Source organism: Liquorilactobacillus uvarum DSM 19971, from assembly GCF_001434935.1.
Classification (GTDB): domain Bacteria; phylum Bacillota; class Bacilli; order Lactobacillales; family Lactobacillaceae; genus Liquorilactobacillus; species Liquorilactobacillus uvarum.
The window spans coordinates 1-57,671 of record NZ_AZEG01000015.1 but is presented as its reverse complement, the minus strand read 5'-3'; the positions used below and the strand labels follow the sequence as shown (position 1 = coordinate 57,671).

The window sequence follows — 57,671 nt, the reverse complement described above, 5'->3', positions numbered from 1 at the left end:
AAGATAGTGCATGGCAAAGTTTTTACTAATTATCAGAGAATGCGGGGAATAGAATGATGATTCTGCTGAAGATTAACTAATTGCACGCAATTTATATAAGGAGGAGATGTGTTAGTGAATCAGAGCGTTAGCTATCTGAAGGCAGGTCGTGAACAATAATAAGTAAAAAATTATCATTTTTAATAATTTAAATAATACATATTACGATATGTTATTTAAATTTGATCAAAGAAATAGTAGAATGGAAGTTATGTAGTTTAGCACTGGTAAGGTTATTGCTTGTTCTAATAATAATTGCACAGAAAGATGCGTGAAGAGTAATATAAATGGCATGTCTTTAGTGAGAAACAAATTTTTAGAACTTTTAAACATATTAGTGTAAAATACATGCATAGAAGGTAAAGAAAAATATAACTTACAGTGTTTGCTTGACAATGATATATTATTTTAGTATATTATGATAGTTCGTATGTTATATAAATTATTTTAAACATTCGGGGGAAAAAAGCGTGATTACTTTACAAAAGTCTTTAACTAACTTAACGCAAGTTTTAAGATTGCATGAGCGGCATCAAAACTCACCTGATTTTGAAAAACTTGGCGCGATTGATATATATTACTTAGAAGCTATATATCAACTAAAAGAACCAACGATTGGAATGATATCTAAACTTCTTGATCAATCAACACCTAATACTAATTATCACATTAAAAAATTAATGAAATTAGGATTGATTGAGAAACGATTGGATGATGTAGATCGCAGAGTTACTCATTTAATGGTCACAGATAAGTATCATCAAATGATGGATTCAGACAATGAATTTTGGCAGAGACTGGAAAACAAACTCGAAGATGAGGTTGCCCCTAAGGATTTGGCTATCTTTAAGCGTGTTTTGCGTCAAACAATTGAGATAATTACGGATGAGAGTTTGGATGAATTTTAATAAGAAAATGGGTAATATTTATATTGATGGTTAAAAGTTGAGAGTGTATCTCGACTTTTTTTATTTATGGTAAGAATCGTTTAAGCTTATATGTGTTTAGAATTATGTCTAGCTTTTTTAGATGAAAAAAGAATGCTGATTTAAATATTTGCGTGTAAACTTTCAAAAAAATTTGTTAGAAAATAAATAGTGTAATTTTTTAAATTAAGTATTTATTTAATTAATTTTCAAAAATTTTATAAAATGTTATATGTTATAATCTGACTAATGATTAGCGCTTTTGGAATTTCTTTTCTTTCACCTCTGTGCACAGCTAACTAAAGGTGATTGTCTGATATGATATTTTGAGTGTAGAAGACTTAAAAATGATCTAGCAATGGCAGGCAAGAGCCCACCTGCTTTCTTTATTATCGGGGCAGACAGGGCTTGTTGTCACTGTAGAATGTTTGTAATTTGCACTTTAAAAGGACAGTTTTTTTGAGATAATAGTACGGTTAAGCGGTTTGAGCTCATATTATCATATCAATGACGAGCTCTGTGATATTTCAAAAATGCTTGAATCAAGTTATAGAAGTGAAGTATTGTTAATTTATGAAGGGTTGAAAAAGTTGGTTAAAAAGAAGAGAAGGAAAAGAAAAGTTAGCCGGAAAAAGAAGGGCTTTTTGGTAGTTAATGGGAAACTGCAAATAACTAATGTTTTAGTGCTGGTTTTGATTATAAGCATTTTAACAGTCCAGGTGATGAATTGGCTTGGAAAGTATTCATCATCAGATAATAATAATGTGAATACTGCACAGATTAGTGATGCTACTAAAAGAAATTTTATTAATCAAATTCTTCCAATTGCACAAAGTGAACAGAAAAAATATCAGCTTTTGTCTAGTATTACTCTCGCACAAGCAGCACTTGAATCAAATTGGGGAGAGAGCCAACTGGCAAGCCAATATCATAATTTATTTGGTGTTAAAAGTAATGCAGCGGATGCTCAAATGATGACAACGTCTGAATACGTCAATGGACAGTGGATAACAGTTAAAGCTAAATTTGCAACTTATAAGGATTGGAATGCTTCAATTGAAGCACACACCCAATTATTCGTGAATGGAACTGAGTGGGATCAAGGACATTATCGTACGGTGTTAGCTGCTAAAAACTATCAAGATGCGGCAGCGGCGCTGCAAAAGCAGGGTTATGCGACTGATCCAGAGTATGCTAAAAAATTAATTCAGATTATTCAAGAATACAAACTAAATAAATATGATAAAGTATCAGCAAACTAAATGGGACTGACCATTTGTGTTTGCTGATTGGAATAATGTATGCTAATCTACGTAAGTATTGTACTTATATAATGTCATAATATGGTTGACAAGTTTCTACCCAAGGCCGCAAATCTTGGACTATAAGTAAAAAAAGCTATCAATAATAAAGAGGGGCTTCTTTTACGACTTGTCGTATTAAGAGAAGCTTTTTTATTTTCAAAGAAGAAAGGTTGGATAAATTGAAATTATTAGAAGAACGTATCCGTGAAGATGGGCTTGTGCTTTCTGGAGATGTGTTAAAAGTTAATCAATTTCTAAATCATCAAATTGACCCAGATTTGATGTACGCTTTGGGACAAGAATTTGTACGTCTATACAAGGAAGAGTCTATTACTAAAATATTAACAGTTGAGTCTTCAGGAATAGCGCCTGCAATCATGACGGGTTTAATAATGCACGTTCCAGTGGTTTTTGCTAAGAAACAAAAAAGCGCTACTCTGGATGGCGGGCTATATACAGCAAAAGTATACTCATATACAAAGAAAGTTGAAAATACAATTTCAGTCGATGAAAAATTTTTGAATGCTAATGACAATGTGTTGATAATTGATGACTTCCTAGCGAATGGTCAAGCTGTGAATGGTTTACTTGATATTTGTGAGCTAGCCAAAGCACAGGTTATAGGAGTTGGGATTGCAATTGAAAAATCATTTCAAACTGGCGCTGAATTGATTAAAAAACGTGGTGTGAGACTAGAGTCACTAGCACGCATTTCTTCATTTGAAGGGGAAAAAGTACATTTTGCGGGGGATGCTGAAAATGATTAATCAAGTTGAAAGAAAGGTTGGTCAAGGGAAAGCTGCTATTTTGGGTTTACAGCATCTTCTTGCAATGTATTCAGGAGCTGTTGCAGTTCCTTTACTAATAGGAACTGCTTTGAAATTCAATAGTTCTCAAATGACATATTTGGTTTCAATTGATATTTTTATGTGCGGTTTGGCAACTTTATTGCAGCTTTGGCGAAACCGTTATTTTGGAATTGGTCTGCCTGTTGTACTTGGGTGCGCTATCCAGGCTGTTGAGCCTTTAAAAATGATTGGAAAAGAATTTACGATCGGAACAATGTATGGAGCTATTATTATTGCAGGTGTTTTTGTTTTTTTAATTTCTGGTCAATTTTCGAAAGTAAAAAAACTATTTCCGCCGGTTGTGACGGGTTCATTGATAACGGTTATTGGATTAACGCTGATTCCGATTGCGGTTCAAAATATTGGAGGCGGCGATGCAACTTCAAAGAGTTTTGGTGAGTTACATAATATACTATTAGGCTTTTTAACTATTATTGTTATTTTGTTTATTCAGGTCTGGGGTAAAAAATTCATAAGTACTATTGCTGTTTTGCTGGGATTGATCGTTGGCACAATTGCTGCTGCAATGCTGGGCTTGGTTTCATTAGAACCTGTTATGCAGGCTTCATGGTTCCGTATACCGCAACCTTTTTATTTTGGGCCTCCTCATTTTGAATGGTCTTCTGCAATCACAATGATTATTATTTCACTGGTTTCAATGGTCGAATCCACAGGTGTCTTTTTTGCGTTAGGTGATGTTTTAAATAAACCGATATCAGCGGTAGAATTAAAGCATGGCTATCGGGCAGAGGGAATAGCAGCTATTTTGGGTGGTATTTTTAATACTTTCCCATATACGACTTTTTCACAAAATGTTGGATTGCTGCAGCTTTCAGGTATTAAAACTAAAAAGCCGATCTATTGGTCTGCCGGTTTGTTGATGTTGATGGGACTTTTGCCTAAAGTAGGTGCGATAGCTACTATTATTCCAACAGCGGTTTTAGGTGGTGCAATGTTGGTAATGTTTGCCATGATAAGCGTTCAGGGAATGCGAATGTTATTAAAAGTTGATTTTTCTAACCAAAAGAACTTATTAATTGTCGCACTTTCAGTTGGTTTGGGTTTGGGTGTTTCAGTGTATCCGGGAATTTTTCAGTTTCTGCCTAAGACTGCACAGCTGCTCTTGGGGAATGGAATTGTTATCGCCAGTTTAGTATCAGTCACCTTGAATATTATTTTTAAAGAACATCATTCAGAGAAATAGCAATAGATGCATGAGCATAGGACAAACGATCGGCAAAACTTAAGCAATCATAATGAGCAACACGCAGTTTATATAAGAAAGATCAACTCTTGGAACAGATTTGTGAAAAAGCCCAAATTAAATCGATAGTTTAAGACATATGAACAAATTACTTTTTATTTTAAGAAAAGATCAAGTTTTTTGTAAAACGGGCTTTTTTTTAGAATTAATAAATAATTGAAATCTACAATGTATGGTAAACTGTTAAACGAGAGAACACCTCGCAAAGCAATCTGCGAGGTTAAGAATCATTAGACTAATATTAACTGACCATAGAGAAAGTAGTGAGACAATGGATAATGAAGTGTTGTTTCCCGGAAGTACAATTGGAATAATCGGGGATAGTCCAAATGGCATAATGTTAGCTGAAACTGCAAAAAAAATGGGTTTTCAGGTTGCTGCTTTTGGAGCAAATGAAGCCAATCCTATTATGCAAGAAGCCGATTTAAGAATTATAGGTACGCAGGATGATAAGGGCAAATTGCAGGATTTTGCGGAAAGATGCGATATTGTAACATATGAGTCAGAAAGTGTCCCGGCTGAAATAATTGCCTTTTTAGAGCGTTTCACGCGCGTGCCTCAAGGAAAAGAAACCTTGGAAAATGCACAGGATAGGCTATTAGAGCGTGCGTTTCTAGAACAAATTAATATCAATATTGCGCCATATGCGACAATTGTTGGTTTGGATGACGTCTATCAATCAATTGGATCTATCGGTTATCCGTGTGTGCTAAAACCTATCCAAAAGGGGTATGGAAGGAGACGCCAACAGGTCATCAAAAAGCAGTCTGATATTTCAAAGTGTGCCGACTTAGTCGATTTGGGAACTTTTATTTTAGAGGCTTGGATTCCATATGAGAAAGAACTGTCGGTCGTCATTGCTAAAGAAGCAAATGGTGATTTGAATATGTTCCCAATTGTTGAAAATACTTACCACAATCATCAACTACACCAATCAGTTGTCAAATCTGATGTTTCTCCAGAAATCAAGGCAGAAATTCAAAGATTGGCAAGTGATATTTCCAGTAAGTTGAATTATGTCGGCATTTTAGAAATAGCTTTTTTCTTGACTAAAAGTGGCACATTATATGTTAAAAGAATAGTGCCTGCTCTTCATAAAGCTGGCTATGTTTTTGATAAGGCGACTAATGTGTCGATGTTTGAGCAGCATATCCGTGCTATTGCGCATATGCCTTTGCCGCAAGTTAAATTTTTACAGCCGACTGCGGTAGTTACATTGTGTGTGGAAGACATGGACGAGCTCAGAACACAGTGGATTCTTAAGGATAATTGGTATTATCGTTTTTATCGTTATCCTAAAACGGCACGTATTCGAGAAGCAGGTTATTTAATTGCCCTAGCTGATACGGTAGAGGCTGCAATTCAGCAAATTGATGCAACTGGTATTTGGAGTGAAGATTCTGAAAAAGACAAAATTGTACCTGAAGAGACGGTAACAGATGGTCCAGAAAAAGATTGATTAAAAGGGTTTTTATGTATATTTGAGTTAAGAGTATAATTCTAGGCGTATTTTTATAAATTAAGGGATGCACAGTTTTGAAAAAAGATTGCTAATCTAACAGGAGTAGGTTTGTTTCTTTTTTTAGAGAAGTGTTCTCTTTTTTTTGCTATAATAAAGACTGACTGGACTAAAGAGAGGATTGAAAATAGTGGTAGCAGATGATCTATTAAATGGAATGAATGACAAGCAAAAAGATGCTGTTTTGTGTACTGAAGGACCGCTTTTGATAATCGCTGGTGCTGGAAGCGGAAAAACAAGGGTTTTAACACATCGGGTAGCTTATCTGATCAAAGAAAAAAATGTCAATCCTTGGAATGTTTTAGCAATCACATTTACTAATAAGGCAGCTAAAGAAATGCGCGAGCGAGTGAATAGATTACTGGGTGAAGGTTCTGAGGCTGTTTGGGTTTCAACATTTCATGCCCTGTGTGTTCGCATTTTGAGAAGAGACATTGACAAATTGGGTTATAACCGTGCCTTTACAATAACAGGAACAAGTGAACAGCGAACATTAATCAAGCATATTTTAGCAGATTTGAATATTGATCCCAAAAAGTTCGATCCACGCTCAATTTTAAGCGCAATCTCTAATGCTAAAAACGATTTAAAAACACCGAAGAATTATGCGCAGGAGTCGCAAACTCCTTTTGAAAAGATCGTGGCAGATGTTTATGCAGAGTATCAAAAAAGATTAGAACAGAATCAAGCAGTGGATTTTGATGATCTTATTATGTTAACTTTGCGGCTCTTTAAAGAGAATGAAGCGGTCTTAAAGTATTATCAAAGAAAGTTTCTTTACATTCACGTTGACGAATATCAAGATACGAATGAAGCTCAGTATGAGCTTGTTAACAGTTTGGCTCAAGAAAATCACAATATTTGTGTTGTTGGTGATGCAGATCAAAGTATTTATGGCTGGCGTGGCGCAAATATGGAAAATATTTTAAATTTTGAAAAAGATTATCCAGATACAAAAATTGTAAAACTTGAACAGAATTACCGTTCAACCAAAAATATATTGCAGGCAGCGAATGCAGTCATAAAAAATAATGCCAAACGAAAAGAAAAACAGTTGTGGACAAATAATACACAAGGTGAAAAAATTCATTATTACCGTGGACAAAATGCTAATGATGAGGCTTTTTATGTTGTTCGAAACATTCAAAAATTGATGGAGCAGAAGCAATATAATTTTGGCTCTTTTGCGATCTTATATAGGACTAACGCACAGTCGCGTGTGATAGAAGAAACTTTCATTAAAGCGAATATCCCATACAAAATCGTTGGTGCACATAAGTTCTATGATCGTAAAGAAATTATGGATGTTTTAGCATACATTCGATTAATTGCTAATCCACAAGATAATATCAGTTTTGAACGAATAGTAAATGAGCCTAAAAGAGGTATTGGTGCAACTAGTCTTGAAAAATTAACAGCTTTTGCTGAAATGAGTGGCATGTCTTTGCTTGAAGCAGCAAGTAATTCGGTGCTGGCGAATGTGTCAGGCAAAGCAAGCAGGGCTTTGAGTGATTTTGCGTATACGATCAAAGAATTGCGTACTATGCAGGAAAAACTGAATGTTACTGAATTGACAGAACGGTTATTGGATAAGACCGGATATAAGGCTGCGTTAGAAGCAACTAAAAATTTAGAAAATCAGAGCAGACTTGATAATTTAAACGAATTTTTGACAGTTACAAAACAGTTTGATGATAATTGGGAACCCGAAGATGAAGCAAGCGATCCGTTTATTGACTTTTTAGCCGATCTAGCGCTGGTCTCAGATCAAGATGGAGTCGAAGAGAATGCAAATGAAGTAACATTGATGACACTTCATGCTGCCAAGGGATTGGAATTTCCTATTGTCTTTTTAATGGGATTGGAAGAAGGACTATTTCCGCTTTCGCGTTCAATGATGGATGAAAGTGAGCTTGAAGAGGAACGAAGGCTTGCATACGTGGGAATTACCCGTGCTGAAAAGGTACTGTACTTGACTAATGCTTTTTCAAGGATGTTATATGGTCGACGCCAAAATAATCCAGCCTCACGTTTTATTCAAGAAATCGATCCAGAGTTGTTGCAAGCTGAAAATCATGAAGTTGGAAATACTTCTCTAAACAACATGCGGCACCCAGAGAGACAAAAAACGTTTAACAAACCAGTGTACCGGCAACCTGCTGGAACGATAGAGAAAAATAGAGGCACTGGAGCCGATAAGAAGTCTTGGCAGATAGGGGACAAAGTCATGCATAAAGCATGGGGAACCGGAACTGTTGTTAAGACTTCGGGTCAAGGAGAAGATCTTGAACTTGATATTGCTTTTGATGGAAAAGGGATCAAACGCTTGCTGGCTGCTTTTGCGCCAATAACAAAAAGTAAGTAAAAATTTTCAACCTCGAAAAATAATGGGAGAGTGAGCATGTGTTGACTGAACAGGCTGCTAAAAAACGTGCACAGGAACTTCGAAAACAGCTTGGTGAGTGGAGTCATCAGTACTACGTTATGGATCAACCGACTGTGGAAGATGTAGTTTATGATAAAGCTTATCAAGAGTTAGTCGGATTGGAAAAAAAATTTCCTCAAATCATAGTGAATGATTCTCCTACTCAACGCGTTGGGGGACAAGTATTGTCAGGGTTTAACAAATTGAACCATGAGCTGCCCATGCTGTCTTTGGGTGATGTTTTTTCTAAAGATGAATTGGCTGAATTTGATAAGCGCTTGCATAAAACAGTAGATGAGAATTTTGCTTATAACTGTGAATTGAAGATAGATGGTCTGGCGATCTCGCTTGTCTATGAAAAGGGGCTTTTTGTTCAAGGATCGACACGAGGCAATGGGGTTGTCGGTGAAGATATTACAGAAAATCTTAAGACGATAAAAGCTATACCGTTGCGGTTAACAGAACCTGTCTCAATTGAAGTTCGTGGCGAGTGTTATATGCCAAAACGTGCTTTTGTTGAACTGAATGCCAAACGTGAGGCAGAAGGAAAACCTGTATTTGCTAATCCTCGCAATGCTGCTGCGGGAAGTTTAAGGCAGTTGGATACTGGTATTACTGCTCGGCGTCATTTGAGCACATTTATTTATTATTTAATGAATCCAGAGAATTTGGGAATAGGCAAACAAAGTGAAGCACTAAAGAAAATGTCGGAGTGGGGATTTAGAATTAATACAGAATCGCGAATAGCTTCCACTATGGCTGAAATAGATGCTTATATTGATGAATACCAAGGAAAACGAACAGCGCTTCCTTATGACATCGATGGAATTGTTTTGAAAGCTGATCTTTTTACCGTTCAACGCATGGTCGGCAATACAGTAAAAGTTCCTCGTTGGGCGATAGCATATAAGTTTCCGCCAGATGAACAGGAGACAATTGTACGTCAAATAGAATGGACAGTCGGAAGAACCGGCATTGTCACCCCAACGGCAGTTATGGATCCGGTAAGTTTGGCTGGTTCTATTGTTGCACGGGCGTCATTGCATAATCCGGATTATCTGAAGCAAAAAGATATCCGGTTGATGGATACTGTTGTTTTGCATAAAGCTGGCGATATTATTCCCGAGATTTCGAATGTAGTGCTAGCGAACCGACCAAAGGATTCACAGGAGAGTGTTATTCCAAGAACATGTCCTATCTGTGATGCAGAGTTGGTACACTTGAATGATGAGGTTGCATTAAGGTGTATCAATCCTAAATGTCCGGCATTGATAAAAGAAAGTTTAGTTCATTTTGCTTCGAGAAATGCAATGGATATTTCTGGGCTGGGACCTAAGGTAGTCGAACAGTTGTTTAAACATCGGTTGGTAGCGGATGTATCTGATTTATATCGCCTGAATTTTGAAGATTTGATTAAGTTAGATAAATTTAAAGATAAAGCTGCTAACAATCTGTTGACAGCTATTGATAAAAGTAGGCATAATTCCGTTGAAAGACTTCTTTTTGGTTTAGGGATACGTCATGTTGGCGCTAAGGTAGCTCGTCTTTTAATGCAGCATTTTCGAGACCTAGAGAAATTAATGTCGGCAGATGCTACAGAAATTTTAAAAATTGATTCAATGGGTGAGGTAATTGCTGACAGTATCGTGACGTATTTTAGCAATGATGAAGTTAGAGAATTGATTGCTGAGTTGGCTAATGTCGGAGTTAATTTGGTATACAAAGGCGTGGAGCAGAAACAACTTGAAACGGAAAAAAGTTATTTTACTGGTAAAAAGATCGTCTTGACTGGAACTTTAGAACACATGAGCAGATCTGACGCCAAAAAATGGTTGGAAAATCACGGTGCGAATGTTACTGGAAGTGTTTCGCAAAAAACTGATTTGCTAATTGCGGGTCATAGCGCGGGAAGCAAGCTGATGAAAGCACAAAAATTAAAAGTTAGAGTCATAGATGAAGAACAATTTATCGAGCAAATGGAGGAAATAAAGTGAAAAAGATAGGAGTTATTTTTAGCTTGGGATTAAGTGTAATGCTACTTGCATCCTGTGGGAAAATTGGTGACTCAACTTCGACTGGTAATAGCGCTGCAAAGAGTTCTTCATCAGGATATCAAACAACAGGTCAAAATAGTGACAGCGAGTATGAGGGTGTCGTCAAAAATGGAAAATATTTGACAAGCAAAGCTCGTGGTGTTGGAGTGACACAAAATTCAGATAATCTTTTAAATTTGAAAAGTTTCGAGTCTGGGTTGACCCAATTATCTAAGAACCAATTTTCAACAGATAGCTATATTTTTCAAGAGGGACAGATACTATCATCAACAACAGTTGAAAAATGGTTAGAGAGAAAATCAAAATCGAATTCGAGTGGGTTAAATCCGGTTGATAATGGACAAACAGATGCTAACAAGCGAAACCCGATGTATGTTCAACAGATAGAAGAACAAGATTATATGAAACAAAAAAATGGCAAGTTGACTTTGTCGGGAATAACAATTGGAATTGGGATGAACAGCAAAGATTATTACGAGAAAGAAAAATATGGAGCAACATTTACAACGACTATTTCAAAGGAAAAAATGATTCAAGAAGGACAGGCAGCTGCGGCAAAAGTCCTTTCACGATTACGAAATACAGAGGGGGTTTCCGACAATATCCCAATCTTGATCGGAATGTATCAACAGGCATCTAATGATAGCCTAGTTGGAGGATCATTTTACGCTTATACGGTCAGCAAAAACGGTAGTTCAATTTCTTCATGGAAAGATGTCAATGTAAAGAGCTACGTCTTTCCTTCAACATCATCGTCTTCTGTACCAAATGATAATGATGAGACTTCATTTGAAAGCTTTAAGAAACAAATTCAAAACTTCTTCCCTAATTTGGCTGGTGTTACAGCCCAAGGTCAGTACGAGAATAAGTCTTTAAAAGGATTACATGTGAATATCACGACACAGTTTTATAGTGAAACAGAAATAACCAGTTTTACGCAATTTATTGCTCAGACTGCGAAAACTTATCTCCCTAGTGGAATTCCAATTGATATTACGGTTAAGGGGAGCGATGGGACTGTTCAGAGTTTTCTTGCAAGAAAAGCCAAAGACAGCAGTTACTATACGCACGTCTTTAGCAGTTACTAATGGCTCAAATCAATAATGTTGACAGTGAATTAAATTCAACTGCGCATTTACTTAATTAGATATGCTAGAATGAAATTATAAAAAGAAGGAAGAGGGAGAATAAATGGCAATTAGTGAAGGTAAAGTGGCACATGTTGCTGGATTAGCTAAACTTGCTTTTTCAGAAGAGAAATTACAAAAATTTACTGGGCAAATGGATGAAATTATAAACATGGTTCAGCAACTTAGCGATGTTGATACAGATGGGGTTGAAGTCACGACACATGTTACGGATTCTATCAATACAATGCGTGAAGATAATGCAGTCAAGGGAACAGCGCGTGAACTGTTAATGAAAAATGTCCCTGAACATCAAGATGGGTTTATTAAAGTTCCAGCAATTATTGATGAAAATGAGGAGGCATAGTAAATGGACTACTTTGCAAATGATTTAACAAGTTTGCACGATTTATTAGTAAAAAAGGAAATTAGTGCGACTGATCTAACTAAGGAAACTCTTGCCGTAATTAAAGAGCGTGAACAAAAAGTTGATGCTTTTTTAAGTGTCGATGAAAAGGGAGCCTTAGAACAAGCAGCAGAAATAGATAAAACAGGTATTGACGCTGATAATGTATTATCAGGAATACCGCTTGGAATCAAAGACAACATTGTAACCAAAGGTTTGACAACAACAGCTGCCAGCAAGATTTTGGAAAATTTTGAACCTATATACGATGCAACAGTTATTGAAAAACTCAAGGCTGCTAAAGCAATTACAATTGGCAAAACCAATATGGATGAGTTTGCGATGGGCGGCTCGACAGAAAATTCAGCTTTCAAACTGACTAAAAATGCTTGGGATCAGACCAAAGTTCCAGGCGGTTCTTCAGGTGGTTCAGCAGCAGCAGTTGCTGCTGGTGAAGTTGTTGCTTCCTTAGGTTCTGATACTGGTGGCTCAATTCGTCAACCTGCATCCTTCAACGGAATTGTCGGAGTTAAACCAACATATGGTCGCGTGTCACGTTACGGTCTGATAGCTTTTGCATCTAGTTTGGACCAAATTGGACCATTTACTAGGACGGTCAAGGACAATGCTTTGCTCTTAAGTGCAATCAGTGGGGCAGATACACGTGATTTTACGAGTTCTAAACATGAAGTACCTGATTTTACAAAGGGAATAGATGGCGGAGTGAAGGGGATGCATATAGCCGTTCCTAAGGAATACTTAGGTGAGGGTGTTGCTGACGATATCAAAAAAGCTGTTAAAAATGCTATTTCTGTTTTCGAAAAATTAGGAGCAATCGTCGATGAAGTTAGTTTGCCGCATAGTAAATATGGTGTACCGGTTTACTATATTATTGCTTCATCAGAAGCATCATCTAATTTGCAGCGTTTCGATGGAATTCGCTATGGACATCGCGCTCAGGCTGTTAAGAACTTGGAAGATGTATACGTAAAATCAAGATCTGAAGGTTTTGGTGATGAAGTTAAACGCCGTATCATGCTAGGGACATTCTCATTGTCTGCTGGTACCTATGATGCCTTCTTTAAGAAGGCTGCTCAAGTTAGAACATTAATTTGTCAAGATTTTGCACGAGTGTTTGCTAAGTATGATCTAATTTTAGGACCAACAACGCCAACAACAGCATTTGGTATTGGAGAGGACATTAAAGATCCTGTTACGATGTATATGAATGATATATTGACTATTCCGGTCAATCTTGCGGGATTGCCGGGAATGTCTCTTCCTGCCGGGTACAGCAAGGGATTACCGGTTGGTCTGCAATTAATTGCAAATCAATTTGATGAAACAACAATGTATCGTGCGGGTTATGCTTTTGAACAAGCAACCGAATTTCATAAGCAGGTACCAATGATTGGAGGGCAAAATTAATGAATTTTGAAACAACGATCGGTCTGGAAGTTCATATTGAAATGAAAACAAACTCTAAAGCTTTTTCTCCAGCTCCTGTGCAATATGGATCAGATCCTAATACAAATACAAATGTGGTTGACTGGGCTTTTCCAGGAGTATTGCCAACGGTTAATAAAAGAGCATTGGAATTTGGTATGCGTGCAGCGTTAGCTCTAAATTGTGAAATTACGAGAGATATTCATTTTGATCGTAAAAACTATTTCTATCCTGATAATCCAAAAGCATACCAAATAACACAATCACAAACACCAATTGGACGTCATGGCTGGCTTGAGATTGAAGTCGATGGTCAGAAGAAAAAAATTGGAATTGAAGAAATGCACGTTGAAGAAGATGCTGGTAAGAACACACATAGCTCCGATGGTTATTCTTATGTTGATCTTAACCGCCAAGGAACACCTCTGATTGAAATTGTTTCAAAACCAGATATATCCTCTGCAGACGAAGCTTACGCTTACTTAGTACGTCTACGTCAGATAATACAGTTTACTGGCATCTCGGATGTGAAGATGGAAGAAGGATCAATGCGTGCAGATGTCAATGTTTCTGTCCGGCCTATCGGTTCTGATAAGCTAGGTACTAAAACTGAGATGAAGAACCTTAACTCGTTTGAACATGTACGTAAAGGATCACATTATGAGTCTAAGCGTCAGCAAAGAGTTCTGATGGCAGGAGATGAAATCAGGCAGGAAACACGTCGTTTTGATGAAGCAACAGGAGAAACAATTTTGATGCGTGTTAAGGAAGGCGCAAGTGATTACCGTTATTTTCCAGAACCAGACTTGCCACCAATACATATTTCAGATGATTGGGTGCAGGAAGTCAAAAAATCAATACCTGAAATGCCGGACAAACGTCGTAAACGCTATGTTGAAGATTGGGGTTTGCCTGAATATGATGCAAATGTCTTAACTCAGACCAAGGAAATGTCTGACTTCTTTGAAGAAACTGTTGCCCAAGGGGCAGATCCTAAATTAGCCGGTAATTGGTTGATGGGTGACGTTAACGCGTATTTAAATGCTAAACAAATTGGTTTGTTAGATACAAAATTAACACCAGAGCACCTAGCAACGATGATTAAATTGATTCAAAATGCGACAATTTCTTCCAAAATAGCTAAAAAAGTATTTAAGGAAATCATTACTAACGGCAGTGAACCAAAAGCATGGGTCGAGAAAAAGGGACTTGTTCAATTATCAGATCCTGCTGTATTGCAGCCAATCATCGATGATGTGCTTCAAAATAATGAAAAGTCAATTGAAGATTATAAAAACGGTAAGGATCGTGCCATTGGATTCTTGGTGGGTCAGATCATGAAACAGACACGTGGTAAAGCAAATCCAAAAGTTGTTAATAAATTGCTGATAGCGAGTTTGAAACAACTTTAAAAATGTGATCTTGAATACCGGATAAGGGGAGTTAATGATGCAAAAGCGTTGCAGGATCATTTATAATCCAACTTCAGGTCGTGAAGCGATGAAGAATGATCTAGTAGAAATTTTAAACATTTTGGAACGTGCTGGGTATGAAACCAGTGCTTTTCAAACAACGCCTGAGCCTGATTCTGCGCGCAATGAGGCTGAACGCGTTGCTAGAGCTGGTTTTAATTTGATTGTTGCTGCTGGCGGTGATGGAACGATCAATGAGGTTGTAAATGGAATTGCACCACTTAAGCAGCGCCCAAAGATGGGGATTATCCCAGCCGGAACAACTAATGACTATGCGCGCGCTTTAAGGATACCGCGTGAAGATCCTGTTGAAGCAGCTAAAGTCATTGCTAAGGGTCAAACGGTTAATATGGATATTGGACAGGCAGGAGAAAAATATTTCGTGAATATTGCTGGTGGTGGGTTATTGACAGAGCTAACATACGGAGTTCCATCTCAGTTCAAGTCTTTATTTGGATACTTAGCCTACTTGTTGAAAGGTGCAGAGATGTTGCCACGGATTAAGCCTATAAAAATGCATTTAGAATATGATAACGGAATTTTTGATGGAAAAGCATCAATGTTTCTGCTAGCACTGACTAATTCGATTGGCGGATTTGAACAAATTGTTCCAGATGCATCTTTGGACGATGGTAAGTTTACCTTGATCGTTGTCAAGACCAGCAATTTGGTTGAAATTTTACAGCTGATGACAATGGTCCTAAATGGGGGACGCCATATTAATGATCCTCGGATATTATATGTTAAAACCTCGAAGCTGACGGCTAAACCTGTTGATGAAAAGATGATGATTAACATTGATGGGGAGTACGGCGGGGATGCTCCAATGATTTTCAGAAATTTAAAGCAGCATATTCAAATGTTTGCTAATACTGAAGAGATACCAAAGGGAGCAATTACTTCTTCTAATAAAACACCAGAAGAAATCGATGCAAGTCAGCACTTTGTTGAAAGTGTGGAAGACTTGATCGGAGAAGATATCAATGGCGACGGAGCAGTTGGAGAAAAAGATAAAAAGTAGTCAAAAAGCACCGCGGTCTTTTTTGTAGATAAGAGCGCGGTGTTTTTTGAGCAAAGAGGAGAAAAACATGGGGAGTAAATCACCAGTTAGCAAAAATGAAGAATTAACAGTTACAATTGAGGATTTGACGTACCAAGGAATGGGTGTTGCTAAGGTCGATCACTACCCATTATTTATCGAAAATGCTTTACCCACGGAAAAGGTTAAGGTGCATGTACTTAAGGCCTCAAAAAATTACGGCTTCGCTAAGGTTATCGAGCAGTTGAGTACAAGTGACCAACGTGTTGAAGTGACTGAAAATCACTATCTTCAAACCGGAATTGCACCACTGCAGCACCTTAATTATGCAGCACAACTTGAATTTAAACGCAATCAAATATCAGAGCTGCTTAATAAAATTCATTTGAAAAATGTTGAAGTTGCACCAACAATTGGTATGGATGAACCTTATCATTATCGCAATAAGGCACAAGTGCCGGTTAGAGCAGTTAATGGAAAACTTGAAACAGGTTTTTTTAAGAAAAATAGTCACACTTTTGTTCCATTAGAAGATTTTCTTATCCAGGATAAAAGAATTGATGAGGTAATTAAAGAAGTTCGTGATGTTTTGCGTAAATTTAATATTGAAGCCTACGATGAGCGCAAACATAGTGGAGTTATTAGACATATTATGGTTCGACGAGGTTATTACACACATGAAGTTATGGTTGTCCTTGTCACACGTTCAAAGAGGATTCCAATGCAGGACCAGATTGTAGAAGCAATTCAGACAAAATGTCCAGATGTTTGCAGTATCATTCAGAATGTTAATCAGGTGTCCACTAACGTTATTTTAGGCAAACAGGATAAGTTGTTAGCGGGTAAGAAACAGATCAAAGATCAACTAAATGGAATAACTTTTAATATTTCACCGCAGTCGTTTTACCAAGTTAATCCTGTCCAGACTGAAAGGCTCTATCAAGTAGTTGCCGAAGGTGCTAACTTAACAGGCAAAGAGACAGTAATCGATGCTTATTGCGGAATTGGAACAATTTCATTAACACTTGCAGCTAAAGCCGCGAAAGTTTATGGTGTAGAAATTGTTCCTGAAGCAATAATCGATGCCAAACTGAATGCAGCGGCGAATGGAATTGAAAATACACAATTTGAAACAGGCATGGCAGAAGAATGGATGCAAAAATGGGAGGAACAGGGAATTAAGCCAGATGTGATCGTTGTTGATCCTCCACGCAAGGGGCTCGCTGAAAGCTTGGTTGAAAGTGCAGTTAAGATGAATCCCAATAAGATTGTTTATGTCAGCTGCAACCCTGCAACTTTGGTCAGAGATTTGCAATTGTTTCTTGGAAAAGGATACACAATTGAGCAGCCAATCCAGCCTGTTGATCAATTTCCACAGACGGTACATGTTGAGAGCGTTACAGTCCTATCGAGAAGATAGGTCAAGACGAGCTTACAGGCAAAATCTGACTGAAGCAAGAAATAACGAGAGCTTGACTAAGCTGATCGTGAGTCTATTCCAAGCGTAACGGTATCAAATACAAATATTAAGTATCTTGTTTGCATGGTACGGGGACAAACTTTACCATAACTGGGAGAAGGTTCGAATGACGAAAAACATTGTAATACCAAGCAATTTAACTCAATTTAAGGAGCGGTACTATTATAAAACTGAGCTAACTGAGCTATGTTGTTTCCTTAAACTGCCAACAACTGGAACAAAGGCAGAACTAAATTCTTATGTCGAACAATATCTTTCCGGTACACCAGTTTATGAGATAAAGGCAAGACGTCCTCTGATTAGGAAAAAGTTACTTGTGGCGGATCAAATTAAATTAGATACTAAAATCGTTGGATCTGGTTTTGCTTTTAATAGTGAGGCACGCAAGTTTTTTGCTGCTTATTTCGGTGTGGAAAAATTTTCCTTTAAAAAAGAAATGGCAATTGTTAAACGTAAGGCTGAGCAAGAAAATAATACTAAAATGACGGTGTCTGACTTAATTGAGTGTTCTCTGCACTTAAGGGATGATAAAAAAGAGCTTGCAGCTGTCTCTGAAGAAAAAACATACCAATGGAATAATTTTGTACGTGATTTTTTTCTGGATCCAGCAACGGCTCAATATACTGATCGACTTAAGGTAGCAGCTCTTTTGTGGAAATATGTAAAAAAGACTAAACAACAGAAAAAATATTCAACAATTTTGCTCGAAACGTATGCTGCTGAAGTTGAAGAATATTTAAAGTTGAAATAACACTCAATTTGAAAATTAAATTGGAAATTTTGCTTGAAATTTGTTTACTGAAAAGTGATTTTTATTTACATTGAAACACAATTATATGGAATCAAAAGAGGCTGGCTCAAAATTAAACTTTTGAGTCAACCTCTTTTTGTGTTGTAAGAAATATTTTTAAATCACAGATTATTTTTTCCCCAATCGTTCAGAGATTGCATAAGCGGTACTAAACTTTTCCCTTTAGTCGTTAGATAGTATTCAGATTTGAAGGGCGGTTTGTTTCCAATTAAATTGTTTGAAATGATTTTTTCAGAAGTTAGTGTTTCAAGAGATCTTGTTAACATGATGTTAGTAATCCCAACAGTTCTATTTTTAAGTTGGTTAAAACGAATTCCTTCTTCATTGTAAATTATCCATAGAATGTTGAGTTTCCATTTCCCAGCGAAGACGTCCATTACTTTTGAAACGCCGCAAGACCATTCATCTGTTGTTTGCATATTATTAACCTGCCTTTTTAAGTTACAAAAATGTGCGTACTTTTTATTGTTCCATTTTGTTAATACAATAACTTTATAACGAAGAAGGGGAGTATTACTAATGGATTTTTTAAATAATTTGGACGAGCGAAAATCGATTCGCCATTTTGTACCTAATGTAGAGATTAGCGACCAGAAAATATTAGAGATGTTGAGCCATGCTGCAAATGCTCCATCCAATAATAATTCTCAGCCATGGAAAGTGTATGTGGTCAAAAACACAGTTATGAAGAACAAATTAAAAGAACTATCTTTTGGTCAGGCTCATGTTGCCGAAGCATCAGCTGTATTATTGATATTGGGAGATAAGAGTCAATATGACATAGAGAAGGTAGTTAATTATAGTATTAAACATCACCTTATTGAAAATGATCAAGCAGAAAATAAACGCAAACGAATTGAAACATATTTTGCGACACATCCAGAAGATAAAGAAGAAACTGGACTGCGTTTGGACCTTGGTTTGTTCAGCATGAATTTGATGCATGTAATTCGGGCTTTCGGATATGATTCAGTACCGATGAGAGGAGTCAATTTTAATGATGTTCTTGACTATTTAAAAATATCTGAAAAACTATTTCCGATAATGCTCTTGCCAATAGGTAAGGCACGCAGCCATGGACATGATCATATTCGAGAAGACTCAAAAAATTTTACCACAATTATTCATTAGTGCAAGAGATTTAAATGTTTCAATGTGGGGTACGTGTGTACGAAAACGGTACTTACAAAAATTTAAGTTTAGAGCGGCCATGAAAATCCTAACTCAAATAGGAAAATCATAGCTGCTTTTTTGAACAAGCATTCAAAAATAGTTTTTGACTGATTAGTCAAATATAATTAGAATAGAGTTATGGGAAGAAAAAAGAGTTTTCAACAATCTGAAATATTAAAAATCATCAGTACTGTTTTTGTTAAATATGGTTTTGAAGGAACCTCGCTTGATGATCTTGTCAAAGCAACTGGTCTTCTTCGTGGAAGTCTTTATTCTGCTTTCGGCAGCAAGCGTGGAATGTTTATTGATGCCTTATCAGAAAATATCAAACAGCAGAAAGATAGTGAAATTACAATTACTTTAGTCATTATTGCAATGATGGAATTGGCTGCAAAAGACAATACGATTAGACGGCTTCTAAAACAGTGGTACAAAGAAAGTGCTTCTTCAAATGTGAAGGAGCTTCTAGGCAGAGCTGTACTTAAGCAAAGCGGTATTTTAAAGGAAGAAGAGAAGAATAGCCATGGAAAATAAAGTTAGTTTAACAGGTAACAAGTTAGTAGTAGTACCACAAGGTATTAATAAGATTTTTGCTGTAAAAGGACGTTTAGAAATACCTTTGCAGAATATAGAAGGAGCAACTATTGATAACGGTATTCTCAATGAATTTCGTGGCTTAAAGGCACCGGGCACAAGTATTCCTGGATTTTATGCAGGAACTTTTCGCAAAAATAATGAAAAAACTTTTTTCAATATCAAACGTACCAGTATGGCAGTTGTTATCCAGCTTAGAAATGAAAAGTATACACGGTTAGTTTTAGGGGTTGAAGATGGACGAAAACTGGTTGATGAAATTAATAATGTTATAAAAATATAAAACTGATACCGAATTAAAAGTCATAATTGGGAGAGTAAGATTTTCCTATGAGAGAGGAAGCATAGATGGAATACTTTGTTCTTTTGCGTGGTGTAACACCAACGGGGAAAAACCGAATACCCAAAATGTCAATTTTAAGGTCAATTATAGAAGATGCTGGATTTAAGAATGTGACGACCTATATTCAAAGTGGAAATGTTATTTTTGACTCCGATTTGTTAAAAACAGAGGTTGCAAAAAAAGTGCATATGCAGATATTAGAAAACATAGGAGCTGATTTAAAAGTAATTGTCAAAAGTAGGAAAGAACTTGCAGTAGCAGTTAATGGGAATCCATTTGATGATACTCATGATTATTCTAGAGTGCATTTAGCTTTTTTCAATGAACTGTTATCTAAATTGAATTTAGACTTACTGAAGAATATTTCGTTTTGGGGAGAGAAATTAAGTTTTGGTTCGGAATGTCTCTATATGTATTTACCAAGAGATACTGCAAAGAAGAGGCTCAACACTAATTTTTTAGAGCGTAAACTACAGACGGATGTTACAACTAGGAAAATCAATGTTATCACTAAGTTGATGAATCTAGAGAGAAATTAAAAAGGATTTATGAATTTTTGTCACTGTATTTTGTATATTGAAAACATGTTACAAACACAGTGTAAGTTGGTTTATTAGCAATTCGTGACTAAGTGTAAAGGGCGAATTATTGAAAAGAGTTAAGTAGTATGATTACAAGGTAAGAATAAGGATCCAGATCAAAAGTTGCATTTTGACCTGAATCCTTATTCTAATTGGAAATATTTTTTTTATCGTCACAATTTTCAGGGAGACTAGTGATGCTGATTGGATAAACACGATTGTCGGCTTCATCAAACAAGCTGATTGGTTGATAGTCTGTTGCATCAATGCGCAGATGGTAACCGTAGTTATCCAAAAAGATCAATTCTTTTGTGTCTATATGTTCAATTCTACCAGGCAGTTTCCGCGTGTCTATCAGTACATCAAAGGCAGGGGTAATTTCTAGCTGGTGGGTGCGATGACTGAGTTCGTCTGAAAAGTTCCAAATGCCAACATAAAGGGATGGTAAAACAGCATCAGGGCTATGGTCGGCATCGGTTGGAATGTGATTAAAAAGGTGCTTTTTTAGAAGTAAACTTAACTTCTGCATTTTTCCGGGTTTCATTATAAAGGTGCCCCTCCTTGGGTAATACTGGATAGACAACGGAACTGTGTAAGTTATCACGTATCTTCAGCTCTAATATAACATTTTTTATTAGAACAACATAGATAATGAATTGAAATTTAACAGTAACATGATGAAAATGAAATATTGTAGTCATGTTATTGCGTTTGTAATGATTATGTTAAAAATCTGAAATCTGTAATATATACGTGCCATGTAATTTCTGCTACAATAAACAAATAGAAAGCGATTAAAAAGGAGGAATCTAGGATGCTGAAGTTAGGAATTATCGGTACTAATTGGATAACAGAACAGTTCATTGAAGCAGTATTTCAAACAAAAAAATGGCAACTGACAAGTGTGTACTCCAGAACTTTGACCAAAGCTGAAACTTTTGCTCGAAAATTTACAGATAATGCTGAATGTTACACTGAGTTGGATCGTTTTTTTAAAGATGGAAATTTTGATGTAGTTTATATCGCATCACCTAATAGTCTACATTTTGAACAAGCACGAGCTGCAATTCTTGCAGGAAAACATGTTATTGTTGAAAAACCAGCGTGTTCAAATCCCAAGGAAATGCGGCAGATTATTCGTCTGCTAAGGCAAAATCGTGGTGTTTATTATTTTGAAGCTGCGCGTCATTTTCATGAACGTAATTTTAAAATGCTTAAGCAGCGGATAAAAGAAATGGATGTTATTCAAGGGGCAAGTCTAACATACATGAAGTATTCATCGCGTTACGATAGTTTTTTAGCTGGAAACGAACCAAATATTTTTTCTTTGCGGTTTTCCGGTGGTGCGTTGCAGGATCTCGGTGTTTATCTCATTTATAATGCTGTTTCTTGGTTTGGAGTTCCAAATGATGTGATATATTATCCAACTAAGTTGCATAACGGAATCGATGGAAAAGGAACGGCTATTTTGAAATATTCGAATTATCAAGTCAATTTGAATTTTGGAAAAACAGCCAATTCCTACCTTACAAGTGAAGTCTACGGTATGAAAGAGACAATTGTAATGGACAACGCAGCAGAACTCAAAAAAGTTACACTTCTTGACGGTCAAGGCAGCAAGCGTGATTTGACTCAGGAAGTTGATAAAAATCCGATGCTTTCTGAAGTACAAGATTTTACGAATGTTTTGAATGACCCAACGTCGTTGGATTCAAGGCAGCAAATGGACGACTGGTTAGCAGTTGCCGTTCAAGTTAACCGTGTTATGTACGATTTGCGTAGTAGTGCACATTTGTATTTTGATGCGGATTCTAAACAATTATCATGAAGAGGAAAAGATGAATCCAAAATTAGAGGTATTTTTTAAAGATCAAGGCTTTGAAAACTTTTCACCTATCCAAGAAAAAGTTTATGAACCGCTTAGAGCAGGGCATAATGTTTTGGGACTGGCACCAACAGGATCCGGCAAAACTTTAGCGTACACTATTCCATTATTAGAACAACTAACGAGTAAAGCAGGGACTCAGATGATGGTAATTGCCCCTTCGCAAGAGTTGGCTGCACAGTTGACTAATGTAATGCGGGTCTGGGCTAAGGTACTCGATCTTAGGGTTGTATCCTTGATCGGCGGAGCAAATGTAAAACGACAGATTGAAAAATTGAAAAAGCACCCAGAAATCGTTGTCGGCACTCCAGGCCGCATGCTTGAGTTAGTGGAAGCTAAAAAATTGAAGCTGCATAAATTACAGTCAGTAGTTTTAGATGAAGCAGATGAGTTGCTGACAGAAGAGACTTTAATTTCGTGTCGTGCGTTAATTAGTCACGGACCAGCACGTGTGCAAATGTGTTTCTTTTCGGCTACTAAGACGAAAATCTTAGACGAATTGCCACGCTGGTTCGGAATCGATATCGAAATGATTGACGTTCGTTTAAGTGATAATACGCAAGGCAAAGTGACACATTACTTGCTTGAAACACCTGTGCGCAAGCGTGTTGATACGCTGAGAAAACTAGCACATCTAGATGGCTTTTATGCGTTGGTTTTCTTTAAGCAAGTAGCTACGATTCAAGCAGCTGCGGAAAAACTGCATTATCTCGGCGTCAAAGTAGCTATCCTGGATGGTCAGCAGCGCCAAGTTCAAAGAGAGCAGGCTTTACGGGATTTAAGACAGAGAAAAATATCATTATTGCTAACTACTGATGTTGCAGCACGCGGCTTAGATATTGTTGATCTGCCAGCAGTCGTCAATTTTGACCTACCTAAGGATGCTAATACTTACATTCATCGAGTAGGCCGGACAGGTCGGATGGGTGCTGTAGGTGCAGTGATAAATTTAGGAAATGAGCATGATCTGCGGCATTTTAAACAGCTACTTTCAGATGAAGACTACGCACTTTCTGAGGGATATTTGTATAGAGGCGAGTTAGTTGATAAAACAGAATTTGTTGAGAAGAGGAAAATGTCTGTTGAACCATCTGAAGAAAGCAAGTTAAAAGCAAAAAATAAAAATAAAATTAGGACTAAAGCTAAAACAACTGTATCTAAAAAACGAGTGCAGGACACGATAGTTCCTAAAAAGCATAAAAAAAAGCGCAAGAGACAGCAGTTGAATAAGGGAAAGCATGATAAAAGCAAGAAGTAAGGATTTATTTGCGGGTACTGCCTAGAGCTACTTCCATTATAACTAATAACAAAAGCCGGTAAATCAGATTTTTGATTTGAAAACGGGCACTAGCTCCATTATTAGTATTGACTTTGATGGCATAAGTTTTTATACTTATATGGTTGTTAGTTATTGTGGATTTGCGCTTGTAGCTCAGCAGGATAGAGCGACCGCCTCCTAAGCGGTAGGTCATCGGTTCGATTCCGATCAGGCGCACTATTAAAGGGCTGTTCCCATTTAGTTGGGATACAGTCTTTTTTAATCTAAAAATATCTGTAACAAATAATTTGTAGTACAATGTGAGTAAGGATTAATATATTGGAGTTGGTTATTTTTGAAAAAAATAAAAGTAATGACAGTTTTTGGTACTCGGCCAGAAGCAATAAAAATGGCTCCATTAGTGTTGGCGTTAAAAAATAGCAGATATTTTGAGACGTTGACTGTTGTAACAGCACAACATCGTGAGATGCTGGACCAGGTTTTGAAAACTTTCAATATTCAACCCGACTATGACTTGAATATAATGCATGCTAATCAAACCCTAGGAGAAATAACAGCAAATGTTTTGAAATTACTTGATAATATACTTGTTGAGAACAGTCCTGATATTGTTTTAGTTCATGGCGATACAACGACAACTTTTGCAGCAGGAGTGGCAGCTTTTTATCAAAAAATTCCTCTAGGTCACGTTGAGGCTGGTCTGCGAACGTGGAACAAATACTCCCCATATCCTGAAGAAATGAATCGTCAAATGACGGATGTGCTGAGTGATTTATATTTTGCACCCACTAAACAGAGTAAGAATAATTTATTACGAGAAGGACATGACGAACACAAGATATTTGTGACTGGCAACACAGCAATTGATGCTCTGAAAGAAACCATTCATGAGAATTACAGGCATGATGCTCTGAAAGAAATAGATCCGCAGCATAAACTGATTTTACTGACAATGCATCGACGTGAAAATCAAGGCAAACCGATGGAAAATGTTTTTTCGGCAGTGCGTCAAGTATTGTTGAATCATCCCGATGTTGATGTTATTTACCCAATGCATCTGAATCCTAAGGTTCGCAAAATTGCACGTGAAATACTGGGGAATGTTGCGCAAGTGCATTTGATCGAACCGTTAGATGTAGTTGACTTTCACAATCTCAGTGCAAGGAGTTATTTTATCATGACGGATTCTGGCGGCGTTCAAGAGGAGGCACCAGCATTGGGAAAACCAGTTCTAGTGTTGCGGGATACAACCGAGAGACCCGAGGGAGTAACTGCAGGTACTTTAAAATTAATTGGAACCGAGTTCGATAATGTTAAAAAAGAGATGGAAAAACTGCTTGATGATCAAGCAGCCTATAAGAAGATGTCAGATGCAAATAATCCTTATGGTGATGGCAATGCATCTGAACGCATCATTGAAAGTTTGAGTTACTTTTTCGGGAATCAGAAAAAAAAGCCAGTTGACTTCCAATAGTTTTTATTTAGGAGGAATCAGTGTGAGTGAGCAAAAGTTAGATCGATATGGTTTTGGTATTGAAGAACATGTATTTCATCGCTATTTTGCAGGATATACGATTGCGCTTAGATACTACCCTGAATTGTTTAGTCTTATCGAAAGGCATCCTGACATTGAAAACGTACGAACAATTTCCTCAAATATGAATATCGTTTTTGCAATTTTGCGTTATCAAGAAATGACAAAAGATTTGGTGAATCTGCAGGCAGTTAGCGATTCGAATGAAACTGATGAAAAAATATCTGAAGAAGTGCAGGAATTACGTGAGATTATTGATGTTTTGGAACATCTTAAATATACAATTGCGCATGATCCTGAGGCCACACATGAAGTTGCAGTAACAAAAGACAAAATCTTAGATTTAAATCATTTTAGAAAATAATAAATAAATTTTTTTGATTAGTAAATTAAGCAAAAAAATGGGCAATCTACTTAGGAAGAAAAGGAGTATGATCTTTCCTGATAGATTGTCCATTATTTATTTAAGATACAATTAACCAAGTCTTTTTTGATGCTTTTAAAAAATACATAGGTGAGAACTAATAAGACACTGACTAGGCTAATATACCAGCCTAGTTTTAAACCTGGTGTTTGATAGGACAATATTATGTGATGTTTCCCAGGTTTAAGCTTGAAGCCGACAAAGGCATTATTTGTTTTGAGAACATGCACAGGAGTGCCGTTATCAGTTGCAGTCCATCCTTTAGAATAAGGGATCGAGGAAGTGATCACTCCGCTACGAGATGTAATAATGTTACCAGAAACTTTGTTACGTGAAAATTTAAGCTCCTTTAATCTGTTTTTTTGGATTTTTTTGACTTCTGCAAAGTAGTTATTATTTATTTTCTCAGCTGTAATTTTCAATTTAAAATGATAATTTCCGATTTTTGACGGTGTCAAGGTCAAGTTAGTTGGTAAAGACGCAAAATATCCCATGTTTAAAACACTATTTTTGACGGTTTTGTAAAATGAAAGTTCGTTTTGCTTCGGCTGTTTGATTGTTCCTGAAGTAATTGGCGAAGCAACTGTCAGTGAGAAACTGCTATCGGGTGTACCTTGAAGAATGTGGTAGCGAAGGTTCTGATAGTAACTCAAAGAATCATTAAGAGTCAATGTGCTATTAGTTGAAGATGAGTGGTGTGCTTGCTGTTCAAGCTCAAGCTGGTTTTTTAATTTTTCAGGAGTATATTTGATATCGCTGAATTCTAAATGCAGCTCGGAATTTTTATATGCTGCTGGATTTTTAAGAATAATCAGATAGGATTCGTTGCTATCTTTTCGTTGAATATCACGTGATGAAACAAAATTGCCACGGGAAGATATTAATTGATAGTCAACATTTTGAACATCATGGCTGACAGAAGCTTTTTTCAATGATTTAATAGTTTTCGTGTTTAGATAAACTCCAGTTGCTAAGGAGCGTTCCTTCTGTGTTGGAGACATCTTAGAATAAGTTGAGCTAGAGAAAGCACTATCCTGCCAATATATTAATGGAAAGGCATAGTTACTGCGGTACCTTTGTGTTTGTTGACTTTGAGAACTTTTTTGATTAGCGTCTGAAATCAATGAACTAACTTTATCAAGTGTATAACCAGCTGGAATTTTCTTGTCATTTGCTTGATTGATTTGTGTAAATAAATAGCGAACACCGAAAAAATTGTTGAGAATCGTCCGGTCATCAAGTTGCCCTAAAGGAATGTTAGCCTCAAATTGAGAATTTTGCATTATATTGGCGAAGGTACCTATATTTTTATTTTGAAGTGAATAATAGGAACTAACAGAATTTGTATTGCTTGGTAGTGTGTTATACATATGAAATCCTGATCCTAGGTAGTAGTTGCTGCTTATCGTGGAAACACGATAAGTGTTTGTAGTTTTAAGATTGTTGTTAAGACCAGCATAGCGGTGTTTGATTAACTTTTCATATGAACCGAACGGGAGCATTTCGTTCGAGTAGCCTCCGTTGTAAGGTGCTTCGAAATATACTGCATTCAGAATTACATTCAGCAAAACGACTATCAAAAAAGCGTGAGCAGTCTTAGCCACTTTATGCCGTGAATAAAAAACAAGAGTTCTGTAGGTTACAAACAAAAATAAGAGCGGGATAAAAATTTTTTCATCGTTTTGAAAATAATAGCAGCAAATGATGAAAATTGAGTAGGCGAAGAGTGTATTTCGGAATAAATGCATAGTTTTGGACGAAATTTTGGGTGTGTTTGTAATTAAAATACAGCATGCAAATGAAAATGGAAGAGCAAGCATTAACGTCCAACGATTAGAAGGTGCCATAAAACCATTAAAGAAGGCACCAAAAAGAGGGAAAAGAAGCATTATTCCTCCAAGGACAAAGACACTCGCCAATAAGGGGTAATGTCGCCATTTAGCTAGAATATAAACAATAGCAAAGAAAACAATACTGGCAAAGCCAAGTGCACTCCAAAAATAAAAGCCACGATTACCTCCATTTATTAATTGGGATGGCAGTGCAAGGTAGTAGTAAAGAGGGTATAAAGTCAAGCCATTAGCAAAGACACCATCACTGCGGGTGGAGTTTTGAACTGCAAATATTTCGGGGACCAAAACAATTGCAGTTAATCCAAGACTTATTAAAGTACAGAAACTCAGTTTGAAGAATGTTTTGAATAGGTGAATTTTTTTTCGGTAATATAGTAAATAGCGTAGTACAAGAAAAATAGCTGCACCAATTCCGAGCATATAAGCAAAATAGAAATTATTGAAAAGCATCCAACAAAAAACAAAAATTAGCGGCCAAACAGACAATCCTTGCAAGACACGTTCAAGTGCAATAATTAACAATGGAAAGATAATGAAAGGAATTGTGAAAAATGGCTGAGCAACATTTGAATATAGTAAAAAGGCATTGAAAATATAGATCAAGGCACCTGTAATTATTACAGAGTGTGATAATTTAAAATGAGAGGCAAAAAAACAGAATGCTATTCCGGCACAATAGAGGCGAAGCACAATTAGAAATTGATATGCGAAAACGATCTTGCTGGCAGGGAACAACAAAGTTAGATAACTGAAGAAGTCGCCTAAAACATAATAACTATAAATTTGAAAAAGATCACCACCAATTCCCAATTTCCATGACCACTGAGGGACCTGTTGTAATGGATGGTGCAAAAACGAACGCAGAAAGTGTTGGTATTCTTGAAGCAGCGGAAGATGCTGCTGTGCACCATCAAGCCGCCAAATAAGCGAGTGTCCTGTTATCAGATAAGTACCGTAAACAAAAAATGAAACAAATAAAAAAATCAATGTATATTGTAAATATAATGAACCGTTATGTTTTTTTTCAAAGGAAAACTGCACAAAAAGCCCCTCCTGACTACCTGCAAGTATTGTACATTACAAACAACACTTGTGTGAAGTCAAGCAGAGCTTATTTTAAGATTCTATTACTTTTCCATAAACTTGTGAGGGTTTTAAGTTTATATTTTGAAAATTGTTTAATTATTTTTTTTATATGCAGCAATCAATGAATCCGCAAAGTCTTCTAACTGTTTAATATCTTTGTCGGAATCAGGTGCTAGATTGATTTTAACGTTTTCGGCACCCTTAGAAGCACCAGCTTGTGTGAATGCTTCATCAAATTTATCAACTGCAACACAGTAATATTCACCATAGAAAGTGTCACCTGAACCCGCGACACCATAAATCTTGTTAGCGAGATCGAGTTCAGCGAGATCCTCGAAGAAATCCATGCCTTCATCGGGAAGTGCACCTTCATCATAAGTGTAAGGAGTGACAACACAGATATCAACATCTTCAAAGTCTGCTGCATCACACTGTGAGATTTCTTCAGTATCGACTTCTATTCCTTTGGTTTCAAGAGCTTCAGAAATAATATCAGCTACATCTTCGTTATTGCCTGTAATGGACGCAAATACGACTTTTGCTTTAGCCATTAAAATACCTTCTTTCATATATTCACTATGAAACATTATAACAGATAACAAGAGAAACGAACGATAACAATTGTTGCTAGTATATGTAAGATAAACTTATTGCGCTATTTTCAAAGATTTAAGTTATAATGAATAGTGAAAATAAATTGGAGGCATTTAGAAATAATGATTACATTAAAATCACCACGCGAAATCGAAGAGATGCAGAAGTCTGGAGCAATTCTCGCCGGAATGCATGTCGGACTTAGAGACATTATTAAACCGGGTATTTCAAGTTGGGAAATTGAAAAATTCGCCTTAAAATATTATAAAGAACATGACGCTATTCCAGAGCAAGTTGGTTTTGAAGGTTACAAGTATGCAACATGTGTGAGTGTCAATGACGAGATTTGCCATGGCTTTCCACGCAAAAATTTGATTTTAAAAGATGCAGATCTTGTTAAAGTTGATACTGTTGTCAACTATCATGGTGCAATGAGCGATTCGTGCTGGACATATGTCGTTGGCAAGTCAACGCCTGAAATAGATCGTTTGATGAAAGTTACAAAGGATGCTCTTTACCTAGGTATTGAACAAGCACAAGTGGGAAATAGAATCGGTGATATCGGTGCGGCAATTCAGCATTTTACAGAAGATGAAAATGGTTACGGGGATGTGCGTGAATTTATAGGTCATGGTATAGGACCAACAATGCATGAAAGTCCCAATGTTCCACATTATGGTGAAGCAGGAAAAGGTCTGCGCTTAAGAGCAGGGATGACAATCACGATTGAACCGATGATTAATATTGGGACATGGAAAGCCGAAATGGATGATCCGAATGGCTGGACGGCAAGAACAGCTGACGGAAGTTTATCATGCCAGTATGAACATACATTGGCAATCACAAATGATGGTCCTAAAATTTTAACTTCGCAAGATCCTGAAAGAGATAAAAAATATTTGCTTAAATAAATTATTTTAAATTATAAAAATTTGGATGCAGGGTAGTTTTTAGCTGTTTCAAAAAAATTAAAAAGTACTGAATTAGGCCAAAAAAAATTTCACTTGTTTTGCATATCAAGAATGCTATAATAATCTATGTATTCTGATAACGCTAACAGATAAGGAGCTAGCATAATGAAAGTTAGAAAAGCTGTTATTCCAGCGGCAGGATTAGGAACACGTTTTCTTCCAGCCACAAAGGCATTAGCAAAAGAAATGTTGCCGATAATTGATAAACCGACAATTCAATATATTGTAGAGGAAGCAAAGAAATCTGGAATAGAAGACATTCTTGTTGTTACTGGTAAAGGTAAACGACCAATTGAGGATCATTTCGATTCTGTTCCAGAACTTGAACAGAATTTGAAGGAAAAAGGTAAGACAGAATTACTGAAATTAGTCGAACAGACGACAGATATCAACTTATACTTTATTCGGCAGTCACATCCACGTGGACTTGGTGACGCGGTTTTGATGGCAAAAGATTTTGTGGGTAATGAACCTTTTGTTGTTATGTTGGGTGATGATTTGATGCGTGACAAGGTTCCATTGACTAAGCAATTAATTGATCGTTACGATCAGACTCATGCATCTACGCTTGCAGTTATGAATGTTCCACATGACGAAGTTTACAAATACGGCGTTATTGATCCAGGTTCTGAAACAAGCAAGGGCCTTTATGATGTTAAGAAATTTGTTGAAAAACCGGATGTGGATAAAGCCCCAAGTGATTTAGCCATTATTGGACGTTATCTGCTGACACCCGAAATTTTTGGTATGTTGGAAACACAAAAACCAGGAGCTGGAAACGAGATTCAATTAACGGATGCGATCGATCGTTTAAACAAAATTCAGCGCGTTTTTGCACATGAGTTCAAGGGCGAACGTTTTGATGTAGGTTATAAATTCGGTTATTTGAAGACATCAATCCAATTTGGGCTCGAACATCCTGAAGTTAAGGATGATTTACGGGCATATATTAAAGAGTTGTCTAAGTCTTTGAAATAGCTTCTGTCTACTTTGACAAGTACTGAACGTAGTTATAAAAATTAGATATATTAGTTTACCGGGAGCAAGATATCTGTTTGCCTCGGTTTATTTTTTCATATATAATATTTTTATTGAAATTATTTGATTTATATTTAATAATTATTTATGGTTATAAAGAGTTTGATTTCTAAGATACAGGGGGAAGCATGATGGCAAGGAAAAAAGCACATAGGGGATATAAGAAGTTAATTCAACGTTTTGCGGCAACTATTATTATTTTGATTATTGTTTTCTTGGGTTGGAAAAATGAGAACATTCGTGCAAGATTAAACAGTTCTTTTAGTGACAATAAAAGTGCTCAAAAGGCGGAGTATAAAAAACAGCAGAGTATTGCAAAAGAAAAATATGGAACTGTTAAAAGCTCGACTCAAGTAAAAGTAGAGAGCAGCACAGGTAAGTCTTCAAGTTCAGTGGATAGTTCTGCGAATGTAAAAACGGCGGAGTCTAAGAGTAATGGTAATGAAGCAAACACTAAAACCAAGGCTAAGAAAACAGCATATGGATCGTATACTGTAAAATATGGTGATAGTTTGACAATAATAGCAGAGAAATATAATACAACTACGACGGAGTTAATGAGTTTGAATAAGCTCGACACAGGGACAATAAATCCTGGAACGAAGTTAATAGTACCAAGTACAAAAAAAGCAACATCTGTTTCATCCGCAACAGACAGCGAGTAACTAGCACTGTGTAATTTTTTTCAGCGATAATTCCAATACCTGTTAAGTGACGAGAAAAAATAATTGTGGTAATCTTGGTTCGTATAATCAAGAGGATTAGCATAATGTTGTTGCAACGGACTGGAGGTGGAAATGATCGAAAAAAAGGGACGTTTTGCGGGGTTAATCAAAACAACAAAATCAATTTTTCAGCGTGCATCTGATATTGATATTAGCAATACTTCAATTGTCATTGCGTATTATTCTCTTTTAGCATTTTTTCCTTCTATTATTTTAGTGGGTAATGTTTTACCGCTCTTAAATATAAAAGCAGGGACAGTTTTGTCTTATCTAGAGACAGCAGTTCCAGCAACTATTTACGAAACTTTACATCCGCTTGTTGTTTCATTTTTAAATAAGGGGAGCGGGGGACTGATTTCGATCAGTGCATTAGTTGCTCTGTGGGCTGCCAGCAAAGGGGTCAATGTTTTGAAGCTGGCATTGAACAATGCATATGATGTTGAAAATTCACAGGGAGCCATAACAGCTAGAGTGATTTCTTTTTTTTTGACGATTGTTTTCGCAATTTTACTAGTATCAATTATTATTTTGTTTAGTTTTGGGCAAATGGTTTTGAGCTATATCACACCTATCTTAAATTTGCCTATTGAATTTGCTGGAATATTTGGAAAATTAAAATGGCCAATTACTTTTTTTGCACTTTTTGTTATTTTAAGCCTAATGTATTACTTTTTGCCGAATGCTAGGTTGCATTTAATTTTGGTTTTTCCGGGAGCATTACTGGCAACGTTGGGCTGGATCATCTTAGCTCAAGGTTTCTCAATCTATGTTCAGTATTTTGCCAAGTCTGTTCTAAGTTATGGAACAATTGGTACCTTTATTGTGCTTTTGTTTTGGCTCAATTATTCAGGCTGGATTATAATGTTGGGTGCCAGTCTCAACGCCACACTGGAGTATCGCTATTATAATATAATAAAACCTAAAGAAGGCAAGTTACGCAAATATTTACGTGATAGTTACGATAAATAAACATTTGAAAAATCAAAAAAATTACAAATGGCAATTAGTCAGGTTGTCAGGCCTGTCTGTGAGTAATTTGCAGATAAAAGAAAAAATTTGTTTAAACACGTTAATTCGTGTAAAACGAAGTTAGAATAAGGGACTGGGTTATATTTTTACCCAGTCCCTTATTAGCGCAATTTATTTTTTGGCAAACTCAGTAGCTAGGCATACTATAGTTACAATTCATCATTATTGCCTGAGTTCTCTAATTTGTTAGTACATACTATTTTTAACTATTGTCGAGATTCTTTGTTTTGATACAGATTTTATCATAAGAAAGATTCAAGAACAGTTTCGATTTCACTCAGCGAAAAGCCTTTGCGGTAAAGAGCTTGTTTCACCTTGAAGTAATGCTTTTTGGTATCAAGCACATGATATTTCTGCCATAGTTTTGTGGCTTCTTTTTGGAGAATTTGCCGTTCAATTTGTTCATTATTGACAAAGTCAACTTCTTGCATGATGGCCTGAATTTCATCTGCTGAGAAGCCTTTCGACAAAAAACGTTGTTTTATTTTTTGAATTCTTTTTTTAAAAGGATAACGTGAATATTGTTTTTCATATTTTTCAGTTAAGGCAATACCTTTAGTTATCATATAAGAGCTATCGTATTCATATGCGGCATCTTCAATATCTTTTTCGGCAACACCTTTAGCACGTAGATTGTTACGGATAACTTTGAAACCCTTATCGGATGTTTTCAACATGGTTCGAATGTAACTCTCCGCGTATTTTTTATCATCCACGAGCTTTTCATGGCGCAGTTTTTCAAGTACATTAGGAATCTTTTCTGACGCAATCGAGTGTTTTTTTAAGTAGTCTGTAATTTCTTTTTCTGTCCTTAGTTGAGAAGAAAGGTAATTAAGAGCTTTAGAATGGGCTTTAGCAATTTCATCAGCATTTGATAGATTTTCAATCTGTTCATTATTCAATTCCTGACCTTTAAATAAGTGGTAATTGACTAGAACATCTTCACTAACGGAAAATGAATACTGATCGTTAAGATAAATATTAAAGCGACCTTTTCTTTTTTGAAGCTGAATTTTAGTTATTTTCAAGATTTCACCATCCTTTGGAAGTAGTATATAAACTGTTGTAATTATTATAACAATTTGGCATGAATTATAAAATGCTGGATATGCATGCTATAATTATCTATAACATTTTAAAGGGAGAAGAAAATGGCTGCATACTATCAAAATAAAGAAAATCATTTAATTAAGGTGGGTCAGCGTTTTCCGCTTACCATCAAAAGATTAGGAATAAATGGAGAAGGTATTGGATATTATAAACACAAAGTGATATTTGTTCCAGGTGCTTTGCCGCAGGAAGTAGTTGTCGCTGAAGTGTCTTCTGTTGAACCAAATTATGCAACAGCTAAAATACATCGATTAAGACAACGCAGTCAAGATCGCATAGAGAAAAAAGATCGATATGATGTGGGTGGCATTGAATTAGAACATTTAAAATATACTAGTCAGTTAGAGTTTAAACGTGATGTTGTCAGGCAAGCACTTGAGAAATTCAAACCGCATGGTTATCAAAACTATAGTCTTTTGCCAACAATTGGCATGAAAAAACCATTTGAATATCGAAATAAAGCTCAATTTCAAGTTCGAAAAAATACTGAAGGAAAAGTTGTAGCAGGTCTGTATCGGCGCAATAGCCATGATTTAGTTGATCTGCAGACCTTCAGTACACAGCGACCTATGACATTGAAGATTATGCGTATTGTTTGCATGTTACTGCAAGAATTAAATATTCCAATTTATGATGAGAAAAGAAATTCTGGGATTGTCAAAACCTTGGTTGTGCGTGAATCAAGAGCAGAAAAAAATGCACAATTAACGTTTGTTACGAATTCAGAAAAACTTCCACAAAAGAGAATGCTTTTGGCACGAATAAAAAAAGAATTGCCAATGGTTGTTTCTGTTATGCAAAATATCAATAAAGGAAAAAATTCGCTTGTTTGGGGAGAAAAAACAGTTCATTTGGCTGGCAAAGATTATTTGATGGAAAAGTTGGGAAGTATCAGTTTTAAACTTTCTGCGCGTGCTTTTTTTCAACTAAATCCACAACAAACAGAAAAAATGTATAAGGAAATAAAGAAGGCATTAGCACTAAAACAAAATGAAATTTTGATTGATGCATATTGCGGAGTGGGAACAATCGGCTTGTTTGTTGCAGAACAAATTAAAGAAGTGCGCGGAATGGATATTACGCCTGAGGCAGTAGAAGATGCGCGATTTAATGCTAAGCTGAATGGCTATGCGAACACTGTATATGAAACCGGAAAAGCAGAAGATATAATACCTAGGTGGGTTGAGGAAGGTTTCATTCCGAGTGCAATCGTAGTTGATCCACCACGTTCTGGACTGGATACTAAACTGATAAATACTATTCTGCATGTTGCACCGGCAAAGTTTGTTTATGTTTCGTGTAATCCGTCAACCTTAGCGCGTGATCTTGTTAAACTGACAAAAAAGTATAAAGTTGATTACATTCAATCAATTGACATGTTTCCACAAACAGCGAGGTGTGAAGCAGTTGTTAAGATGATACGCAAAGATAGCTAAATACCAAGTGTTTTTCTGTCTTTGAAAAAATAGCTATTCATTATTGGTAGGGAAAATTATTATGAAGAAAAGATATATATGGATTATTATTGTAATACTTCTTGCTGTGTCATCAGGTATCTTTTTGAAGCACAAACTTGATGCTCAAAAACAAATGATCGAAAGCAGCACAGGTCACAAAGTTAAGGTAATTACAGTCCCTAAAGTTAAAGACAAAGATCAATTTGGATTAAATGTTAGGGATGAGCACGACAAGAGCATTATAGATTACACTGAGAATAGAATAAAAAAGGATGGCTTCATTGGCACAATTTTGATCGTCAAGAATGGTAAGGCTATTTTTCAAAAAGGTTATGGCTACGCAGACAAGATCAATAACAAAAAAAATTCAGCTGGTTCACTTTTTCAAATTGCTTCTGTTCAAAAAGCCGCGACTGGAGTGATGCTGATGAAATTGGTCCAGTCTGGTCGGGTATCATTGAGTGATAAGCTTTCTAAGTACTATCCTAGCATCGGCTACAGCAGTGAAGTTACGTTAAGAGAAATGCTGAATATGATTTCAGGGGTATCTTTGAAAGAAATGCCTGAAAAAGTGACGTCACAAGACCAACTTGTAAATTATGTTGTTAAAAATGTAGAAGTGAGCCCAAAACATATAGGTAACCAATATTATCAACCCGCTAATTTTGTATTGTTAGCAGGGATAATAAAAAAAGTAACTGGTCGGAGTTATTATAGTGAATTCAAGCAAATGATCCAAGATCCGCTTCAATTGGAAAATACATGTTTTTTTGATAAATATTATGGCTCAATTAACGGAAGAACAGTGGCTTATAATTCTGGAAACATGTCTGGCTATAAAGTGCTTGCAAATGAGCAAAAATATCAATATACCAACGAATTAGGGACTGGTAATCTTTATATGACAAACGGCGATTTATATAAGATGCTTCGTTCATTTATCACAGGCGGAACGCTGAATACTAAAAATACATCTGAATTGTTTACGGTTTTTCCTCCACACAACACATATAGTTCTGGACTTTATCATCTGCAATATTTGCAGCAGTTTAAGAAACTGGGGATAAATAATGGGTATCATTTTCATGGAGCTGAATATGGATATGAAACGATCGGAGATATTTCGGCTGATGGTAAACAAGCAGTAATTCTACAAACAAATAATCCAAATTCAAGAAAGCCCTTCAATATGGTGGTTGATTCAGATCTGTATCATTTTTTACTGACACATTAGTTAAAAATGATGAAGTTCAAGAAAAAATCCAATAAACTTTAGGCTTTTCCACATAAATTTGCTATAATATAAGTGATATCGGTGTAGAATACACCTGTGTTTATAGAAGGCAGGGTTTTTAATGCGTCAGTCTAAAGAGCCAAGAGAAGGTGAGTTTATCACCATCAAAAGTTATAAACATGACGGTAGTTTACATCGAACGTGGCGGGACACAATGGTGCTGAAGACAAGTGAAAATGCTTTGATTGGATGTAACGACCATACATTAGTAACTGAATCGGATGGGCGGCGTTGGGTCACACGAGAACCAGCGTTAGTATATTTCCATAAACATTACTGGTTTAACATCATTGCAATGATTCGCGATAATGGGGTGTCCTATTACTGCAATCTTGCATCGCCAGCTGTTCTTGATAGGGAAGCTTTAAAGTATATTGACTATGATTTAGATGTAAAAGTTTTTCCTAATGGCGAAAAAAAATTACTAGATGTTGATGAGTATGAAGAACATGGGGCAAAATGGAACTATTCAAATGAAATCGATAAAATATTGAAACATAATGTTTTAACGCTTGTCGACTGGATAGACAGCGGCAAGGGACCCTTTTCAAAAGAATACATTGAAATTTGGTATAGGCGGTATCTCGAACTGTCACGGCGTCAGTGAATATCTCAGTTTATAACAGAAAATCTGTAGTTACAAAGTCCCTCGGTTTGTGATTGCAGTTTTTTTTAGCACTCTTGAACCCAAAGGCTTCAAAATTATATTTGGTATTATAAGGGATGGTTATGTGCATGTTTGAAACTTTTAAAAAATCAAGAATTTTATTTTGGACGGTTGAATTGTTGCTCTTGGCATCTTTAGTTTGGGTATGTTCGAACATCGGTTTTGTATTCGAACCAATAGGCACGTTTATATCGACATTGTTTACACCTGTTATTATATCTGGGTTTTTGTATTATCTTTTTAGACCGCTGGTCAATATATTGATGAAATTCAGAATTAATAAATTTAAAATAAATCGTACTTTAGCAGTCATTATCGTTTTTCTTCTGTTAGGCAGTATAGTTGCATTAGCATTGATTTTTTTGATTCCATTATTGATTTCTCAAATAGGACAATTAATAGCTAAAACACCTACATATCTAGCTAAATTGCAAGAAATTATTAATCAGTACTATGCTGATCTTAGTCACTATGAATGGATTAAACAATTAAATGTTCATAGTTATATTGAAAGGTTTGAAAAAGCAGTCGAAAAATCATTGGAGAGTTTTATGGGGAGCGTTACAACTAGTTTAGGAACAATAATTGGAACAATAACTAGCATAACTGTAACTGCGATAACGGTGCCATTTATGCTCTTTTATATGTTGAAAGATGGTCACAGACTGGTTCCAAGCATCAAAAAAATGCTGCCTGAACGACCAGCCGATAAGACAGAAGTTTTACTAGGAAAAATGGGAGATACCATTTCGAAATATATTGGCGGGCAGGCCATTGAATGTGCTTTTGTTGCAACTTTTACTTTTCTTGGATACTGGGCAATCGGAATGCCTTATGCATTTTTGCTAGGAGTTCTAGCTGGAACAACCAATATAATTCCGTACCTTGGGCCATATATCGGGTTATTGCCGGCCCTGATTCTAGCAATTTTTATTTCACCTAAAATGCTTATCACTGTTATTGTCGTTTGTGTGATAGTACAGCAAGTTGATGGCAACCTCATTTACCCTAATGTTATTGGCAAGAGTTTAGATATTCATCCGCTGACAATCATTATTTTACTTTTAGTAGCTGGAAATATTGCGGGGTTGATGGGGATGATTTTAGGAATACCTACGTATGCTGTTTTGAAGGTTGTTATTAAATATTTTGTAGATATATATCGGTTAGAAAATGAGCATGAACAAAAATAGAAGCAGGTTTTTCCCTTGATTGACGGTGTTATGCAACTATGTTATTGTATACTAAGTTTATAAAAGCAATGATGTGTAGCCCAGTTGACGTTTGAAGCAAGTCTGTCGCCGAGAAAGGTAGCGGAAACTTAGCGGTAAGTTTTGAACTGGGACACAGCTGTTAATGTGGAATTTAATTTCGAGTTGAACGATGAGGTTGAAAAAATGAAGAGAGTTATTACTTACGGAACATTCGATTTGTTGCATAAAGGTCATGTTAGATTGTTAAAACGAGCAGCTGCTTTGGGGGACCATTTGACAGTTGGGGTTTCGACCGACGAATTTAACGCGATTAAGGGAAAGAAAGCCTATACTTCATATGAAGATCGGAAGTATATTCTGGAAGCAATTAGATACGTTGATGATGTGATTCCCGAGGAAAATTGGGACCAAAAAATAAATGACGTTATTAAATACAACATTGATCTGTTTGTAATGGGCGATGATTGGAAGGGCAAGTTTGATTTTTTAGAAGATTATTGTCAAGTTGTTTATTTGCCGCGTACAGAAGGCATTTCAACTACAAAAATAAAAGATGATTTAGGAATGAACTAGAAAAATAGGTGTGTGTTTGGCTTTGGTAACATTTTTATGTCAACCGAGGCTATTTTTATTGTTATGCTAACAATTGTGTATTTTCTAGTTTAAAGATATTGTCAGCTGAAAACTCTTTTGGTTTAATCAAAATATTAGGTGAATAATATGAGAAAAATGGAAATTAAGTATATTACTAAAAATGATCCTTTAGTATTAGGGAAAAAAGATGTTGCAAAAGCAAAACTACCTGTTGATGAAAAACAAAGCTTTTGGAAGTTACGTGGTGTTTCACTGGATATCGTTGAAGGTGAGGCAGTTGGGATAATTGGAACAAATGGTTCAGGAAAAGAAGCATTGATTGATATTTTAGCGGGGAATACCAAGCAGACGACTGGTTTCATAACGATCGATGGAAAAATCAACCGTGCAAGCGCACAACGTGGTTTGGACGGAACTCTGACTGGTCTGGAAAATATTCGAAAAGCCATTGCAGCAACTTCGGTTGATGAGATCAAAGCCAATCATCTAGTTAATGCAATTATTAACTTTACAGATTTAGGAGAATGGTTGTATCGCCCTGTAAGTGATTATTCAATTGGCACATATTCATGTTTAAGTTTGGGGATAACTCTTTTTGCAACTCCAAAATTAGTATTGCTGGATAGTGTTTTGGGAAATTTAGATAATATCTTCTATATAAAAGCAGCACAAAAAATTCAATCGCTTAAAGATATAGGTGTCTCTTTTATTGTGGCGGATACGAATGTATTCAATATAGAGCGATTTTGTGAACGAACTATGTGGCTTCAATTCGGTGAGGTTCAAGGATTTGGACCAACAAAAGATGTTTTAGAACAATTTGAATATTACATCAACTGGTTTCGAGCATTGACTTTGCCTGAAAAAAATGATTATTTAGCAAAAAAGCAAAAAGAACGCCTTAATTTTGACGTTAGTTCTGTTTATGAAGAATTCAAAAGTGAACAATTCAAACATGGGTTTACACGCAAGGATGAACCGCGAATGCGAAAAGCTTTTTATAAAGACCACGGTGCAGATCCTGTAAATAACGAGAATGGTGGTACTGAAGGAAAGACAAGTGAGAAAAAAAATCACCAGAATAAAGGAAAAAGCAAAAACAGTAAATTGAAATATTTACTGGGTGTTTTAATAATAATCTTTATCGCAAGTGGCTTGTGGTTTAGCATTGAGAATAAGATTTTTGCAGGTTTTGGAGGTAACAAAGCTTCACTGACAGCTTCAGAAAAAAACAAGCAGGAGAAGTCATCCAAGACAAAAAAATCTTCTGAAGATCAAAGCAAATCTCTGGCGCTATCAACTTCGAAAGCTAAGGTCTCATCATCACAAGCAGCAGCTTCTTCAGCGGCAGCTTCATCCAAAGCATCAAGCGAAAGTGCAGCAAGTTCAGCAAAGTCTTCAAGTGAAAGCAAGGCAGCAATGCTAAAAAATACACAGACTATTAATGTTTCAGACGGTGATACCTTGGAAGGACTCGCACAAAAGTATGCGACAACTGCCGATAAAATCAAAGAAATAAATAATATGAGTTCGGATAATCAACTTAAATCTGGAGATATTATAAGAGTTCCAAAATGATGAACAGCGCTAACTAAATAAGATTAATTTTTAGAATTGGAGCAAAAACGGATATGAGTTTAGATTCTGACCCTGCAGGATGGCTGATAATAATTTTAATAGTTTTAGTATCAGCAGTTTTATATGTTTTATCAAGTTCAGTGACGGCTTTTTCTCTGTTAAAAACTAGTAATGAGATAAAGAAAGAGGCTCCTGAAAGGTTTGAACGGTTTGCAAAGTATTTCAGTGCGATCAAACTGGCAATTCTTTTCTTCGTGATCATGGATGTTGGGATTGTTACACTTGGTTGTTTGGACTTGTACAGTATGCGGTTGGACGGCATAATATATTTTGTTGTCATCAACTATTTCATGGCCTGTGGGTTGTATTTGCTAGTGCACATATTACCCCAAAAAATAATTGGAGAGTTTCCTTCCAAATTTTTTCAGAGGACTTACCGCATAACTGTGATTTTCGGAGGGCTTTTTTACCCTTTAGCATTGGTTTTAAGTAAAATCAACTTGAAATTGATGGCTAAAACGAGGGAAACAGGAATGCTAACTAAAGCTTCTTGGGAAACAATTATTGATATGATCAAACATGAAAAGGAAAACGGGGAGCTAAATAATGAAGCCTTTGAAATGATCGAAGGAGTCATTTCGATGCATGGGAAAATGGCACGTGAAGTGATGGTCGCCAGAACTGATGCCTTTATGATTGACATCCAAAATGACAACGATCGCAATATTGATGCTATTTTGCAAATGCCTTACTCGCGTGTCCCTGTGTATAATGAAGATAAAGATAATATTTTAGGTGTAGTGCATATAAAGAATGTGTTGCGTACAGCTCGTAAAGAGGGTTTTGAACACGTTACTATTAGGCGTGTAATGCAGCCTGCTTTATTTATACCTGAAACAATGACGATTGATGAAGTAATGTTTGAGATGAAAAAAACGCAAAATCAGATGGCTATTTTATTTGATGAGTATGGCGGCGTGGTCGGTTTAGTTACCTTGGAAGATCTTTTGGAGGAAATTGTAGGTGAAATAGATGATGAATCTGATCAACCGGATCAGATCTATCACAAGATTTCTGATAATGAGTTTATTGTGCAAGGACGACTTTCGCTTGATGACTTTAATAGCGAGTTTGGAACAACGTTAGTAGTGAATGAAGTTGATACGATAGCTGGATATATAATAACAAAATTGGGCTTCATACCGAGTGATGGTGAAAAAGTTAAAGTTGAAACGGATGAGCATGTGATACTGTTGACTGAAGTTATTGATGATTCACGTATAACGAAAGTGCGTGTAACTTTGCCAGCACCTTTAGTGATGGAACATGTCCGCAAAGAAAAAAACATACGTGAATTTGATAAATAGTACAAAAAAACTGTTTGTTGTGCAGAATGATTTCATATAATTAGATTTAAAGAAGTAGAATTTGGGGTAAGAAAGAGGTTTGAAATGGAAAAAGAAAAACTGATTGATGCTGTTGATAAACGAAAAACATTTGCCATTATCTCTCATCCTGATGCTGGTAAAACGACAATAACGGAACAATTATTGCTTTTTGGAGGAGTTGTCCGCAAAGCAGGAACAGTCAAGGCGAAGAAGTCTGGTAGTTTTGCTAAATCTGATTGGATGGAAATTGAGAAAAAACGTGGAATTTCAGTTACTAGTTCAGTAATGCAGTTTGATTATGCTGGTAAAAGAATCAATATTCTGGATACACCAGGACATGAGGATTTTTCTGAAGATACATATCGGACCTTAATGGCAGTGGATTCAGCAGTTATGGTAATTGACTCGGCCAAAGGGATAGAACCACAGACTAAAAAACTATTTCAAGTATGTAAAATGCGTGGAATACCTATTTTTACGTTTATTAACAAAATGGATCGTGATGGAAGAGAACCTTTGGATCTCGTAACTGAACTTGAGGATGTATTAGGGATTCAAGCCTATCCAATGAACTGGCCTATCGGAATGGGAAAAGGGCTAAAGGGAATTTATGATATTTTTAATAAGCGAATTGAGCTTTATCGACGCGAAGATAAAGCTGAAAGTTTTGTTAAACTTGATGGCAATGGTGAAATAATTGGCAAACATCCATTAAAAGAAGAGAGTATTTATCAGCAGGTGTTGGGTGAAGTAGAGCTATTAAAGGATGCTGGAAATAATTTTGATACTAAAAAAATAAGTTCAGGTAAACAGACTCCTGTATTTTTTGGTTCAGCGCTAACTAACTTTGGAGTAAAAACATTTTTAGATGCTTATCTTCAGTTTGCACCTAGTCCAAATGAGCATCGAACGGAAACGAATGATATTGTTAAACCAGTTGATGATGTTTTTTCTGGTTTTGTGTTCAAAATTCAGGCAAATATGAATCCTAATCATCGTGATCGAATTGCATTTGTTAGAATTTGTTCTGGAAAATTTGAGCGTGGAATGGATGTTATGTTGGCACGTGGAAGTAAGAAAATGCGACTATCCAATTCTACACAATTCATGGCCGATACTCGAGAAACTCTGGACTACGCGGTGGCAGGAGATATTATTGGTTTATACGACACGGGAAATTTTCAAATTGGTGACACAATTTATAGTGGTAAAAAAGCAATTCAGTTTGAAAAATTACCACAATTTACACCTGAAATTTTTGTCAAAGTTACTGCCAAAAATGTTATGAAACAAAAATCTTTCCATAAGGGAATAGATCAGTTAGTTCAAGAAGGAGCCATTCAATTGTATAAAAGCTACAGCACGGGGGACTACGTTCTCGGGGCTGTTGGGCAACTGCAATTTGAGGTTTTCCAATTTAGAATGTTAAATGAATATCATTCTGAAGTTGTAATGACTCCGATGGGCAAAAAAATAGCTCGTTGGATCGAACCGGATCAATTAGATGAAAAAATGTCGACTTCACGTAATTTGTTGGTTAAAGATCGTCAAGGGCAGCCTTTATTCTTATTTGAAAATGAATTTTCAGAGAGATGGTTCCAAGATAAGTATCCAGATGTTAAACTAACTGCTAAATTATAAGATTAGAGATAGATAAACTATAAAGCACACAAAGAGAAAGAAGGAGTTGTACCCAAACTTGCGTTTGAGTGCAACTCCTTCTTTCTCTTTGCAATATAACTATAAAAAGACAATATTACAGTTAATTCAGTTAAATTTTAGATATTGACGCGGGATCCAAACACCTTGTGCAAGTTCGAACCATATAACATCGTCATTTAAGGTTCGGGCAGTAACAGAAACCTTGGTCCTGTCTTTAAGAAGACCGTTTTTATGACCAAACGGCAAGTCGTAGACAGCGACCTCTTTATTTGGTATAAAATCAATTGAAGCTTCCCTTGATTTCTTGAAACGGCGAATCTGTTTTTTTGTGTTTGATGACAACAGAGAAAATGTTTCTCTTTTATTGGAGTAGGCCATTTTTTTAGAGTCAAACTTAATCCAAATCGCTCCACCGAGACAGTACCAAAGATCATCATTGTCCATAGTGATTGATGAAAAAGTACGCCAAACAGTATTCAATGCAAAAGAAATATCTAATTTTTTTCCTTGAGGTTCCTCATAACTTGCAACAGGTGCTAGCATTTTTAAATAAAGCTCAGTCTTTTCAACATTCTTCCATTTACTTTGACGATAGTAAAAAGTAACAAAGCTCTGGTTGTATGAAAAATTACCACGTAGTTTACCTGAGACACGAAATAAATTGTAATTGGTAAGAGAGGGTGAAAATATCTGGAATGGTTCGCTAACTTTGCCCTTGATCACCTGTGGTTCCACTAAGAAAAAATTAGTGTCTATATCGCGACAGATTATCCAAATCAAACCAGCATCCTTTTTACTGTAGGTTAGGGTAATGATGCTATAATGTGATGCAAAATAACTGGTAAAGCCCTTGATTCTAACCAAATTATAGTCAGGAAGTTTTTTAAATTGTAATCTTAACTTTTCTCCGAGTGTACCGCTAATTATTTGTGAAGGAAAAAGAAGATTGTTTTGCTGATCTTGATAAACCACTAAAAGCAAGGCATTTTGACGTGTTATGTTATTTTGAGGTGCAATTCTTATCGGTTTCTGACGGACAACCTCTTCTTTTGATGTCGCTTCCACGGTCAACTGAGGTTTTACAGAACGAGACGCGGTACTTTCATCTTTTTGAATAAATTCTAAAGACCTCTTGTGATGTCTGTTTTTACGAAGAGGATTTCTAGTAATTAAGCGTTTAAAGAGGTCAGAAAAGGACAATAATAACACCACCTTGATAATTTATTGAATATATAAATTATAATCGTCTTTGCTGACTATTAACAGCATGAACTGCAATTTTGTAAAATCTAGTTTGAATAATCATTAATAATGATCTCAACTAAATCTCTTGTTTTAGTGATATCAACATCTTGTCTCGTTAAATTAGTTAATTTTGCTAAAGTAAAATCGATCTCTTCGTTTGTAACTTTGCGAACCTTGTTGGAGAGAACTAATTCCTCTTTTTGTTGATTTTTTTTATAAACAATCCTTGTGCCGCCGAGAGTATAGATCTTTATAAAATGAGTAGAAGACTGTGCCAATTCTTTTTGAATTTTTCTTGAGTAACTGTTGCTAACATCAACTAAGTGCATATAAATTCCTCCTCATCTTTGCAAATACATTGTATGAAAGTGTAACTTTTAATGGTGTTCGAAAGTAACAAGTACACCTCACTAGTCCATTCCTAATATAAACCTATTAAATGAAAATTGAAACAAATAATATTGGGATACAACAAAGCATGGATATTTTAAGAAAATAATAGGACTGAGGCAAAACAGTTGTTTTGTCGCAGCCCCATAAAAGCTCAAAATATTCTATTACTTAGTTTCAGACGTAGAAGAAGCAGCCTGAGAAGAAGAAACCACTATGTTGTCATTCTGAAGCAGAGCTTTAAAATCCTTTACGTTTGGATGATCAAGATAATAGTCAGCAACTTTGTCCTCAATTTGTTCTTGAATAACACGGCGCAAAGGACGTGCCCCCATTTGTGGATTATATCCCATATCTACTAGTTTTGTTTTAACTTCTGGAGTAACGGAGATTGTCAAGCTTTGCTGTGCCAGCATATCATTAACGTCATCAAGCATTAATGAAACGATCGAGACAAGATCGTTTTTGGTTAATGGATTGAATTCAACAATATCATCGAAACGGTTTAAAAATTCAGGCTTGAAATACTTAGAAAGCTTATCAATCACTGAATGAGTCTTACCGGATGATGCGGCACCAAAGCCAACACTTGCAACTGCATCACCGCTTCCAGCATTCGATGTCATAATGATGATAGTATCTTTAAAACTGACAGTTCGACCTTGTGAATCGGTAAGGCGTCCATCATCTAAAATTTGTAAGAACATATGCATTACATCTGGATGGGCTTTTTCAACTTCATCTAATAAAATCAAACTGTAAGGATTACGACGAACTTTCTCTGTTAATTGACCAGCTTCCTCGTAACCAACGTAACCCGGAGGTGAACCAATTAATTTAGAGACGGAATGTTTCTCCATATATTCACTCATATCGAACCTGATCATTGCTTCTGTTGTCCCAAATAACTCTTTTGCCAATTGTTTAGCAGTTTCGGTTTTGCCAACGCCTGTAGGTCCAACAAACAAAAATGAACCGATTGGTCGGCCGGATTTGTTGAAGCCAATCCGGTTACGCCTGATAGAACGAGCGACTTTGTTGACAGCTTCGTCTTGCCCAATGACATGTGCTTCAAGTGAATCAGACAAATCTCTTAATTGCTGTTTTTCTTTAGTTTTTAACTCGCCAACAGGAATTTTTGTTTTTTCTTCAATGATTTTTTCCATATCTTTATCAGTTACGACTGGAACATTGCTTTCATCAACATTTGAATCTTTAAGCTTGTTGAATCGATTAACTTGATCACGGTAATAAGCAGCTTTTTCATAATCTTCGTTTTTTAAAGCTTCTTGTTTTTGTTTTTCAGCATTAGCAATTTTGCCGGCAACGACTTTCGGATCAACTGATTGAATAGTTAGATTCTTTTTTGATCCAGATTCGTCCAACAAATCAATTGCTTTATCAGGCAAAAAACGGTCTTGGATGTAACGATTTGAGAGTTTAGCAGCTGCAATAATTGCTTCATCAGTGTATTTAACATGATGATAACTCTCGTATTTTCCTTGAATTCCCTTTAAAATTTTGATGGTTTCTTCAATACTTGGTTCATTTACTTGAACAGGTTGAAGTCTGCGTGCTAGCGCTGCATCCTTTTCAATTGCACGATATTCATTTAAAGTAGTTGCGCCAACCAACTGCAATTCGCCACGGGCCAAAGCAGGTTTAAGGACGTTTCCTGCATCCATACCGCCTTCAGCGTTTCCCGCACCAACAATTTCATGAATTTCGTCTATAAAAAGAATAGTATTTTTCTGTTGCTTTAATTCGTCCATTAACTGTTGCATACGTTGTTCAAATTGACCGCGTATCCCAGTACCTTGAACCAAAGAAACAACATCAAGGCGGACGACTTTTTTATCAAGCAGCTTTTGTGGTACGTCACCATCAACGATTTTTTGGGCCAGCCCTTCAACGACAGCAGTCTTACCAACACCTGCTTCACCTATTAAAACTGGATTATTTTTAGTACGTCTATTTAGTATTTCAATGACACGCGCAATTTCTTTATCGCGCCCAATAACTGGATCAATACGATTATTTTTTGCTTCAGCAGTCAAATCTAATCCATATTGTCCAATAATACCGCCGTTTCCATTTCCGCGGCCTGTGCCTCCAGGACTTGGGCGTGAACCTTTAGAAGGTCCTTGATATTGCGGGTCAGTATTTTCATTACTCATTGTACGAAAAATATCATCTAAACTTCCAAAGCCAAAGGGATCTGACGTCATATTGGAATTGTTTTGTTGTTGATTCCTTTCCTTTATAGCGCGATAACAGTTTTGACAGAGATCGATCGAAGTTTGACGTCCATTAATACTAGTCGATAAATGGATAGTAGCAGGATTTTGATGACAATTTTGACATAACATAGTACTAATCACGACCTTTCATTATCGGATAAAGGTCAATTTGACTATCTTTGACCTTTCGAGAACAGTATACATAGTCAGACTAAAAAGCGCAAGTAGAATGCTTATTTGGCTTGTAGTTGTATTACAAGTTTTTTTTAGTTACTATATTACAGGAAGTGCTATTGAAATTAAGGAGTAGAGCAATGCAAAAAAACTATCAGGAATTATTAGAACAGTTAATGAATGGCCAAATTGAAAGTTTTGAAATAACACCGAAAGAATTTATGGATTTTCAAGATATTTTCATGGATTTTCAACATCGGAAAAATGTTGTTGGAAGTGCTCAAAGGGGTGGAAATGTGATATATAAGCGAGAAGACAAGCATACAAAGGAATGATTCAAAAATACTTGTTTTGCAATTTAATTCATGCTAACATTTACCCTAGTGAGGATAATGTCGCATTAAATAATGAAAACGCGTTCTTGAAAAACATTGTTTAGCGAGATGGTCCTTAAATAAACATTTATATATAGCAAAGGGGTACGATCTATTATGGAAAAGAAAGAATTTCACATTATTGCAGAAACAGGTATTCATGCTCGTCCAGCTACGTTATTAGTACAAGCTGCAAGTAAGTACAATGCTGATATCACTTTAACTTATAAGGATAAATCAGTTAACTTGAAATCAATTATGGGTGTCATGTCTTTAGGTGTTGGTCAAAATGCTGATGTGACAATTGCAGCAGATGGTGCCGATGAAGCTGATGCTATCGCAGCAATTGGCGATGCAATGAAAAAGGAAGGACTTGCTGAATAATGACGAAAATGTTAAAGGGGATTGCTGCTAGCGATGGGATAGCCGCTGCGAAAGCTTATATGCTTGTACAACCCGACTTATCATTTTCTGAAGCAAGCATTGATGATCCGGAAGCAGAAGTTAAGCGTCTTGAAAAGGCTGTTAGTGCTGCAAAAGATGAGCTGAAGATCATCAAAGAAAAAGCTGCAGCAAACCTTGGTGCTGAGGAAGCAGAAGTTTTCGAAGCTCATTTGACTATTCTTTCAGATCCTGAATTAATGGGGAACATTAATAATAAGATCAGAGACGAAAAAGTAAATGCAGAAAAAGCTTTAAAGGATGTTACAGATACATTCATCGCGATGTTCGAAGGCATGACGGACAATGCTTATATGCAGGAACGTGCTGGTGATATTCGCGATGTTACAAAACGAGTATTAAGTCATCTTTTAGGTGTAACTTTACCTAATCCTGCATTAATTGACGAAGAAGTTGTAATTGTTGCGCATGATTTGACCCCGTCAGATACAGCGCAGCTTGACCGCAAGTATGTTAAGGGATTTATCACTGATATCGGCGGTAGAACATCTCATTCGGCTATTATGTCTAGGACTTTGGAAATCCCTGCAATTGTTGGATCTGGCTCAGCTACAACAACTATCTCGGAAGGACAAACCGTCATAATTGATGGGATAGAAGGAAATGCATTGGTTGATCCATCAAGCGATGAATTGAAGAGTTATGCTGAAAAAGCAGATGCATTTGCTAAACAAAAAGCTGAGTGGAAAGAGCTGAAAGATGCTAAAACCACTACAGCAGATGGCAAGAACTTTACATTAGGAGCAAATATCGGAACACCAAAAGATGTCGAAGGTGCAAATGATAATGGTGCAGAGGCCGTAGGGTTATTTCGTTCTGAATTTCTTTACATGGATGCAAGCGAATTGCCTAGCGAAGATGATCAGTTTGAAGCTTATAAACAGGCTGTTGAAGGTATGAATGGTAAGCAGGTTGTTGTTCGAACGATGGATATCGGTGGTGACAAAGAACTGCCATATCTTCCTCTCCCAGAAGAAATGAATCCTTTTCTTGGGTACCGTGCTATTAGAATTAGTTTAGATCGCCAAGATATTTTCCGTACACAGTTGCGCGCATTGTTGCGTGCCTCCAACTATGGGACGTTGGCAATTATGTTTCCGATGATTGCGACTGTTAAAGAATTTAAAGAAGCTAAAGCTATTTTTGAAGAAGAAAAAGAAAAGTTAATCAAAAAGGGTGTCTCTGTCGCTAATGATATCGAAGTTGGTATGATGATGGAAATTCCTGCAGCTGCAATGATTGCTGATAAACTGGCGAAATATTCTGACTTCTTCAGTATTGGAACAAATGATTTGATTCAATACTCAATGGCGGCCGATCGTGGAAACGAAAGGGTCTCATACCTATATCAACCATATAATCCATCAATTTTGAGATTGGTTAAAAACATTATTGATTCTTCGCATAGAGAAGGTAAATGGACTGGTATGTGTGGTGAAATGGCTGGCGATCAGATAGCTGTTCCTATTCTTGCTGGTTTAGGATTAGATGAGTTTTCAATGAGTGCTACTTCTATCTTGAAGACGCGCAGCTTAATGAAAAAAATTGATACGACTAAGATGCAAGAATTAGCTGAAAAAGCTGTCAATGATTGTGAAACAACAGAAGAAGTTATTGAATTAGTTAAGCAGTATACGAAGTAAACGTATAATTTTGCTATCATAAAGACTAAGGCCAAGCGTCTTAGTCTTTTTTGTTTGTAGATATATGTTTTAATGTAAATATAGGAGACTAAGTAATAATTTTGTTAAGATTTGCGGTGTTTTAATAAGAACGGTATATGAATCGTTGCATAACGGTGCCAGAAACAATATAATTAGTGTTGACTATAAACACACTAAGGGGGATGCTCGTGAACATTGGTATTTTTACGGATACATACTATCCACAAGTTAGCGGCGTGGCTACCTCTATCAAAACTTTAAAAGAACAATTAGAAAGTCATGGACATAATGTCTATATTTTCACAACTACGGATCCAAAGGTGGATTCAAATCATTATGAACGTAATATTTTTAGGTTTAAAAGCATTCCATTTATTTCCTTTACTGATCGAAGAATTGCAGTGAGGGGACTTTTTCGGGCTTATCAAGTTGCGAAGGAACTAAATTTAGATATTGTTCATACCCAAACGGAGTTTTCAATGGGGTGGATTGGTAAGTTTGTTGCTAAAAACTTAAAAATCCCGTGTCTTCACACTTACCATACAATGTATGAAGATTATTTGCACTATGTAGCAAAGGGAAGATTATTGAGGCCATATCATGTAAAACAGATGTCACGGTCTTTCTGCTATCATATGACAGGAATCGTAGCACCGAGTGAACGAGTCTTGAACACGCTTGAAGGCTACGGAATAAAAGCACCTATTTCGGTAATACCGACTGGAGTAAATATCGCTAAGTTTCAAAGGCGTGATGCAGCGGATAATTGGCGTACCAAATATGAAATTTCTGATCAGATACCGCTTTTGCTGACAGTTAGTCGTCTGGCATACGAGAAAAATATTAATAACTTGATTGCTGCAATGCCTGAAATTATACAAAAAGTATCTAATGTCCGTCTACTGATCGTGGGAGACGGCCCTGCAAAGAATGATTTGGTTGAGCAAGTTAAAAGATTACATTTGCAGGATAATATTATTTTTACCGGTGAGGTTGATAATGAGGATGTTCCACATTATTATCATATGGCAAATTTGTTTGTTTCGACCTCTATTTCTGAGTCACAAGGGTTGACGTACATTGAGGCATTGGCTTCTGGTTTGCAAGTAATTGCGACGCACAGTCCATATACTGATCAATTGTTAGATGATCCAGCGATCGGCGCTACTTTTTGTGATAAAAGTGAACTTATTGATATTGTTTGTGATTACTTAGTGAACGAGGATAAATTCGTCAACAGAAGGAAACAGCAAGCAAAATTGCATGATATTTCGGCTGATAATTTTGGTGATCGAATTTTGCAGTTGTATAAAGAATGTCAGACAACGTATGCTAAGGAAAACCAAACTAGTCATTCTGGTGAAATCAGTTAATTTTTATTTTTGAGGAGTTTTTTTATGTTGAAGGTTCACATGTTTTCTTCTGCAACTAAGGTTAAAGGTCAAGGTGTGGGGAGTGCCTACGCTGAACTTGTCCAATTGTTAAAGAAACATTTTGCAGATGATATTGATGTGCAGATTAATAAGCTAGGGCGTTCTGATATTAGTCATTATCATACAGTAGATTTTAGATTTTATCTTTCGACTTTTTTACCACAAAGAGGAAGAAAGATAGGGTATGTTCATTTTCTGCCTGAAACATTGAATGGGAGTCTTAAAATACCGCAACCTTTCAGATGGATCTTTTTTCATTACCTTATTGCCTTTTATAAGCGGATGGATCAGCTGGTTGTCGTAAATCCAAGTTTTATTAAAGATTTAATGCGTTATGGAATACGCGAAGATAAGATAACGTATATTCCAAATTTCGTTTCAAAAGAAAGCTTCTTTGAATTATCTAAGAAAGAAAAAATAGAACTTCGTAAAAAAAAAGGAATATCTGAAAGTAAGTTTGTTATTGTTGGGACCGGTCAAATTCAGGAAAGAAAAGGTGTAGCTGATTTTATTAAATTAGCTCGTCGTCTACCTAAGATTCAATTTATTTGGGTTGGTGGTTTTTCTTTTGGAAAAATAACCGATGGCTATAGTGAATTGAAGAAAGTTGTCGACAATCCGCCAGTTAACTTATCTTTTCCTGGAATTGTCGAACGAGGTAAAATGAATGAATTTTATAATTTAGCCGATGTCTTTTTGCTTCCTTCCTTTAATGAGTTGTTTCCAATGAGTGTGCTCGAAGCTTTTAGTTGTGGAGTACCTGTGGTGCTTAGAGATTTAGAATTATACAATTCTATTATTGCTGGTTATTATTTGCCGGCAAGTGATGTGGATGAAATGAAAGTCAGTATCGAAAAGTTGGCTGAAGATGAAGAAAAATTAAAAAAATTACATGAAAAAGCAGTCAAAGCTTCTAAGAAATATTCAGAAGACTATCTGGCTCAAGTATGGTATTCCTTTTACAAAAAGCAGACTGAGATGGTGAAGCGATGACAAGAAATAACAAAATTGTACTGGCATTGATGCTTGTTTTTGGGACGGCTATATTTGCTTTTTCTGTTAGGAATATTTCTTTCAAATCGCTTGTTGGGGATATTGTTAAGTTAAAATGGCAGTGGTTGTTTTTGGCTGTTATAAGTATGCTGGTATCTTTCTTTTTAGAGGCTTTAGTTGTCAGAGTACTTTTAAAAAGAGAAGGTTCTCTTTTTTCTATGCATGATGCGATAAGAATTCCTTTGATTGAGCAGCTATTTAATGGTATAACCCCTTTTTCTTCTGGAGGGCAGCCCGCGCAATTATTTGCTTTGCTTCAGTCGGGAATTGATGCTGGGCGTGCAACTTCTGTTTTATTGATGAAATTTATCGTGTACCAGTCAATGGTTGTTATAAACTTTATAATTTCACTAATAATCGGGTTTCAATATGTCTCAGGGAAAATTCATGTTTTATCATTGCTCTTTGTTTTTGGTTTCGTTGTTCACTTTATAGTAATTGTCAGTCTTTTACTGATTATGTATTGGTATAATTTTACGAAAAAAGTGGTCAAATTTTTTTTCAAGCCATTGAAGTTTTTTTTCAAAGAAGAACGCTATTTGAAATGGGAACTGATAGTTGATGAAAAAATAGATAATTTTTACAAAGAGAGTTTGCGCTTAAAAAGAAGTTGGAAGCTACTTGTTAAAATCAGTGTGTTGACACTTGTACAGTTATTTTTTTACTACATTATTCCCTTTTTTATTCTACTGGCCTTAGGTGTGACAAATGTAAACTTTTTGATGGTCACCACTATGCATGTTTTAATTGTAATGATAATTTCATTGTTTCCGATTCCGGGCGGATCAGGAGGAGCAGAATACAGTTTTTCAATTATTTTTACAAGTTTTATATCAAATGCCAGCAAACTTGTTCTTGCGATGCTGCTATGGCGCTTAATTACTTACTATCTAGGGATGTTTTTAGGAATGATTGCATTGGTGATCAAACCCAAAAAAATGATAAGAGCTAATAACAAAGAGAATGAAGTTTAAATAATTTTCGTGTTTATTACGCTGTTTAGAACTTGAATTTAGATTTATATAGTGTATGTTATATGTTAGTCTGATAGAATTGAGTATAATAAAATGGTTAATAATAGGATTTAAAAGTAAATATGGAAGAGGGTATCCTTATGGAAAGCTCACAATTAATTGCAATAATCTCAAGGTTGGATGCAATGATCAAAAATGAAAATCAAGAGATTCAAACAAGAAGGTTTGAAAAAGATGGTAAAGAAAAGGGAATAGTCAGTTTTGATCCAGAAACACAAACATTTGTTTTGGAAGAACTGCCAGATAAGCAAAAATTTGAATTCGATAATATAGATTTAGCCGCAATTGAAGTGTATGATCTGCTTAATGACTAAGAGTAATTCTTAAATAATTTTGAAGATAGATGCAAAAAGTTTTTCATGGTATGTATAACAATATATAATGGTTAAGGGAAAAAGGGTTTTTAGATAATGGAGGTAGTTAAATGTCGTCAGGCTTGAGGAAAATCAGAAATGCCTTGAACAATCGAAGTGTTTTTTTTGTGTTTTTAATAGCGGTGTTTTGGTTGAAGACCTATATAACTTACCAAACAAAGTTCAACCTCGGCGTAAGTGACGGCATGCAACAAGCTTTGTTGATTCTCAATCCAATACCTGTTGGACTGTTATTATTGGGGGTTGCACTTTATTTTAGAGGTCGAAAGTCATATTGGATCATGATGATAATTGATCTGATTCAATCAATGTGGCTTTTTGCTAATGTATTATACTACCGTGAATTTTCAGATTTTTTGTCTTTAGGTATAATAAAGTCATCAGGTTCAGTTTCTAATAATTTGGGTTTAAGTATTATGGAAATCATACATCCAAGTGATTTTCTGATATTTTTTGACTTTATTGTTATTAGTTTGTTATTAATTTTTAAGATTATCAAAGTTGATAACCGCAAAATTAAGTTTCGGACAGCAGGATTGATTTCAGTTGCAGCGGTTGTTTTGTTTGGAATTAATCTTTCCTTAGCTGAAAAAAATAGACCGCAGTTATTGACGAGAACATTTGATAATAACTATATTGTCAAATATTTGGGGATAAACTTTTATGCGGGATATAATGCATATCAGACGTACAAAGAAAGTTCGACTCGTGCCAATGCGAGCAGCAGTGATTTGAAATCTGTGTTGAATTTTATGAAAACCAATAGAACTTCCCCAAATATCTCATATTATGGGAAGGCTAAAGGTAAAAATGTTTTTATTTTTCACTTAGAAAGTTTTCAACAATTTCTTATTAATTATAAAGTTGATGGAAAAGAAGTCACACCAAATATAAATAAATTCTACAGTGATAGTAGTACATTATCATTTGATAATTTTTTTAATCAAGTTGGACAAGGAAAGACATCTGATGCTGAGACTATGCTTGAAAATTCGTTATTTGGACTTCCTTCTGGCTCGGTGATGACTTCATACGGAACGTCTAATACATTTCAAGCAATGCCGGCAATTTTAAGCCAACGAGGATATTCTACTGCTGCTATGCATGGTGATGTTGGCAGCTTTTGGAATCGTGATAATACTTATAAGTCATGGGGCTATCAGTACTTCTTTAATGATAATTATTTCAAAGAAAAAACAAACTACAGCGTTGGCTATGGTTTAAAGGATAAGATTTTTTTGAAGCAGTCTGTTCAATATCTTGAACAGTTGCCGCAGCCCTTCTATGCTAAAATCATTACTGTTACTAATCATTATCCTTATGAATTAGACAAAATGAACCAAACTATCTCTAAAACAAATACAGGTGATCAGACGGTAGATGGTTACGTTCAAACAGCCCATTATCTTGATCAAGCGTTTGGGGAATTTATTAACTATCTTAAAAAATCTGGGTTATATAACAATTCGATGATAGTTGTTTATGGTGACCATTATGGTATTTCGAATAACCACAAAAAAGCTATCAGTCAACTGCTAGGTAAGAAGAGTGTTACGAGTTATGATCTTGCAATGTTCCAGAAAGTGCCTTTTATGATTCATATGCCTGGATTAAAGGGTGGGGTGAATCATACTTATGGGGGCGAGATTGATGTAATGCCTACATTGTTGGATCTTTTAGGTATTAAGAACAACGATACTATTCAGCTTGGAAATGATCTCTTGGCGTCTAATCGGAATCAGACTGTTGCATTTAGGGATGGTGACTTTGTCTCACCATCGTTCAGCAAAATTGGCAGCAAAGTGTATGATAATACTGGGAAAGAAATAAGTAATCTGACGAAAAAGCAAAAGCAAGAAGTAAGCAGTCAGCAAGAGCGTACAGATAAAGTTTTGTCATTATCAGATAAGATAGTTACGGGTGACTTATTAAGGTTCTATACACCTGCTAATTTTAAGAAGGTTAATAAATCTGACTACAGTTATAAGTATAGTGATGGGATGAAAAAGTTAAAAGAAGCTCAAAAGAAGAAAAAGAGTTTAATCGAACAGAATGGTGGGAAATCCACTACAGATTTGTTTAGTACGGATGCACCAGAGTTAAAAAATGACAGCAAGTGATTGATCGAGGCTTTTTAATGCGCAAGTTAATAACTTGCGGAATTGCTTAAATAATTTAAAACTAAAGGTTCTGTTAGGAATTGCTTCAATTCGGTTACTAATAGAAACCTTTTTTATATTCAGTAGATAAAGCCACATAAGCAGAAAATTGAATCTTATAACGAAGATTTAACGCGTTAAACAGTTTTAAACACATGTTGTTTAGCATAGTCATCGATATAACGGCTTTTTCTATTGAGAAACTGTGTTGTAGTATTAAGGAGCGGATATAAGCTCTTGGGAGAGAAGTTGTGGCTTAAAGACGCAAAAGGAAAGTTTGTTTGAAAAAAATTGAATTTTTTGGAAGATTGGTAATGCACTTTCTTTTAGGGGTGAGATATAAGTAAATTATTTGTATAGAAGTAGTTTGAAATTTTGTAAATTGTTTTTGAATTAATAGAAGTTAGTTCTGCCTATTTAAGGGCAAAAAATCAACAAAATCCGAATAATAATTTGGTAATCTGAATTATTATGTGGGTTTGAATAAATAAAAAAAAACCTTGATAAAAGGCTTGACCATAGCCATGATACTTGGTATTATATTTATTGTCGTTAAGGCGAGGAAATAGAAAGTTTCTTTCTAAGTCAATTAACGCAGGAGTTTATGTGTACTTAGCTAATTGAATAAAATACTTTGAAACTGAATATTTATTCAAAAAAAGAATTGACAGTAAGCATAGTACATGATATACTTAAGAAGTTGTGTTAAGCAACTTATGTAGACCTTTGAAAACTGAACAAAGTTTCGACAAATCAAATGTGTAGGGTCTCCTATTTTGTATAGGAGCAAACATTTGCGAAGTCAATTCGCTAGTATTTAAATTAATGAGTCACAA

Annotated in this window: 50 protein-coding genes, 1 tRNA gene and 1 riboswitch; of the genes, 43 read left to right on the top strand and 8 right to left on the bottom strand. The window is 36.0% G+C overall.

Annotated features, from left to right (window positions below; all coding sequences use genetic code 11):
* The first annotated feature begins 509 nt into the window (after positions 1–509).
* The 14 genes from FD20_RS08225 (at position 510) to FD20_RS08160 (ending at position 18,100) form a co-directional block, all read left to right on the top strand.
* The gene (locus FD20_RS08225; protein WP_057737569.1) at positions 510–947 is read left to right on the top strand and encodes a MarR family winged helix-turn-helix transcriptional regulator; all 438 of its coding nucleotides are present in this window, start codon (positions 510–512) and stop codon (positions 945–947) included.
* A gap of 599 nt (positions 948–1,546) precedes the next feature.
* Positions 1,547–2,227: a glycoside hydrolase family 73 protein gene (locus FD20_RS08220; RefSeq protein WP_338040552.1), complete on the top strand. Its 681-nt coding sequence runs from the start codon at positions 1,547–1,549 to the stop codon at positions 2,225–2,227.
* A 44-nt stretch (positions 2,228–2,271) separates the two neighbouring features.
* Positions 2,272–2,370, top strand: a riboswitch (purine riboswitch).
* A gap of 78 nt (positions 2,371–2,448) precedes the next feature.
* Complete coding sequence (locus tag FD20_RS08215) at positions 2,449–3,036, top strand: xanthine phosphoribosyltransferase (protein WP_057737579.1); 588 nt, start codon at positions 2,449–2,451, stop codon at positions 3,034–3,036.
* A complete protein-coding gene (locus FD20_RS08210; RefSeq protein WP_057737568.1) occupies positions 3,029–4,321 on the top strand; it encodes a nucleobase:cation symporter-2 family protein in 1,293 nt (430 codons plus the stop codon). Before FD20_RS08215 ends, FD20_RS08210 begins: the two co-directional genes overlap by 8 nt.
* A gap of 331 nt (positions 4,322–4,652) precedes the next feature.
* Positions 4,653–5,840, top strand: a complete 1,188-nt coding sequence (locus tag FD20_RS08205; RefSeq protein WP_057737566.1) for a 5-(carboxyamino)imidazole ribonucleotide synthase — start codon at positions 4,653–4,655, stop codon at positions 5,838–5,840.
* A 190-nt stretch (positions 5,841–6,030) separates the two neighbouring features.
* Complete coding sequence (gene pcrA, locus FD20_RS08200) at positions 6,031–8,265, top strand: DNA helicase PcrA (protein ID WP_157060880.1); 2,235 nt, start codon at positions 6,031–6,033, stop codon at positions 8,263–8,265.
* A gap of 41 nt (positions 8,266–8,306) precedes the next feature.
* Positions 8,307–10,319 carry an NAD-dependent DNA ligase LigA gene (gene ligA, locus FD20_RS08195; protein WP_057737575.1) on the top strand — a complete coding sequence of 671 codons (2,013 nt, stop codon included), beginning with the start codon at positions 8,307–8,309 and terminating at the stop codon, positions 10,317–10,319.
* Positions 10,316–11,467 carry a CamS family sex pheromone protein gene (locus FD20_RS08190; protein ID WP_057737564.1) on the top strand — a complete coding sequence of 384 codons (1,152 nt, stop codon included), beginning with the start codon at positions 10,316–10,318 and terminating at the stop codon, positions 11,465–11,467. The genes ligA and FD20_RS08190 overlap by 4 nt, the downstream gene beginning before the upstream one ends.
* 103 nt (positions 11,468–11,570) lie before the next feature.
* Positions 11,571–11,873, top strand: a complete 303-nt coding sequence (gene gatC / locus FD20_RS08185; RefSeq protein WP_057737562.1) for an Asp-tRNA(Asn)/Glu-tRNA(Gln) amidotransferase subunit GatC — start codon at positions 11,571–11,573, stop codon at positions 11,871–11,873.
* A gap of 3 nt (positions 11,874–11,876) precedes the next feature.
* Positions 11,877–13,340: an Asp-tRNA(Asn)/Glu-tRNA(Gln) amidotransferase subunit GatA gene (gatA, locus tag FD20_RS08180; protein ID WP_057737560.1), complete on the top strand. Its 1,464-nt coding sequence runs from the start codon at positions 11,877–11,879 to the stop codon at positions 13,338–13,340.
* Complete coding sequence (gatB, locus tag FD20_RS08175; RefSeq protein ID WP_057737558.1) at positions 13,340–14,770, top strand: Asp-tRNA(Asn)/Glu-tRNA(Gln) amidotransferase subunit GatB; 1,431 nt, start codon at positions 13,340–13,342, stop codon at positions 14,768–14,770. Before gatA ends, gatB begins: the two co-directional genes overlap by 1 nt.
* A 37-nt stretch (positions 14,771–14,807) precedes the next feature.
* Positions 14,808–15,851 (top strand): diacylglycerol kinase, encoded by a 1,044-nt coding sequence (locus tag FD20_RS08170; RefSeq protein ID WP_057737556.1) that lies wholly within the window; start codon positions 14,808–14,810, stop codon positions 15,849–15,851.
* A 67-nt stretch (positions 15,852–15,918) separates the two neighbouring features.
* Positions 15,919–17,289, top strand: coding sequence for a 23S rRNA (uracil(1939)-C(5))-methyltransferase RlmD (rlmD, locus tag FD20_RS08165; protein ID WP_057737554.1), 1,371 nt, complete (start codon positions 15,919–15,921; stop codon positions 17,287–17,289).
* Positions 17,290–17,455: 166 nt separating this feature from the next.
* Entirely contained in the window at positions 17,456–18,100 is a 645-nt protein-coding gene (locus tag FD20_RS08160) for an SAP domain-containing protein (RefSeq protein WP_057737552.1), read from the top strand.
* A gap of 161 nt (positions 18,101–18,261) precedes the next feature.
* Here FD20_RS08160 and FD20_RS08155 read toward each other — a convergent pair whose 3' ends face one another.
* The gene (locus FD20_RS08155; RefSeq protein ID WP_057737550.1) at positions 18,262–18,579 is read right to left on the bottom strand and encodes a winged helix-turn-helix transcriptional regulator; all 318 of its coding nucleotides are present in this window, start codon (positions 18,577–18,579) and stop codon (positions 18,262–18,264) included.
* Positions 18,580–18,679: 100 nt separating this feature from the next.
* Here FD20_RS08155 and FD20_RS08150 point away from each other — a divergent pair, with 100 nt between their 5' ends.
* The 4 genes from FD20_RS08150 to FD20_RS08135 all read left to right on the top strand — a co-directional run bounded on the left by FD20_RS08150 (position 18,680) and on the right by FD20_RS08135 (position 20,809).
* The gene (locus FD20_RS08150) at positions 18,680–19,291 is read left to right on the top strand and encodes a nitroreductase family protein (RefSeq protein ID WP_057737548.1); all 612 of its coding nucleotides are present in this window, start codon (positions 18,680–18,682) and stop codon (positions 19,289–19,291) included.
* A 180-nt stretch (positions 19,292–19,471) separates the two neighbouring features.
* Positions 19,472–19,867, top strand: coding sequence for a TetR/AcrR family transcriptional regulator (locus tag FD20_RS08145; RefSeq protein WP_057737546.1), 396 nt, complete (start codon positions 19,472–19,474; stop codon positions 19,865–19,867).
* Positions 19,857–20,210 carry a PH domain-containing protein gene (locus tag FD20_RS08140; RefSeq protein ID WP_057737544.1) on the top strand — a complete coding sequence of 118 codons (354 nt, stop codon included), beginning with the start codon at positions 19,857–19,859 and terminating at the stop codon, positions 20,208–20,210. Before FD20_RS08145 ends, FD20_RS08140 begins: the two co-directional genes overlap by 11 nt.
* Before the next feature lie 65 nt (positions 20,211–20,275).
* Positions 20,276–20,809 (top strand): DUF1697 domain-containing protein, encoded by a 534-nt coding sequence (locus FD20_RS08135; protein ID WP_057737542.1) that lies wholly within the window; start codon positions 20,276–20,278, stop codon positions 20,807–20,809.
* A gap of 190 nt (positions 20,810–20,999) precedes the next feature.
* Here the strand turns inward: FD20_RS08135 and FD20_RS08130 are convergent, their stop codons facing one another.
* The gene (locus tag FD20_RS08130) at positions 21,000–21,395 is read right to left on the bottom strand and encodes a DUF4828 domain-containing protein (RefSeq protein ID WP_235807740.1); all 396 of its coding nucleotides are present in this window, start codon (positions 21,393–21,395) and stop codon (positions 21,000–21,002) included.
* Between the two features lie 270 nt (positions 21,396–21,665).
* Here FD20_RS08130 and FD20_RS08125 point away from each other — a divergent pair, with 270 nt between their 5' ends.
* The 5 genes from FD20_RS08125 (at position 21,666) to FD20_RS08105 (ending at position 25,913) form a co-directional block, all read left to right on the top strand.
* Entirely contained in the window at positions 21,666–22,679 is a 1,014-nt protein-coding gene (locus tag FD20_RS08125; RefSeq protein ID WP_057737540.1) for a Gfo/Idh/MocA family protein, read from the top strand.
* 10 nt (positions 22,680–22,689) lie between these two features.
* The gene (locus FD20_RS08120) at positions 22,690–23,994 is read left to right on the top strand and encodes a DEAD/DEAH box helicase (RefSeq protein ID WP_057737537.1); all 1,305 of its coding nucleotides are present in this window, start codon (positions 22,690–22,692) and stop codon (positions 23,992–23,994) included.
* Between the two features lie 163 nt (positions 23,995–24,157).
* Positions 24,158–24,231: transfer RNA gene (locus FD20_RS08115), tRNA-Arg, on the top strand.
* Positions 24,232–24,349: 118 nt separating this feature from the next.
* Positions 24,350–25,489, top strand: a complete 1,140-nt coding sequence (gene wecB, locus FD20_RS08110; protein ID WP_057737535.1) for a non-hydrolyzing UDP-N-acetylglucosamine 2-epimerase — start codon at positions 24,350–24,352, stop codon at positions 25,487–25,489.
* Positions 25,490–25,511: 22 nt separating this feature from the next.
* Positions 25,512–25,913 carry a hypothetical protein gene (locus FD20_RS08105; RefSeq protein WP_057737533.1) on the top strand — a complete coding sequence of 134 codons (402 nt, stop codon included), beginning with the start codon at positions 25,512–25,514 and terminating at the stop codon, positions 25,911–25,913.
* Positions 25,914–26,005: 92 nt separating this feature from the next.
* Here the strand turns inward: FD20_RS08105 and FD20_RS08100 are convergent, their stop codons facing one another.
* Complete coding sequence (locus FD20_RS08100) at positions 26,006–28,867, bottom strand: YfhO family protein (RefSeq protein ID WP_057737531.1); 2,862 nt, start codon at positions 28,865–28,867, stop codon at positions 26,006–26,008.
* 137 nt (positions 28,868–29,004) lie between these two features.
* Entirely contained in the window at positions 29,005–29,463 is a 459-nt protein-coding gene (locus tag FD20_RS08095; protein WP_057737529.1) for a flavodoxin, read from the bottom strand.
* A gap of 165 nt (positions 29,464–29,628) precedes the next feature.
* Between FD20_RS08095 and map the strand changes: the two genes are divergently transcribed.
* From map to FD20_RS08075, 4 genes are all read left to right on the top strand, one after another.
* Positions 29,629–30,417, top strand: coding sequence for a type I methionyl aminopeptidase (map, locus tag FD20_RS08090; protein WP_057737527.1), 789 nt, complete (start codon positions 29,629–29,631; stop codon positions 30,415–30,417).
* 165 nt (positions 30,418–30,582) lie between these two features.
* Positions 30,583–31,455, top strand: a complete 873-nt coding sequence (gene galU, locus FD20_RS08085; RefSeq protein WP_057737525.1) for a UTP--glucose-1-phosphate uridylyltransferase GalU — start codon at positions 30,583–30,585, stop codon at positions 31,453–31,455.
* 191 nt (positions 31,456–31,646) lie between these two features.
* Complete coding sequence (locus FD20_RS08080) at positions 31,647–32,180, top strand: LysM peptidoglycan-binding domain-containing protein (protein WP_057737523.1); 534 nt, start codon at positions 31,647–31,649, stop codon at positions 32,178–32,180.
* A 132-nt stretch (positions 32,181–32,312) separates the two neighbouring features.
* Positions 32,313–33,209 (top strand): YihY/virulence factor BrkB family protein, encoded by an 897-nt coding sequence (locus FD20_RS08075; RefSeq protein WP_083489086.1) that lies wholly within the window; start codon positions 32,313–32,315, stop codon positions 33,207–33,209.
* Positions 33,210–33,511: 302 nt separating this feature from the next.
* Here the strand turns inward: FD20_RS08075 and recX are convergent, their stop codons facing one another.
* Positions 33,512–34,297, bottom strand: a complete 786-nt coding sequence (gene recX / locus FD20_RS08070) for a recombination regulator RecX (RefSeq protein WP_235807739.1) — start codon at positions 34,295–34,297, stop codon at positions 33,512–33,514.
* A 123-nt stretch (positions 34,298–34,420) separates the two neighbouring features.
* Here recX and rlmD (FD20_RS08065) point away from each other — a divergent pair, with 123 nt between their 5' ends.
* The 8 genes from rlmD (FD20_RS08065) (at position 34,421) to FD20_RS08030 (ending at position 44,212) form a co-directional block, all read left to right on the top strand.
* On the top strand, positions 34,421–35,815 hold the full coding sequence (gene rlmD, locus FD20_RS08065; RefSeq protein WP_057737519.1) for a 23S rRNA (uracil(1939)-C(5))-methyltransferase RlmD: 1,395 nt from the start codon (positions 34,421–34,423) through the stop codon (positions 35,813–35,815).
* Between the two features lie 61 nt (positions 35,816–35,876).
* Complete coding sequence (locus tag FD20_RS08060; protein WP_057737517.1) at positions 35,877–37,070, top strand: serine hydrolase domain-containing protein; 1,194 nt, start codon at positions 35,877–35,879, stop codon at positions 37,068–37,070.
* A gap of 121 nt (positions 37,071–37,191) precedes the next feature.
* A complete protein-coding gene (ntdP, locus tag FD20_RS08055; RefSeq protein ID WP_057737515.1) occupies positions 37,192–37,737 on the top strand; it encodes a nucleoside tri-diphosphate phosphatase in 546 nt (181 codons plus the stop codon).
* A gap of 128 nt (positions 37,738–37,865) precedes the next feature.
* The gene (locus tag FD20_RS08050; protein ID WP_057737513.1) at positions 37,866–38,990 is read left to right on the top strand and encodes an AI-2E family transporter; all 1,125 of its coding nucleotides are present in this window, start codon (positions 37,866–37,868) and stop codon (positions 38,988–38,990) included.
* Positions 38,991–39,194: 204 nt separating this feature from the next.
* Complete coding sequence (gene tagD / locus FD20_RS08045; protein ID WP_057737511.1) at positions 39,195–39,584, top strand: glycerol-3-phosphate cytidylyltransferase; 390 nt, start codon at positions 39,195–39,197, stop codon at positions 39,582–39,584.
* A 147-nt stretch (positions 39,585–39,731) separates the two neighbouring features.
* Positions 39,732–41,183, top strand: a complete 1,452-nt coding sequence (locus tag FD20_RS08040; protein WP_057737509.1) for an ATP-binding cassette domain-containing protein — start codon at positions 39,732–39,734, stop codon at positions 41,181–41,183.
* A gap of 53 nt (positions 41,184–41,236) precedes the next feature.
* Complete coding sequence (locus tag FD20_RS08035; RefSeq protein WP_057737507.1) at positions 41,237–42,550, top strand: hemolysin family protein; 1,314 nt, start codon at positions 41,237–41,239, stop codon at positions 42,548–42,550.
* Between the two features lie 84 nt (positions 42,551–42,634).
* Positions 42,635–44,212: a peptide chain release factor 3 gene (locus FD20_RS08030; RefSeq protein ID WP_057737505.1), complete on the top strand. Its 1,578-nt coding sequence runs from the start codon at positions 42,635–42,637 to the stop codon at positions 44,210–44,212.
* A gap of 126 nt (positions 44,213–44,338) precedes the next feature.
* Here the strand turns inward: FD20_RS08030 and FD20_RS08025 are convergent, their stop codons facing one another.
* From FD20_RS08025 to FD20_RS08015, 3 genes are all read right to left on the bottom strand, one after another.
* On the bottom strand, positions 44,339–45,433 hold the full coding sequence (locus tag FD20_RS08025) for a MucBP domain-containing protein (RefSeq protein WP_057737503.1): 1,095 nt from the start codon (positions 45,431–45,433) through the stop codon (positions 44,339–44,341).
* A gap of 89 nt (positions 45,434–45,522) precedes the next feature.
* Positions 45,523–45,807 (bottom strand): DUF1827 family protein, encoded by a 285-nt coding sequence (locus FD20_RS08020; protein WP_057737501.1) that lies wholly within the window; start codon positions 45,805–45,807, stop codon positions 45,523–45,525.
* Between the two features lie 228 nt (positions 45,808–46,035).
* Positions 46,036–48,237 (bottom strand): ATP-dependent Clp protease ATP-binding subunit, encoded by a 2,202-nt coding sequence (locus tag FD20_RS08015; RefSeq protein WP_057737499.1) that lies wholly within the window; start codon positions 48,235–48,237, stop codon positions 46,036–46,038.
* Positions 48,238–48,422: 185 nt separating this feature from the next.
* On the opposite strand from FD20_RS08015, the gene FD20_RS08010 reads away from it, so the two are divergent.
* From FD20_RS08010 to FD20_RS07975, 8 genes are all read left to right on the top strand, one after another.
* Complete coding sequence (locus tag FD20_RS08010) at positions 48,423–48,617, top strand: hypothetical protein (protein WP_057737497.1); 195 nt, start codon at positions 48,423–48,425, stop codon at positions 48,615–48,617.
* Positions 48,618–48,773: 156 nt separating this feature from the next.
* Positions 48,774–49,040, top strand: a complete 267-nt coding sequence (locus tag FD20_RS08005; protein ID WP_034989766.1) for a phosphocarrier protein HPr — start codon at positions 48,774–48,776, stop codon at positions 49,038–49,040.
* Positions 49,040–50,761, top strand: coding sequence for a phosphoenolpyruvate--protein phosphotransferase (gene ptsP / locus FD20_RS08000; protein ID WP_057737496.1), 1,722 nt, complete (start codon positions 49,040–49,042; stop codon positions 50,759–50,761). Before FD20_RS08005 ends, ptsP begins: the two co-directional genes overlap by 1 nt.
* A gap of 209 nt (positions 50,762–50,970) precedes the next feature.
* Complete coding sequence (locus FD20_RS07995; protein ID WP_057737494.1) at positions 50,971–52,155, top strand: glycosyltransferase family 4 protein; 1,185 nt, start codon at positions 50,971–50,973, stop codon at positions 52,153–52,155.
* A gap of 24 nt (positions 52,156–52,179) precedes the next feature.
* On the top strand, positions 52,180–53,208 hold the full coding sequence (locus FD20_RS07990) for a glycosyltransferase family 4 protein (protein WP_057737492.1): 1,029 nt from the start codon (positions 52,180–52,182) through the stop codon (positions 53,206–53,208).
* Positions 53,205–54,242: a lysylphosphatidylglycerol synthase transmembrane domain-containing protein gene (locus FD20_RS07985; RefSeq protein WP_057737490.1), complete on the top strand. Its 1,038-nt coding sequence runs from the start codon at positions 53,205–53,207 to the stop codon at positions 54,240–54,242. The genes FD20_RS07990 and FD20_RS07985 overlap by 4 nt, the downstream gene beginning before the upstream one ends.
* A gap of 140 nt (positions 54,243–54,382) precedes the next feature.
* Entirely contained in the window at positions 54,383–54,616 is a 234-nt protein-coding gene (locus tag FD20_RS07980; RefSeq protein ID WP_057737489.1) for a YkuJ family protein, read from the top strand.
* 110 nt (positions 54,617–54,726) lie between these two features.
* Entirely contained in the window at positions 54,727–56,796 is a 2,070-nt protein-coding gene (locus FD20_RS07975; protein WP_057737487.1) for an LTA synthase family protein, read from the top strand.
* The last annotated feature ends 875 nt before the right edge of the window (positions 56,797–57,671 follow it).

Excerpts from the sequence above, each read along its gene's own strand:
- FD20_RS08140 (WP_057737544.1), top strand. The coding sequence starts at position 19,857 with ATGGAAAATAAAGTTAGTTTAACAGGTAACAAGTTAGTAGTAGTACCA.
- FD20_RS08135 (WP_057737542.1), top strand. The coding sequence starts at position 20,276 with ATGGAATACTTTGTTCTTTTGCGTGGTGTAACACCAACGGGGAAAAAC.
- FD20_RS07985 (WP_057737490.1), top strand. The coding sequence starts at position 53,205 with ATGACAAGAAATAACAAAATTGTACTGGCATTGATGCTTGTTTTTGGG.
- galU (WP_057737525.1), top strand. The coding sequence starts at position 30,583 with ATGAAAGTTAGAAAAGCTGTTATTCCAGCGGCAGGATTAGGAACACGT.
- gatB (WP_057737558.1), top strand. The coding sequence starts at position 13,340 with ATGAATTTTGAAACAACGATCGGTCTGGAAGTTCATATTGAAATGAAA.
- FD20_RS08015 (WP_057737499.1), bottom strand. The coding sequence starts at position 48,237 with ATGTTATGTCAAAATTGTCATCAAAATCCTGCTACTATCCATTTATCG.
- rlmD (WP_057737519.1), top strand. The coding sequence starts at position 34,421 with ATGGCTGCATACTATCAAAATAAAGAAAATCATTTAATTAAGGTGGGT.
- gatC (WP_057737562.1), top strand. The coding sequence starts at position 11,571 with ATGGCAATTAGTGAAGGTAAAGTGGCACATGTTGCTGGATTAGCTAAA.
- FD20_RS08005 (WP_034989766.1), top strand. The coding sequence starts at position 48,774 with ATGGAAAAGAAAGAATTTCACATTATTGCAGAAACAGGTATTCATGCT.
- FD20_RS08155 (WP_057737550.1), bottom strand. The coding sequence starts at position 18,579 with ATGCAAACAACAGATGAATGGTCTTGCGGCGTTTCAAAAGTAATGGAC.
- FD20_RS08075 (WP_083489086.1), top strand. The coding sequence starts at position 32,313 with ATGATCGAAAAAAAGGGACGTTTTGCGGGGTTAATCAAAACAACAAAA.
- FD20_RS08150 (WP_057737548.1), top strand. The coding sequence starts at position 18,680 with ATGGATTTTTTAAATAATTTGGACGAGCGAAAATCGATTCGCCATTTT.
- FD20_RS08095 (WP_057737529.1), bottom strand. The coding sequence starts at position 29,463 with ATGGCTAAAGCAAAAGTCGTATTTGCGTCCATTACAGGCAATAACGAA.
- FD20_RS08050 (WP_057737513.1), top strand. The coding sequence starts at position 37,866 with ATGTTTGAAACTTTTAAAAAATCAAGAATTTTATTTTGGACGGTTGAA.
- FD20_RS08060 (WP_057737517.1), top strand. The coding sequence starts at position 35,877 with ATGAAGAAAAGATATATATGGATTATTATTGTAATACTTCTTGCTGTG.
- FD20_RS08030 (WP_057737505.1), top strand. The coding sequence starts at position 42,635 with ATGGAAAAAGAAAAACTGATTGATGCTGTTGATAAACGAAAAACATTT.
- FD20_RS08080 (WP_057737523.1), top strand. The coding sequence starts at position 31,647 with ATGGCAAGGAAAAAAGCACATAGGGGATATAAGAAGTTAATTCAACGT.
- ntdP (WP_057737515.1), top strand. The coding sequence starts at position 37,192 with ATGCGTCAGTCTAAAGAGCCAAGAGAAGGTGAGTTTATCACCATCAAA.
- FD20_RS07990 (WP_057737492.1), top strand. The coding sequence starts at position 52,180 with ATGTTGAAGGTTCACATGTTTTCTTCTGCAACTAAGGTTAAAGGTCAA.
- gatA (WP_057737560.1), top strand. The coding sequence starts at position 11,877 with ATGGACTACTTTGCAAATGATTTAACAAGTTTGCACGATTTATTAGTA.
- map (WP_057737527.1), top strand. The coding sequence starts at position 29,629 with ATGATTACATTAAAATCACCACGCGAAATCGAAGAGATGCAGAAGTCT.
- tagD (WP_057737511.1), top strand. The coding sequence starts at position 39,195 with ATGAAGAGAGTTATTACTTACGGAACATTCGATTTGTTGCATAAAGGT.
- FD20_RS08010 (WP_057737497.1), top strand. The coding sequence starts at position 48,423 with ATGCAAAAAAACTATCAGGAATTATTAGAACAGTTAATGAATGGCCAA.
- FD20_RS08125 (WP_057737540.1), top strand. The coding sequence starts at position 21,666 with ATGCTGAAGTTAGGAATTATCGGTACTAATTGGATAACAGAACAGTTC.
- FD20_RS08210 (WP_057737568.1), top strand. The coding sequence starts at position 3,029 with ATGATTAATCAAGTTGAAAGAAAGGTTGGTCAAGGGAAAGCTGCTATT.
- FD20_RS08205 (WP_057737566.1), top strand. The coding sequence starts at position 4,653 with ATGGATAATGAAGTGTTGTTTCCCGGAAGTACAATTGGAATAATCGGG.
- FD20_RS08120 (WP_057737537.1), top strand. The coding sequence starts at position 22,690 with ATGAATCCAAAATTAGAGGTATTTTTTAAAGATCAAGGCTTTGAAAAC.
- FD20_RS08160 (WP_057737552.1), top strand. The coding sequence starts at position 17,456 with ATGACGAAAAACATTGTAATACCAAGCAATTTAACTCAATTTAAGGAG.
- FD20_RS07975 (WP_057737487.1), top strand. The coding sequence starts at position 54,727 with ATGTCGTCAGGCTTGAGGAAAATCAGAAATGCCTTGAACAATCGAAGT.
- FD20_RS08020 (WP_057737501.1), bottom strand. The coding sequence starts at position 45,807 with ATGCACTTAGTTGATGTTAGCAACAGTTACTCAAGAAAAATTCAAAAA.
- FD20_RS08130 (WP_235807740.1), bottom strand. The coding sequence starts at position 21,395 with ATGAAACCCGGAAAAATGCAGAAGTTAAGTTTACTTCTAAAAAAGCAC.
- rlmD (WP_057737554.1), top strand. The coding sequence starts at position 15,919 with ATGGGGAGTAAATCACCAGTTAGCAAAAATGAAGAATTAACAGTTACA.
- ptsP (WP_057737496.1), top strand. The coding sequence starts at position 49,040 with ATGACGAAAATGTTAAAGGGGATTGCTGCTAGCGATGGGATAGCCGCT.
- FD20_RS08170 (WP_057737556.1), top strand. The coding sequence starts at position 14,808 with ATGCAAAAGCGTTGCAGGATCATTTATAATCCAACTTCAGGTCGTGAA.
- FD20_RS08035 (WP_057737507.1), top strand. The coding sequence starts at position 41,237 with ATGAGTTTAGATTCTGACCCTGCAGGATGGCTGATAATAATTTTAATA.
- FD20_RS08145 (WP_057737546.1), top strand. The coding sequence starts at position 19,472 with ATGGGAAGAAAAAAGAGTTTTCAACAATCTGAAATATTAAAAATCATC.
- FD20_RS07980 (WP_057737489.1), top strand. The coding sequence starts at position 54,383 with ATGGAAAGCTCACAATTAATTGCAATAATCTCAAGGTTGGATGCAATG.
- FD20_RS08040 (WP_057737509.1), top strand. The coding sequence starts at position 39,732 with ATGAGAAAAATGGAAATTAAGTATATTACTAAAAATGATCCTTTAGTA.